This is a genomic window from Iodobacter sp. BJB302, from assembly GCF_002735645.1.
In the GTDB taxonomy this organism is placed as follows: Bacteria; Pseudomonadota; Gammaproteobacteria; order Burkholderiales; family Chitinibacteraceae; genus Iodobacter.
The window spans coordinates 1-55560 of the sequence record NZ_PDZG01000028.1; the positions used below are offsets into that span (position 1 = coordinate 1).

The window sequence follows — 55560 nt, forward strand, 5'->3', positions numbered from 1 at the left end:
ATTACATCCATTACTATAACCACGACCGAATCAAACTGAAGTTAAAAGGGCTGAGTCCTGTGCAATACAGAACCCAGCCCTTGAGCGCCTAGCTTTTATACTGTCCAACTAATTGGGGTCAGTTCAGACAGGGGCTTTTTGCATCTTCATTGAGAGTTTTATAAATCCAGCGCCGCGGTCAGATCGCCCGGAGGCTGCGCGCCGCGAGCCTTAAAGGCGGCGTTACGCAATTGAATGCCTTCTAGTTCGGGCAAATCATGCACTTTACTGATAAAGCGGATGATGGAAGTGGTGTCATAGAGGGTGTGATCCACCGTACCTTTTTTGGCGAAAGGCGAAACAATAATGGCGGGGATGCGGGAGCCTGGCCCCCAGCGATCGCCTTTAGGCGGGGCAACGTGATCCCACCAGCCGCCGTTTTCATCATGGGTAATGATCACCACCATGTTTTTCCACTGCGGCCCGCTCATTAAGTGTTGCAGCACATTGGCCGTGTGCTGATCGCCCGATTGCACATCGGAATAGCCCGCATGCATATTTAAATTGCCCTGTGGCTTATAAAAAGCCACTTGCGGCAGCGTGCCTGCCACGGCTGCGGCGATAAAGCGGTTGGAAATCGGGCTGTCGCCCATGCCCGCATCTAATAAATGCGTTTCGCGTGCTTGGGTGCCCGGTGCAAATTGTTTGAAATAATTGAAGGGCTGATGGTGATATTGAAAATTAGGTGCATCTGCGCCGCCTTTACCATCCAGCGTTGCCTGCCATGCGCCGCCATACCAAGCCCAGCTTACTTTTTTAGCTGAAAGTAAGTCGCCGATGGTGTTGTAATCTTGCGGTGGCAGTGTGCCTGGGTCTGCCGGATCGGCCAGAAGCGGATCGCCGCCAGGGGCAGGGGGCACGTAGCTGGGCTGATAAGGCGGGGCCATGGTATTTACGGCGTAGCCATCGGGGGTAATGGCGCCGCTATTGATAAATTTGGGCTTGCCATCCATGGCCGATGCGGGGGATTTGGGGCTGATCGCCAGTTGAAAGCCCTGTGGCCCATCGCTTAATACGGCAATTTTTTCTTTGGCGGGGCTCTGTGCTGCATTGAAGTATTCCGGGGTGCGGCCAGAAATCAAAAACTGATGGTTCAGGTAGGAGCCACCAAATGCCGCCATAAAGAAGTGATCGCATAGCGTGTATTGACGGGCGATTTGCCAAAGATTCAGGTTTTTGGCTCCTTCGCTGTAATGCCCCATGACCAGTGCCCCAGAATCGCCCCATGCGACAAACTGATCATTCTTGCCACCGTTGATTTGCATCTGGTTGTGATAAAACAAATGGCACAGATCGCGGGTAATCACCGATTCCGGCAGCAGTGCCCCGGCCTCGTCTTTGAGTGCAAATGGGGCATTAGGCAGGCCGCTGATTTGTTGCTCATCTATAAAATAACGCTTGCCCGCCACCATCTGCCCGCGTTGCACCAGCCCACCCCAAATTTTAGGCAGGGTCGTTAATGGCTTGCCATCCCTGTCCAGCTGGGGCGCGTATTGTGCGCTGGCTAAAGGTGCGGCCACGCCTGGGAAATTACCGTAAAGATTATTAAAACTGCGGTTTTCTAAGTAAATCACGACGATATTTTTTACTTTATCTTTTAAATGCTGCTTGCCTGCCAGACTGGTTTTTTGAGCGGTGGGCGATTTGGCATCGCTCATCGCAGGCAGGGTATATGCAGCACCTATTGCGGCCAGCCCGCCTAGTAAGCGGCGGCGGCCTGGATCGCTTGGTGCAGATGATTTTGGTTTCTTGCTCATGATGTTGTCCTGAAAAAGGCCGTGTGCGGTTGTTGTGCCTTTATTTCATCATAAGAAGCGGTGGGGCTTAAAGAGATAAGTTCATAAAATTGTAATTTTACTGAAATACAAATGAAATATTGCCTTAGTGATCAATAAACTGGTAAGGCTGAAATTTTTGTTTCAGGTATTCGCCGTGGCTGATGAGTTTATCGGCGTCTTCGCTGTATAGATCGGCGGCGATTTCTGTCAGCTCATTGTGCAGCAGCACCAATTGCTCGGTGAGCAGCGTTTGGGCGGTTTTGCCATCGCGCAGGGTGTGCATTTTGGCAAAGCTGGCGGGCAGCGCCAGATAATTACCTATGGTGGCGGGCAAATCACGGCTTACGGTATTGGCTAGTTCAATGCGGGCGGTGGCAGGAAAAGCAGGGTTGGCAAAGCGCGGTGCCAGTTCATGAATCAGTGCTTGAATCTGGCCAAGGCGGTCGCGTGGCCCGGCGGGCAGGCGTGGGCCAAAATCGGCACAGATGGCGTCGATGGCCTGATCAACCGGCATTTGCGGCAGTTGTTCTAAAATAGGCGGGCGGCTTGGGGGCAGAATCAGCCAGCCAAACAGATAGGCACCGATTGTGAGCGGCAGCCACCACGCGTGGATAATCCCGCCAAAAAACAGCGCCAGCACCAACAGTGCGCAGACGCTGCCAGCGATATTGCGATTGCTGTAAATAAATAGCATCAGGCGGGTCGGCATTACTGGTAGCCCCGGATATCTTTAAACGCGGCTTGCAGGCCGGCTTTGTTGGCGTCAAAAACACGGCCGCCACTGGCTTGGGTCAGCACTTCCAGCTCCTCACTTTTTGCCTCGCCAAAGAGGATGGCAAAAATACGAATATGCTTTTGCCGGGGCTGCAGCGTGCCAAACCATTGTTTGAATTCTTCCAGCGTCATGCCGTCATTATTGATGCCATCGGTCATTAGTAATAAGGAATAAACGCGGTCCGGGTCTTTGCTCTGGCGTAGCAGTGCAGCCTCATACGCGGCTTTAGCAGCGGTATAAATGGCGGTGCCACCGGTGGTTTGCAGCTGGCTGGCGTAATCACTAAAGGCTTGCAGCAGCTTGGCATTGCTGGTTTTATCGCTGCTTAATGACCAAAGCTGCTGGTCTTCTACATGATCTGAAAAGCGCAGCAGTGCAATGCGTTCTCTGTCGCGCAGCCTGGCATAACGGCCAGACAGGCTGCTATCGCCGCCAGCCAAGCCCGTCAGCGATTGGCGCAGTTGCTCAATCCGCGGGCCTTGCATCGATCCGCTGACATCCACCACAAAGGTTGAATCGGCAGGGCGGCGCAGCGTGTTGAGGTAGGCATCCAGCAGGCCGTCTACCACTTCTAGCTTGGCGGGAAAGGCCAGCTCAAAATAATCTTGGCTGGCGATAATGGGTTTGACGGATGCATTCACCGGCAGGCGATAGCTGGCTTTATTCATGGCCTGCTGAAATTCTGCGCCTTTCAGGTAGGCCACGAGTTTGTCGTAAGCGGCGCGCTGTGATTCTTTAAGCAGCATAAAAGGATAATCAGCAGTGATGACGCCATCCTTAGGGTAGATCAGCGTCAGCGGCTCTTTTAAGCGGCTATTCATGCCATGCAATACCGATGCGTAATTGACGATGCCATCCAGATTAGCCGCTTCTTTTTCATACACTTCGGCCAGCCAGCCCGATGATCCGGCGGTAAGGGATTGCGCCTTAGCAAAGGCGGTGAGGGTTTTAAAATCGATGTCTTTTAGCTCCAGCGCGTCGCCCTTACCCGCTACGGCCGAGGCTAGGCCCAAGATCGCGGCAAAGCCGGTGTTTGAGCTGGCGGGGCTGCTCATCGCAAAATGCAGCTTGCCAGCACCTGCTGCATCGGCAATATCACGCCAGCTTGGCGCGTGGTTGGCATCGGCCCAGCCAAGCGCTTTGGCTTTGTTGGTTTTGAGCCCCAGTACGACCGGCGAAATCATAGTGCGCTCGCTGGCCTTAATTCTGGCTTTGGCGGCTGGAGTGAGCAGCGCATATTTATTGCTGGCCAGCCAGGCAAAATCGTACTCCGCCCCCGATTGGATTTGCTCTACGGCATCTAAAGTACCCGCGTATTTCAACTTAAGCTTGATGCCGGTTGCTGCCGTAATTTGCGGCAAAAGCGGCTCGATATCCTTAAGCTCAGAGCCCGCCAACACGGTGAGTGCGTCGTCGTTGAGAAGGGCTGCCATTTGCGGTGTTTTTTCGCAAGCAGTCAGTAAAAATAGCGTGGCAAGCAGCAGGGCAAACGTTTTGCGCATAGTGGGGCTCATTAGCTGGCGATCAAATGGGTTAAAGCTTTACCGGCCCATCGCTGGTGCTGCTGCTTAGCGATTGGCGCACGCTTTCACCCTGTGCCCGGTCTACATAGGTTTGGGCGCGCTCGATTTGCTGGCGGATTAACTCATTATTTTTGCCCATTACGCCGATGGCTTCAGAGCGAAATTTATCCATTGCATCCATTGCGGCAAAGGATTGATCAAACATCGATTGAATCCGCTCAATGCCAATCAGCGGCGAGCTGGCAAATTCACCGGTTTTTTGCACATGGGTATTGAGTGCCTTGCCACTTTGTTCGATCAAATCGCCAATGGTGCCGGACACGCCTTGCAGCATATTCATCACTTCAATTTGATTGCCGGTCGCGCGGGCCACGGTGGTGGCAACGGCCAGTGCCGACATCCCGGTGGTGGCCACGCGGCTGCAGCCATTGGCCATTTCACGGCCGGTCTTTTTTAAGACTTCCATCGCCATATAGCCGTTGACGGTAACGGCCATCTGCGTTTGCATATCGCTGACATTTTGCCTTGCATAAAACAGCACTTCTTGTTCCAGCGCACGGGCGCGCTCGGCATCGCTGGTTTTAAGCCTTTCCACTTCACCGGCCAGGCGCTGGTCCAGCTCGCGGGCAAAGTGAATTGCGGCCCCTAGTTTTTGCATCGCATCCCACAGCTTTTGCTTGATGGTTTCAATCTCGGCGGCGTCTTTCAGCATATCGTCGCGGGCGGCGTGCACCTGCTGTAATGCCGTATTGAGCTGCGTGCCTGCGGATTGAAACTTGCGAAAATATGCTTTGAGCTTGTTACCAAAGGGGATCAGGCCGAGGATTTTATTTTCGGATAATAAATCGCCCTGCTTACCTGGGTTTAGTTCATCCAGCTGGCCGCGTAATGCACCGATGGCTTTAAAGGCCGCGCTATCTTCAACACCCGCCAGATTGCGATCCATAAACCGGCCCGTCATCAGGCCCGCTGCCTGCGAGATTTCTTCTCTGCCCAGATGAAACGCGGCATCCAGCTTTTGTTTAAAGCTATCGCTGCTAACATCTTCAGCCACCAGCGCACTGACAAAGCGGCTAACTTGTTCTTCAACTTTGTTTTTAAGCTCGCTACTGAGCGGTGCCATTTCTGGCGCACGCTCTGCAGGCACCGCAATCACGGCTTCCGGTGGGGTGAGCACGAGGGCTTCTGGGGGCTGCAGGGTATCGCTCATGGTGTGCTCCAGTTGGATGTGTGGGCTTGGGATTACTTCAGCTGGCCAGGCTGAAATTACTTCAGCTGCTGAGCAATGCCTTCAATCATGCGCTCCAGCATTTCAAAGCTGGGCGGGTCGATCACGTCAACAAGGGTGGTGGGTGCTGCGAGCTTTTTCTGCTTTAGAAACTCAGAAAAATGCGCAATTGCGCTGCCCCGATAGCCATACTCGGCAGCGAGCTTTTGCAGCTCAGGATCGTGCTCCAGCGCCTCACCCACCCGATTGCCCGCTTCGGTAAACGGCACCAATACATGCTTGGTAAAAGCGGTGGGTTGTGGATAGAGCAGCAGCATGTCTGGGTTAGGCTGGGGGAGCTTGGATTGGAATTCTAAAAACTGCGATTCATACACCATCACCAGCGGCGCTTTGCCAATGCCCATGCTGGTGTAATCATCAAATGGCCCGGCGGAGCTGGATTCTTGAAACCCTTGCTTAAGAAATAGTGGGCTGACTAAGGGCAATATTTTTTGCACTTCTGCATCGGATTGCACCACATTATTATCATTGAGTAAGTAACTTGCCAGCGCTAGATACATGGCCCCAGAGTTAGACTTACGCACGTCGGTGCTAGAAATTAAAATCGAGCGGCCGCTATCGTAAGCGGTGTTGTTTTTTAGCTCACGCCAGCGTTTACCTGCGCTAATAAACTCCAGTAAGCGCTTCATATCAATAATGTAGTAAGCCCCATCTCGGCGCTGTACTAGGCCGTTGCTTTCCAGCATGGGAATCAGTTTTTGCCATGAGGCTACGGCCATGGGGGTAAAAAAAGGCGTGTAGAGTTTTTGCGCCTTCATCACTTGCTTTAGCCGCAATGCCGCAGGGCTGCCTGCGGGGTGGCCAAAATCAAAGCTTATTAAATCTGGATGCACGGCCATCTCGCGCGAGCCGGCTTTTTGCACTTCTACTTGCAAACCCAAGCGGGCAAAGGCTTGGATGACTCGTGGGTCGCGGTAAAACGGCTCTTTTTCAGAGCCAATTAAGCCACGAGCCAGGGTTAGCTTGCCAGCCTGCGCCGCTGCGCCATCTGTTTTTTGCTTATCGTGAGCAGAAAAAAATAGCCCGATTAAAACGGCTATTCCCAGAATGCCAGCCAACAGGGGGCCAATAATCTTGCGCAAAACTGCTCCTTTAGCAAATTGATGTGCTGTGCATGACTTAAGCCTGACAGGCCGTCAGCGGCTGTTGGCGTGTGGTTCGCTGCCGTAAATTAAAGCTCAATCCGTATTTACTTTCAGTAATTGTAGGTATATAGCGTGAGTATGTTTAAGAATATGCGTGCAGTGTGTTACAAGTAAATGACAGGCTGGTGATGAATTTGGGCGGATAAGGCTTAAGGGGGAGACAAGCAGACGTAAAAATCCACACCGCAGCAGGGCGCCTTCCCTTAAATGGCAGGTCTTGATAAAACATCAAACGCCAAAGCGTTTAAACCAATCCAGCATCATTTTCCAGCCATCCTGAGCTGCGGCAGGGTGGTAGCTGGGGCGGTAATCTGCGTTAAAGCCATGGCTGGCATTGTCGTAAACAACGATATTAAAAGGCTGGGCTTGCGGGCGCAGCGCTTTACGCATTTGCTCTACCGATTCAAGCGAAATGCCTTGGTCTTTGCCCGCGTATAAGCCTAAAACCGGGGCCTTTATTTTTTGTGCAATATCGATGGGGTGCTGCGGATTACTGCTGCTGGTTTGCCCTGTCAGCCGCCCATACCAGGCCACGCTGGCTTTCACTTTGGAGCTATGCGCAGCATACAGCCAGGTAATACGGCCTCCCCAGCAAAAGCCTGTGACGGCAAGGCGTTGTGGATCTCCGCCATGCGTGGCCGCCCATGCTGCTGTGCGGTCTAAATCAGCCAATACCTGCTCATCCGGCACTTTGCTGACTAATTCTTTGACCAGTAATTGCGTATCCGTAAACTGGCGCGGGTCGCCCTGGCGGTAATACAGCTCAGGTGCAATGGCTAAATAACCCAGCTTGGCAAAACGCCTGCAAAGATCCTGAATATGCTCGTGCACGCCAAAGATTTCCTGGATCACGATCACGGTGGGCAGTACCTGAGTGCCTTGCTCTGGCTGTGCGCGATAGGCTGGCATCTCCCCTATATTCACCGGCCCTGCCAGTAAACCCTGGCTGGCTGTCTGAATAGTGGATGCTGCAACCGGCCTGACGGCAAGGGCAAAGCCCGTGGCTAAGCTGGATTTAAGGAAAGCACGGCGTGCGGCTTCAGGCATGGCTTCTTCCAACATAAGCAATCAGTTTCTAAAATGAAGAGCGGCACATTTAATGGGGCATCGTTGATGTATCCGCTAGCGTTTGGCCAGCGGCAGGTGGCCTGTTGCAGGTTTGGCAAATAAGAAGCCTTGAAAATAGCGCACGCCAAAATCCCTGAGCGTTTTTAATTCGGCGGGGGTTTCTATGCCCTCGGCAATAATATCAATGCCTAATCGTGTTGCGGTCAGTAATACCCCGGCCACAATCGCTTGCTTGGCATGGTTGCTATCAATATCACGGGTTAATTCCATATCTAATTTAATGACATGGGGCTGAAAGGTGGCCAGCAAATTTAAGCCTGAGTAACCCGAGCCAAAATCATCAATTGCCGTGGTGAAACCTTGTTTGCGGTATTCGGCAAAAATATTTTTAAGGTGCTGGGTATCGCTGACCTGCTCGCCTTCAGTAACTTCAAACATCAGCCTGCTGGCAGGAAACTTAAATTGATCGCTGGCTTCCAGCGTGGCTCTGATGCATGTTTCAGGGCGGTAAACAGCATTGGGCAGAAAATTAATACTTAATTTGCAGTCTGGTATTTCAACTAAGCCGCAGGCCACAGCCAGCTCGATGGCTTTAACCCTGCATGCCTGATCAAAGCGATAGCGGTTTTCTGCGTTTACCTGCTCAAGGATAAATTGTGCCCCCTAGCCATCGATTCCTCTGACTAAGGCTTCGTAGGCGTAAGGCGCTCCACTTTCTATATCAATAATCGGCTGAAAAGCCATGGTGAATTCAAAGCCCAAATTTTTGGCGTCTCTGCAATCTTTGCAACTGGATGGGCTGAAGGGGGTGGAGAATTGCGTGTTCATCTTGCTCTCCTCTGAGTGAATCATCCTGAACAGACTAAGGGTTTGCCGGTTTACCGCTTATGCCTCGAATTGATCTTTTTTAGCCTTTCTGCCTGACTTTGTTTTTTGTAAGGTTACATACTGTTTTTATAGATAGTTTAGTTATGATGTATTCGGTTTGCATGGGAGGATTACTATATTTGCCCTTATAGGCTTTTTAACCGTGCCGTTTAGTTTTGATATTCCCGCAATAAAGCTTTCACTTTGGGGGCAAGCGGTGAGTCTTTGGGCAGGCGCTGATTCAGTTTATTTAAGTCGGCAGCAATAGTGTCGCATCTGAGTTTATCCATTTCCTGGCTTACTTCTTTATCCCGCTCTGACTGATCACCCCCAAATTCGCCTGAAAAATGCAGGCAATCTTCGGCGCGGCGGATGATTTTTTTTGTTTTCTTGCCGGAGGCGGGCGATGCAGCAGGCGTGCTCTGGCTGCTGATATGGGGTTTAGTAAAAGGGGCTGGGCTCTTATTGCAGGAGATCAGCGTGAGCGCCATCAGCAAAATAAATGAAATTCGCATTGTTTTTAATTTTCAGTAAGTCGTGGTGCCTGAGCAGAACGATTAAGCTTCAATAAAAGTTGTGCCAGACCGTGGCTTGTATTCAGGATGCTCAGGCGTACATTGGCCTTAGGGTAGCCCGTAAGTGATTATGGTGAATGCTGTCAGCCTCAGACAGCATTTAGTGTAGAAGAGTTGTGGAGTTAAGGCAAAGAGAGGAAGGCTTGTTTGGGTTACGCCTGCTACAGTCGCAAAAAACCACACCGCGGCTGACGGTGTGGCTGGGTGGGGGTGATTTACTTGTGCTTTTTCTTGCTGGTGCTGCTGTGTTTCGCTTTAGGCGCAGCTTTGCCTGATTTAGCAGCCGTATTTTTACTTGCCTTGCTGACCTTAGATACCGTTTTGCTGGTCTTTTTATAAGTGGTCGCTTTGCTGGTATTGCTGTGGCTGCCTGTACTTTCCCTGGCTGTTTTAGGGGCTTCGCAAACCTGGTGTTTTTTGCCTTTGCGCTTAATGGTTTTACATACCGGTTTGCTGCTGGCTGCAGCGCTTACTTTGGACGAGCCGGTGTTTTTAGGGACGCTAGCTAACAATGCCGCCATATTAACCGGCGTGCCGCCAGTGCCATCATAGCGGCGGGCGCCGGTAAAGCGTGAGCTCCAGTAGCTTTGATTCAGATTGGTGATTTCAACGCTTTTACCCGCTCGTGGTGAGTGGATAAAACGGTTGTCGCCCATATAAATGCCCACATGCGAAAACGTGCGGCCCAGGGTGTTAAAAAACACGAGATCGCCAGGTTTCAGCTCTTCCTTATCAATGCTTGAGCCGGATTGCGCCATGCCAAGGGCATTGTGGGGCAGGGCGATATTCATTGAGTTTTGAAACACATAGCGCACAAAGCCACTGCAATCGAGGCCCGCTTCGGGCGTGGCGCCTCCCCATTTGTATTTCACGCCAATTAAGCTCATGGCTTGTAAAAGCATGTCTTGCGCAGGGGCGTAATCGGGTTTTACATCAGATTTAGCTTTGCGGGAGCGGGGGGTGTTAGGGGTGGTCGTTGCTGGAGCAGCTTGCTCAACGGCGGGATCGACCTCGATGGTGGGCAGTTCATCGGCATAAGCCGGAAGTGCACAAATGCCCACGAATAATGTGCTGATTAATCTAATCCATTTCATGTGGGGATGATGGCTCTGATTGTGCAGGGGCTAGCCTGCTTTGGGTTGTCGGGGAGTTCGCTATTTAAGCTCAATGGATCAGGTGCCGCATGGGGCATTAAAAAGGGTAAATACCCTGCCTGATTGCAGATTGCAGCATTAAATTTTAATGAACTGTAAGCAGTTGCCAATATTAACATGTTCATTCAGGCAGGAAAATTGGAATACTTGTGTGCGAATTTAGCCCGGCCCTGTTTTGATGGGCAATGCAGATTAACCTGGCTGTCATTGTTCTTCTGTTTGTATTTAATTTGCTTATATTATTTGCAAGTTAAGCCCACTTGAATGCGCATTTATGATAGAAATACTCCGCTGTTTCTCTCCTTGGCCCCCGGCTGTTTTTTATGATTTTTACGGATAAATAAATGCTGAAAGAAACCTTTACCGTGATGCGCGATTTGCCACGGGTGCGTGAAATTGTGGCTGTTCTGGTGCGGCATGGTTTGGGCAATCTGGTGCAAAGACTGGGCTTATCCAAAGGCCTTGAGCGCGCCAGCGATTTACTGCATTTGCCGGGCAATCACGAGGCAGAGCTGCTTGAATCCCCTGTGCGGGTGCGCCGTGCGCTTGAAGAGCTTGGGCCTGCTTTTGTCAAGCTGGGCCAGGTGCTGGCCACCCGGGTGGATATGTTTCCGCCGGAATGGATTGCTGAATTTGAAAAATTGCAAAGCAATGTACCGCCGGTTGATTTTGCGCTGATTCTGCCTGAATTAACCACTTTGCTGGGGCAGGATCCGGCCGGTATATTTCTGGAGCTTGATCCGCATCCCGTAGGCGCAGCTTCTATTGCGCAAGTGCACAAGGCAAAATTATTTGATGGCACCGAGGTGGTATTAAAGATTCGCCGCCCCGGCATTATTCCTAAAATTGAAGCAGATTTACGCATATTGCGGCATATCGCCTCATTAATGGAATTTGAATTTCCTGAATCGCGCCGCTATCAGCCGGTTAAAATTGCCGAAGAGTTTTCTAAATCACTGCGCCGTGAATTAAATTTTTCAACCGAGGCCAGAAACTCCGAACGCTTTGCACAAAATTTTAAAACCCATTTGGATATTGTCATTCCTAAAGTGTATTGGGAATGGACATCAGAAAGCCTGAATGTGCAGAGTTATATCGGTGGCGTGGCCGGTAATGATTTATCCGGCGTGGATGCTGCCGGGCTGGATCGCTGCATTCTGGCATCCCGCGGGGCCGATGCGGTGCTTAAAATGGTACTGATTGATGGCTATTTTCATGCCGATCCGCATCCGGGCAATGTAAAGTATTTGCCGGATAATCAAATTGCCTTTTTAGATTTTGGCATGGTCGGGCGTCTTCCCCATCCGCGCCGGGATCAGATTGTTGATTTGCTGGCGGCATTAGCGCAGCGTGATGAGCATGGCATTTTGAATGTGCTGCTGGAGTGGACAGGCGATACGGTTGTGGATGAAGAAAAACTCATCGCTGATATTGCCGGTTTTATGTTTGATTATGAAAACCTGGCTTTAAAAGATATTCGTTTTGGTAATTTATTAAATGATGTGGTGCAAATGATGCGAGAGCATCAGATTACCCTGCCTTCAGATTTAACTCTTTTATTTAAAGCCCTGATTACCCTTGAAGGGTTGGGCAGGCAGCTTGATCCGAATTTTCAAATGGTTACTCACTTAACGCCGTTTGTAAAAGAAGTGATTCTGGCGCGCTACAGCCCGCGATCATTAATGAAACGCAGTAAAGAGGGCGTATTTGAAGCCGTGCAATTATTAAGCGGCCTGCCCCGGGATATTGGTAAGCTGATTAAGCAGGCAAGGCGGGGTAATTTACGTATTGATCTGGATTTAAAGCGGCTGGATCAGTTTGGCCAGCAAATTACCCGCAGCGCCAATCGCCTGACGATGGGAATTGTGACGGGAGCTTTGATTATTGGCTCGTCTATTGTTATGACTGTGCAGGCGGGGCCTACGATCTTTGGATTACCTTTATTGGGTTTTATCGGCTTTGTGCTGGCCGTATTAAATACAATCTGGCTGGTGCTATCGATTTGGATATCGGGTAAGGAAGAGATTTAATGATTCTGGAATAAGCGCTGTTTCTTTGGTGAAATGCCGCGTGCTCTGTGATTTCTGTGTTTATCCAGCCATAAAAAAATCGCCCCGTGAGGCGATTTTTTTATGGGCAGCAAGGCAGATTACTTGCCGAAATACTTGGCATAAATCTTTTGGTAAGAGCCATCAGCTTTTACATCAGCCAGGCCTTTATTCAGCTTGGCCAGCAGGGCTGCATTGCCTTTTTTAACCGCGATGCCGTAAAACTCTTTATCAAAGCTGGTGTCGTCAATTAGCTTGAAGCCAGAGTTAGGATTGTTGATCAGGTAGTTTTTAACCACGCTGTTGTCACCAATCACTGCGTCTACACCGCCGGATTTTAATTCTTGCAAGGCCAGCACAATGGATTCGTAGCGGCGGATATTGGTATTGCCTTTACCAAAATGCTTTTGCGCCACGATATCGCCTGTGGTGCCGTTTTGTACGGCCATTTTCTTGGTTTTCAGGTCAGCTAATTTTGCAATCGGGCTTTTGGCAGAAACCACGATCAGTTGCTTGGCTTCAAAGTAAGGCGCAGTGAAATCCATTGATTTCTGGCGTTCAGGGGTAATGGTCACAGCTGCAATCACGATATCGCGCTCGCCATTATTCAGCCCCGCAAATAAGCCTTCCCATGGGGTGTTGATCACTTTGATCTGCATGCCGGCTTTGCTGGCCACGGCCTGAATCAGATCGGCATCGAACCCTTCTACTTCTTGCTTTTTATTCAGGGTTTCAAATGGGGCAAGCGTCGCGTCGGAGCCAACGGTTAATACACGTTCGGCGGCAAAAGCGGGCATAGCCATTACACTGCTGGCGATTAAAGCTGCAACTAACTGACGTAAGTTTTTCATTAAATCTTCCTTGTGTACGAGGGATAACAGGATACTTTGCTGACAAATGGCGTCAATGCGGACTAGTAATAATTGCATTGTGAATTTTACCAATTACTGCCTTTACCCCATTGCCACGAGATGCAGAGAGAAAACGGGTTAATCCCAGCGCAATCAGCCAGGCTTCACAGTCAAAATCGCTGATTTCCTGACGCGTTTTGCCCTGATAGGCCGCCATGAGTAAGACAAGTAAGCCTTTTACAATGCGGGATTCACTGTCTGCTGCCAATTGGATATATTCACCTTGCCAGCTGATTTTGAGCCATGCGGTGCTCTCGCAACCCACAATGCGGTTTTCATCATTTAATTCTGTGGCGGGCAGCGGGGCTAAATCACGGGCCAGCTGCACCAGCAGGCGGTTTTTTCCTTCCCAGCCATGTGCGCTGGCCAGCTTACTTTCTATTTCTGTTTTATTCATGGCTGTCCTGTTTTAAGCCAGTAAGGCCAGTGTTTCGCTTAAGCCTGTCAGCAGTGCGGTCACATCGTCTGCGGTGTTGTAGGCGGCAAAAGAGGCGCGCAGGGTTCCCTGCAGCCCAAGGCTGCTGAGTAAGGGCTGGGCACAGTGATTGCCCACGCGTACTGCAATCTCTCTGGCATCCAGAAACTGGGCAACATCATAGGGATGGGCTTCGCTGAAAGCGACTGAAACAACCGGGCCTTTGTGTGCGGCTGTGCCGATCACGCGCAGGCCGTCAATCTGCCCAAGCCCTTGCTCCAGCTGCTGGCGCAAGGCATCTTCATGCCGGGCGATCGCCGGGCGGTCCTGGGCTTGCAGCCAGTCCAGCGCGGCGGCAAAGCCAACGGTCTGGGCGATGGCGGGGGTACCTGCTTCAAAACGGGCGGGGGCTGGGGCGTAGCTGGTGGTTTCAAAAGAAACGCGCTCTATCATTTCGCCCCCTCCCTGCCATGGTGGCATGGCGGCCAGAATTTCGGCTCTGGCCCAGAGCGCGCCTATGCCGGTGGGGCCATACACTTTATGGCTGGAAAACACATAAAAATCGGCATCAAGCGCTTGTACGTCGATGGTTTTGTGCGCCACGGCCTGAGCGCCGTCGATTAATACTCTGGCGCCAAAGCGGTGTGCTGCGGCAATTAAATCTGCGACGGGCAGCAAGCTGCCGATGGCGTTGGAAATATGAGTAAGGCCAACCAGCCTGGTTTTATCTGAAAGCAGTGCATGAAAGTGTTCAGTATCCAGGCTGCCATCACTGAGTAAACGCACGGGTCTGATGATGGCACCACAGCGTGCGGCCAGCATCTGCCAGGGCACAATATTGGCGTGGTGCTCCAGCGTGGTGAGGATAATTTCATCGCCAGCGCGCAAATTGGCCGCACCCCAGCTTTGCGCCACTAAATTGATGGCTTCGGTTGTGCCGCGGGTAAAGACGATTTCATCACTGGAAGCGGCATTAATAAAACGGGCCACGCTGGCCCGTGCGCCTTCAAATGCATCGGTGGCGGCTACGGCGAGGCGGTGCGAGCCACGGTGTACATTGGCATTGGCTGTTTCGTAAAAATGACGCTCAGCATCCAGCGCCGCCAGAGGTTTTTGCGTGGTGGCGGCGTTGTCGAGGTAAATTAAGCCGGGAGCGCGCATCAGTAAAGGAAACTGGGCGCGAAGGGCGTGGGCATCAAACATAGTGGCTCAACAATCTGTACAGGCCGCGATTGTAGCGCGACTAGGGTTTTTTCTCATGGGAAAGAATGCTGGGGCTTGCTTGTAAATGCGGTTGGCATGGTTTTGTGTTTGCACGGAGTGCCAGAGAAATGAAAGACGTGCTGCACGATCTGCGTTTTTTATGCAATGAAGTTGTGAGCGGGCGGGCGCATGGTTTAAGCTTTGTACTTCGACGGCCCAATTATTTTTTATGACAAATCCAACTTCAGTAAGGCCTTACAAGCAGGCAGTGTCTGCGCTGATTGTGATTCACACGCCTGATTTGCAGGTGCTGCTTATGGAGCGGACTGATTTTAATGAGGCATGGCAGTCGGTTACAGGCAGCCGCGAGGGCGATGAATCGCTTGAGCAAACTGCGCGCCGTGAAGTCTTTGAAGAAACCGGCATCGATACGGCTTTATACAAATTACGCAATTGGCAGCAAAGTCACGATTTCGAGATTTTTGAAATCTGGCGCCATCGCTATGCCCCGGGTACCACGCACAATACCGAGCATGTGTTTAGCTTGGAAGTGCCTGCTGCGATGGCAGTGACGCTGGCCGAAGGCGAACATCGCCGCTTTAAATGGGTGAATTGGTCGCAAGCCGCCGAAATGGTGTTTTCGCCATCGAATGCCGATGCCATCCGCAGCCTGCCGGAGCGCTGCTCGCATTAAGTTTGTCTCTTCCTTAAGGCACACAGAGAAAACCTAAAGCACTTAAGGGTTTCTTTGTGTGCTCTGTGTTTTTTAATAAACTAGGACTTATTGCTCAGCCATTTTTTGAGCAGGATGTTCAGCTGCAGTGGAATGATGGGCTTGGCAAGATGATCGTTCATACCGACTTCGGTGCAGGTTTTTTTATGCGATTCCAGCGCGTCTGCGGTGAGTGCAACAACAGGGGTTAAATCGCCTCTTGAGCGCATTTGCCGCGTGGCTTCCAGACCGTCCATGATGGGCATTTGTAAATCCATAAACACCAGATCATAGTGATGGCTGCTGAGTTTGCTCAGTGCCTCTTCTCCATTATTTGCTTCATCACAACTGATTTTTAACAGCGATAACAGCTCCCGTGCCACCAGCCGGTTAATGGCCACATCATCTACCACCAGAATATGTTTGCCTTCAAAGCTTAAGGCTTTTTCTGGCGTTTCCGGGGCTTGTGCTTCTGGGGCTTCAGCGGCAATAGCCAGATCCAAGCTGAAGCTGAACTGGCTGCCAACGCCAGGCTGGCTGCTTACCGTGATGTCCCCGCCCATTAAGTTGGCTAATTTTTTGCTGATTGATAAACCCAGCCCCGTGCCGCCAAATTGCCGGGTTGTTGAGTTGTCGGCCTGAATAAAGGGCTGAAAAAGACGGCTGATCTGTTCCGCAGTCATCCCGATTCCCTGATCGCTGATGGTAAACAGCAGCCGTGTTTCACTCAGGCTGCTCAGCTCCAGCTGTACGCGTCCTTGCTGGGTGAATTTAATGGCATTGCCCAGTAAATTAATCAGGATTTGGGTTAAGCGTAAGGCGTCGCCCTTGCGCCATTCTGCAAATTGATCGGGTAAAACAAGTTGTAAAGTCAGGCCTTTTTCTTCAGCCCTGAAGCGCAGCAGAGATACAACCTGCGTCACAATATTGCGGCAGGAAAAAATCTCATTTTCTAAATTAAGGCGCTCTGCCTCGATTTTTGAAAAATCCAGAATATCGTCAATGAGCGCAATTAAGGTATTGGTGGATTGCGTCAGCTTATTCAGGTAATCGCCTTGTTTTTCATTCAAGTCCGTATGCTTCATCAGATGGGCAATGCCATGAATCGCATTGAGCGGCGTGCGGATTTCATGGCTCATATTGGCGAGGAAAGCGCTTTTGGCCTTAGTGGCTGCTTCGGCCGCTTCTTTGGCGTGATTCAGCTCGGTGATATCCATCATGGTGGCTTCAATATGGCTGGGCTCGCCTTCGGTGTTGTACAGGAGGCGGCTGGTTGTCAGCACATCCAGAACATGGCCGTTGCTATTGCGAATCTTAATGGCGTAGCGGCTGACTCTTTCGTGCTTCAGTATCATTTCTTGTAATTGTTTTTGTTCCTGTGGGTTTTCAAAAAAGCAAAGCGCACTTTGGCCAAGCAGGGCTTCTGTGCTGCCAACGCCTAGGATATCCAGCATGGCTGAGTTAATGGCGAGAATTTTGCCGCTGGCCAGCTCGGTTTTCATATACCCCGTCAGCATGCTTTCAACAATGGCACGAAAGCGTGATTCGCTCTCTCTGAGTGCTTTTTCAATACGGTTTCTTTCTGCTAATTCATTTTCTAAGTGCTGGTTAACGGCGCTGAGTTCTTGGGTGCGAATTTCAACACGGCTTTCCAGCTCATCATACAAGCGCGCGTTTTCCATCGAAATAGCGGCTTGCGTTGACAGGGCATGAATGACTTCCTGCCTCGCCAATGTGAAAGTCCCTGCCGCAAGTGGGTTTTCAAGGTAGTAAACGCCAAGCAGCACGCCCTGCTTGATAATTGGCCCGCACAAAACAGATTTAACGCGGGTGTTGTGCACATAGGAATCACGCTGAAAGCGCTCGTCTAGGCCTGCATCATCCAGTGCGACGGTTTCTAAGGTGCGCCAGACATACTGCAGGATAGAGGCCGCAACCGGCAGGCTGTGGCTGTTTCTGGGTCGTACGGTGATGGTGTTGTTTTCAATAATCCCAACCGTTTTCAGCCGGGGCTGGCCGTCTTCTGCCAGAATCAGCGCGCCCATTGTGGCACCGGCGCTTTCGATCATTAGCTCGGTTAAGCGCACCAGCAGCGGGTCGAGTGCCAGCTCGCTGGCAATGGCCTGCGATGCTTTCAGCACAACGGCAGAAGAGAGCGCCCGGCCATGAAATACGTCTTCTTCGGGCGGGATAAATTGCCAGACTGCGCTGTACTCGTGGCTTAAAGCTTTGGCCAGCCCCAGCGCGCCCCAGTGCTGCAGGCTGGAAATTGCGTTTTTAAGGTGGTGGGTGGCATAAATGGGGTAGCCGTGCTCAACCCATAATTTACAGGCGTGTATTTCCGCCAGCGCCATATCCTGCGTAAACCCTTGGCTGCGTGCTGCAGTTACTGATTGATGACAATAGGCAAGGGCGACTTCGTGCTGGTCATTGAGCTGCGCAATCTGAGCATTGAGCAAAAGCAGTTTGTGCGAGAAATTTGCAGGGCAATCATGGCTCCATGCCGCCAGTTGCTCGCGGCAGGATTCTATTTCTTCCCGCTCTTTTTTAGACGGTGAGCGATTGGCAAGCCCCATCGCTAGGCACCAGAGCGCGTCAAAATTGGCAATAAAGCCCATGATGTAACGGCTGAGCATCAGCCCTTGGCGGGCATGCTGAATCACTTCTTCGTAACGCCCGGCAAACAGCATGCGCTGGGCGCGGTAGATATGATAAAAGCACAGCGAAGAGCGGCTGTCTCTTTGCTCGCATTCCTGTACAAAAATGGCTTCGTTGGGTGTGTTGCCATCCCATGTATCGGCAGTGAAAGCCAGTACAGAAAAATGTAAGGCATTGAGGGTGTCGATTGCCCACTGGTTTTTGCTGGCGATCGAAGATTGCAATGTTTGCCCGATACGCTCGCTTAATTTAGACAAAGGCAAGCCGCTGATATAGCGATGCAGCACATCGGCGCAGTAGAGATAACCGGTGAACTGCTGATCCCCCGTCATCAGGCCTGCATTAATGCTGTCCTGAATCAGTGGTAGCGAATCATGCAATGGCTTTACCCAGGGTAAGCAGCCTACCGCATAGGGCCAGCCTGTTTTACATTTAAGCGCCTGTGCATCCAGCGGGTTAATCAGCTGATAGCCCAGGCTGGCAAACTCAAAGCCGCGCTGATGCTGGCCAAACAAGCTGCCCAGTAATACACCAAACGTGCCATAGCCTTTGCAAATCTCTATCGAGTTGCCGTGTTCCAGTGCGGTAAGCACCATGCGGGAAATAATAAAGGGGTAGTAGCGAGGATGGCCAAAAGAGGTGGATGTATCCAGATTAAGCAGCGTTTTTTGGATAAGCTGTTGGGTCGGGTCACTCAGTACCGGCAATTGCAGCAGATCGGCCGGGCTGCGGTTTGTCATTTTTTCTTCGATTTTGGCGAGGATTTCCTGAAAGGCCGCTTCGGGGTCATTGGGCCAGACTAAGCCCAGTAATTCCAGCGCTTCTTTACCCGCTTCAATAGCGCCCTGGTAATCGGCGCTGAGTGTTTTGCCGATGATTAACAGGTTCTGAAACTCTGCTTTTTCTCTGGCCGTATGAAGCTGCGGCACGGTGTTCAGAATAATGGCTTCTGAGCCCGCTAAATCCCCAGAAAGAAATGTCGCTTGTGCCTGTGTGTAGTGCATGCGCAGCCGCAGCGGGTAGTCGCAGTCTGCATGCTCGTATTCATTCAGCAGGCGCTGTGCATTATCGGCAAACTGCCTGGCGCTGGCGTAGGCGGCAGAGGTAATGGCTTTGGTGGCCGTTTGTAAAAATAAATCGGCTAAATAGCGGTTTTGCTCCGCATCGCCAGCTTGTAAAAAGAGATCTAATCCTGCGCTGAATTGCTGGGCAATAATAAACAGCTGTTCCTGAAACTGTGTGCCAACACGGTTGCTGGCTAGGTGGCGGGCAATGCGTAAATGGGTTTCCTGCTGCTCTGTATCGCTGAGTAATGAATAGGCGGCTTGTTGCACTCTGTCGTGCATAAAACGGATTTGCCTTGGCTTGCCCGCATCGGTCGGGATTTCTGTCATCAGCTCGGCCTGGCGTAATACATGCAGGCTTTCATTGGCTTTGGCCTGAGTCAGCCCGGTAATGGCGGCCAGATCACTGAGGCTGCATAAATTACCAAAGCAGGCGGCCGCGCTGGCCAGTGCCTGCACATGGGGAGGCAGCCGGTGCAGCTGCTCAATCACAAGATCGACTACGTTTTCGGCCACATTGTGGGTGGCAAGGCGGCTGATATCCCATACCCACATCCGTGTTTCTCTGTCCCAGGAGATAAACGCTTCATCAACCAGGGTACGCAGCAGCTTACCCATAAAAAAAGGATTGCCGCCGGTTTTTTTATGGATCAGGTTGGCAAGAGAGAAAGTGGGCTCGGTGGTGTGCAGGATATCAATTAAAAAATCGTTCACCTGTGCGGGCGTGAGCGGAGCCAGCTCAAGCAGGGTGCTGCGTACATTTTGTGTTTGCCACTCGGCCTGCGCCAGCAGCAGAGGGTGGCCGGAAACCACATCGGTATTGCGATAAGCGCCGATCAGCAGCAGGTGTTTATTGTGGATATTGGTGAGCAGCTGGCCCATTAAATCCAGGCTGGCCGGGTCGGCCCATTGTAAATCGTCTAAAAACAACACCAGTGGCGACTGGCGGTGGCATATCCCCTGAATAAAATCTATCAGCGTTTTGTTGTAGCGGTGGCGCAGCTCTGCCGGGCCCAGCTCGGCAACAGGCGGCTGTGGCCCGATCAGCCACTGCAGGGCAGGAATGGCATCAATTAAAATTTGTGCGTTACTGCCTACAGCGGCAAGAACACGTTTTTTCCAGTGATCGGTATTGGGCTCGGCCAGCCACTGGCGGATCAGCTTGTCAAACGCGCTTGATAGTGCAGCGTAGGGGATGCTGCGCTGATACTGATCGAATTTTCCTTCAATAAAAAAGCCGCCCGACATGATGATGTCGGGCCTGAGTGATTGCACCAGCGAGCTTTTGCCAATGCCAGAGTAGCCGGAAATAAGCACCACTTCAGCGGCCTGGCTCTGGCTGCGGGCGAAGGCATCAAGCAGGCCCAGCCTTTGGTAATCCCGGCCATAAAGCGTGTTGGATGAATGAAGTACGCCGGGCTCATCGTCTTCGCCTAGTGGAAACGCCACGGTCAGCCCGTTAGACAGCCGGTCTGTACAGCGTTGTAAATCATGCGCAAGGCCCGCAGCGGTGTGGTAGCGCTTTTCGGGGATTTTTTCCAACAGCTTCATAATAATGGCGGAGAGCGCCAGTGGCGTGTCAGAGATTTCATGGGGTGGCGTGGGTATTTTGGCCAGATGTGCGTGGATTAAAGACAGCGTGTCATTGCTGTTAAACGGCAGTTGCCCCGTAAACATCCGGTAGCAAATCACACCCAGCGTGTATAAATCGCTGCGTGGATTCACATCTGAGCGCAGACGGCCGGTTTGCTCCGGGGAAAAATACGCGGCACGGTGTTTTTGCGGGTCTGTTTCACCGCCATCGGCCATGCCCACAAAGCGAATGCTGTGATCCGGGGCGATGATAATGTGATCTGGCCATAGTCTGCCATGCGGTTTGCCGCTGGCGTGCAAAACGGCCAGCGCCTGAGCAATGGCGGTGGTGCGCTGAAGTTTTCTGGCTAAGGTGATGGCCTGCTGGAGGGTGGTGCTGGCGCTGTGCCCTGATTCGCTGATCAGGTCTTCTAAGGTGCGGCCAGGGCAATCGCTTAAAACCAGCACCATGGATGCGCCATGCTTGAATAAATCAAGTACCTGCGGCGTATGTTTGGTCTGGAGCTGATCGAGTATTTCCCGTTCACTGTTTAAGGTGATGCTGGCCCTGGGGAGTGATGCAATACGCAGGATGCAGGCCGTGCCGTCAGCGCGGACGGCGCGAACCATGCTTCCTGTCACATCTTGATACAGTGTGTTTTTCAGACTGTAGCCGGGAATGTCCACACTTACTCCAAGGGTCTGGCTGGAGGCGTTTGTTCTGTTTAAGGTGAAAAACCACCTTCGCTTAGTCAGCAATCAAAAGGCCTGCAAAAAAAGGTACAGGCAGTGGTATCGCTCCTTAGGCGGGGCTGCTCTGAGCAGCGCTTAGCCGTCAATGATCTTTAAAGTTCAAGCGTCATTGCCATGTCAGCAGGTGTGGATTTTACTCATAATCAGCCATCTGCCGTAATTTTGAGTACCAATTCACGTAATACTTTATTGGCATCTTCATTGGCCACCTGGCAGGTGCCGGCGTTTTCATGCCCGCCGCCGCCGTATTCCAGCATCAGCTCACCAATATTGGTTTGTGAGCTGCGGTTAATAATGGATTTGCCAGTGGCATAAACTGTATTTTGCTGATGCAGGCCCCACAGCATATGAATTGAAATATTGCATTGCGGGTAAAGCGCATAAATCATAAACCGATTGGTGGCGTAAATTGTTTCTTCATTGCGTAAATCAAGCACCACTAAATTATCGTAAATACGGCTGCAATTGATGAGTTGTTCTTTGGCTTGCGGTGCGTGCTCAAAATAGACTTCAATTCGTTCCTGTACATCGGGCAGGGCCAGAATATCTTCGATGCCATGGCTGCTGCAGTATTTAATTAAATCCATCATCAGCTGATAGTTGGATATTCTGAAATTCTTAAAGCGCCCCAGTCCGGTGCGCGCATCCATCAGGTAATTAAGCAGCACCCAATCTCTGGGGCTCAGGATTTCTTCGCGGGTGAATTCGGCTGAATCTGCTTTATCCACCGCAATCATCATATCGTCGCTGATTTTAGGAAAAGCCGCTTTGCCGCCGTAATAGTCGTAAACCACCCGGGCAGCAGAGGGCGCCTTGGGGTCAATAATATGATTGCTTTTTTCCCCGGCATTACGAATGGTTTCGGAAAAATGGTGATCAAAGGATAAATACGCACCCGCCACATAGGGCAGATTGGTGGTGATATCTGTGTTTGTAATGGCGATTTTGCCGTCCTGCATATCTTTAGGATGAACAAATAAAATATCGTCGATCATATCCAGCTCAGTTAATAGCACCGCGCAGACTAAACCATCGAAATCACTGCGGGTAACGAGGCGGTATTTGGGTTCTGACATGGCGCTATTTCCTTACGTGGATTAAGACTGTGGGGGTTTAATCACAGACATTGCAGTGGCCACCATGCCCGCCACATCGCTGGCGTTGGCGGGCAGCAGCATGGTATTGCCTTCTTTTGCAATATTGGCAAAGGCAGCGACATATTGCTCGGCTACTTTTAAGTTCACCGCTTCCAGGCCGCCCGGTTGCTTAATGGTTTGAGCCACCATATGAATCGCTTCGGCCGTGGCGCGCGCAACAAGGCGTAAGGCCTCGGCTTCACCTTCGGCTTTATTGATTGCGGCTTGTTTTTCGCCTTCGGACGCATTAATGGCGGCTTGCCGCTCACCTTCAGAGCGCTGGATGGATGCCTCGCGCTGGCCGGTGGCTAAGTTGATTTGTTCTTGCTTTACCCCTTCAGATTGCGCAATCCGACCGCGCTTTTCGCGCTCGGCGGTAATTTGCTGCTGCATGGAGTGCAAGATTTCTTTGGGTGGCGTTAAGTCTTTGATCTCGTAGCGTAAAACTTTAACGCCCCAGCTGCGTGCGGCCTCATCCAGCGCATTGACTACGGCCGCATTGATGTCGTCACGCTCTTCAAATGTTTTGTCCAGCTCCAGCTTGCCGATTACCGAGCGCAGCGTGGTTTGTGCCAGCTGCATAATGGCCATCACGTAATCTGAAGTGCCGTAGGAAGCCAGCTTGGGGTCGGTAACCTGATAATACAAAAGGCCATCCACTTGCAGTTGGGTATTGTCCCGTGTAATGCAAATCTGGGAGGGCACATCCAGCGGGATTTCTTTCAGGGAAAGGTTGTAAGCCACCCTGTCGATAAAAGGCACGATAAAGCTTAAACCCGGTTGTAATACGGAATGAAATTTACCAAGGCGTTCAATAATAAGGGCGTGCTGTTGAGGCACAACCTTAAATGTTTTTGCGATGAAAATGACTGCAATAATTAAAAAGAAAAAGGGAAATCCGAATTCCATCAGGAGTGCCTTAGTGGTAAGTGGTTAAGAATAAGTGAGCTGCCCTGTGTGGCAATAATCGTGTAATTATTTAAGCCTGTGTCTGCCTCTGCGGCCAGCTCGGCATCCCATAATGTGCCGCGGTAACGCACCCGCGCGCGCCGCTCGCCTTGCCATTCCACAATCTCGACCAGCTGGCCGATATCACTGCTGATTTGCTCCGGGCTGGCGTTGTGTGTGCTGTGCCATTGCCTGAGCGCGGCCACGGCCACAAGACCAATCAGGGCCGCACTGCTGGCCTGCACCGCAAAGCCAAAACCCAGCCATGCGGCTAAGGCCGCGCTGATTAGCCCTGTGGCTACTGCCAGTAAGTAAAAGGTGCCTGTCAGCATTTCTAATCCGGCAAGAATCGCTGCCATGATGAGCCAGAGCGTTGTTGAACTCATTACGTTGTATCTTTTGATATGAATATCTGCTTTGGTATAGCTGAAATACCCAGGCTCTGGCAAGCGGTAAGGAAGACTTCCATCAGCTTGTTGATGGAAAACAGACAGTATGTAAGTTTTAGGATGTGGATATTTTAGTTTCTTCTGTAAGACCTGTGTAGGCAGGTGTGATTTCCAGGAGGGGCTTTGTTAGGAGTGACTCCGCCTGCGAAAGTTCGGCAGCAATCGTGATTAAAGTGATTTGGGTAAAGAAGGGGAATGAGGGGTGAGGCCGCATGAGCCTCACCCTGGGGTCTGTTGACGTTTCATTCACGGTTGCGTTTGGCCCAGTTTTTGGGCTGAACAAGGAGAAAATTGCGACATGGTACGAGTACCATGAGCGATTTTTAACGCAGTTCCGCCCCAAAGATGGGCTAAACCCGAAGGGCTGAGCCGGAAAATGGCCATTCACTGCGTTATGCTCCTCGACAATAAGCAGTTATTGCCTTCGGCGCATGCCTTGTGCCTGGCCGTTTTCTGGCTCAGCGCAATTGTGAATGAAACGTCAACAGACCCTGGCCTTTATGGATTGAGATGACTTAAAGGCAGGTGTGTGGTGTTTTTAAATTCTTTTAATACAAAGCTTGATTTGATATCGGCAATGCCCGGGTGCTGGAGTAGTTGCCCCATGACAAATTTAGAAAAGTGGGTCATGTCTTCAAAATACACCTGCAGCAGATAATCCATTTCCCCGGTCATGGCATAGCAGTTCACCACTTCCGGCCATTCCTGGATGGCGGTCACGAATTCCTGCAGATGACTATGCCCGCGTTTTTCTAAAGAAACACGGATAAATGCCTGCAATCCCAGCCCGATTAAAAGCGGATCCAAAAGTGCAACATATTTGCGAATAACACCACTATCTTCGAGTTGTTTGAGCCTGCGCAAGCATGGTGAAGGAGACAAAGCGATGATTTCTGCCAGCTCTACATTGCTTAAACGGCCATGCAACTGAAGCTCATTCAGAATTTTAATATCAGTCCTATCTAGTTCCATGGTGTTTTCTCCCCTTGTTTTATGTTTAATTAGTGATAAATTGCATAAATATTTATTTTGTTGGCATTTTAGAAGCAAAATTGCTCGACACTTTTTGTAAAATGAAAAGCTAGTGTAGAACAGTTACTGTGAAAAATACCATTTAGGAGAAGTCTTGTGTATACCGATGAAGCAGCAACCCTCAGATCTGATATGCAAATGTCTGTGCCAGACGTAGTACTTGATATTCGTTCTTATCCAGTGCCGCAATACACCGATGTTGAGCATCAGACTTGGGCCACGCTGATCGCCAATCAAAAAGCGGTATTGCCGGGCCGTCTTTGCCACGCTTTTCTGGATGGTATCGAACAAGTTGGCTTTCCCTGTGATCGTATTCCAAGTCTGGTGGAAATCAGCGACAAGATTGAAGCCCTCTCTGGCTGGAAGCTGACTCGTGTATCCGGCATTGTGCCGGATGAAGATTTTTTTAAGTTATTAGCTCAGCGCATTTTTCCTTCTACCGATTTTATTCGTAAGCCGGATGAAATTGGCTATACCCCTGCACCGGATATGTTCCATGATTTATTGGGGCACGCGCCGCTGCTGACTCATCCCCGTTTTGCTGCATTTTTTGAAGCCTTTGGCCGTGCGGGAGTGCGTGCTTTTGAGCTGGATCACCCCGCTAAAATGTGGTTGCCGCGTCTTTACTGGTACACCGTAGAGTTTGGCCTGATCGAAGAAGCAGACGGGCTGCGTATTTTTGGTGCGGGTATTGCGTCCTCTCCCAAAGAAGTGATGTTCAGTTTGTCTGATCAAACCCGTAAACATGAATTTGATATCGAAAAAGTGGCAGAAACGGCATATGACATCTGGCATATGCAGGAAGATTTGTTTGTGATTAAAAGCTTTGATGCATTGGAAGACGATTTTTCAAAATGGACCGCTAAGCACGGTCTAAATTAACCCGATATGGCAATGCCGTGGTGATATTTTTATAAATTGAATCACGGCATTTTTGTGTATGGGTTTCACCTACTGGAGAGATAGATGAAAATGGAAAAACCAAGCATTAACCCACTTGAAACCAATGGTTTTGAGTTTGTGGAATACACAGGCAATACTCAGGAAGCATTAGATAACCTGAAGGCCTTGTTTATTTCACTGGGTTTTGTGGAAATCGCACGACACAGAAGCAAAAATGCCAGCCTTTTCCGTCAGGGTGAAATTAATTTCATTGTTAATGGCGAGCCTACACAACCAGCCAGCCAGTTTGCTGCCATTCACGGCCCATCCGCTTGTGCTATGGCTTGGCGCGTGGCCGATGCCGATCGCGCTTATAAATACGCCATTGAACACGGCGCTAAACCCTATAACCGCCCGATTGGTTTTATGGAATTAAACATTCCTGCTGTGGAAGGGATTGGCGGTTCGGCTCTTTATTTTGTTGATCGCTATGGTAAAGACCAGAATATCTATGATGTTGATTTCGTGCCGCTTGAAGGCGTGGATCAGCACCCGGCGGGCGTCGGTTTATACGAAGTGGATCACCTTACCCATAATGTGATGCGCGGCAATATGGATGTTTGGTCGGGCTTTTATGAAAACATCGCTAATTTCCGTGAAATTCGTTATTTCGATATCGAAGGCAAACTGACTGGCCTGGTTTCCCGCGCCATGACCAGCCCTTGCGGCAAGATTCGTATTCCAATTAATGAATCATCGGATGATAAAAGCCAGATTGAAGAATTCCTGCGCCAATACCAAGGGGAGGGCATTCAGCATATTGCGCTTGCCACCCATGATATTTTTGCCACAGTAGAATCATTAAAAGCCAGCGGCACACGTTTCCTTGATACCCCGGACAGCTACTACGACCGCACCGATGCGCGCCTGCCTGGCCATGGTGAAGATTTAGAGCGCCTGCGTAAAAACCGTATTCTGATTGACGGCGCACCAACCGAAGGCGGCGGTATCCTGCTGCAAATCTTTACCGAAACCGTGATCGGGCCAATTTTCTTTGAAATTATTCAGCGTAAAGGCAATGAAGGTTTTGGCGAAGGCAACTTTAAAGCCCTGTTTGAATCGATCGAAGACGATCAGGTTCGCCGTGGTGTATTAAGCGCAGAATAAGCTTTATATTCTTTGCGCCCATAAAACCCGTCATATGCGATTGCTTGTGGCGGGTTTTTTATTTTAAGCTGACTTTGTGCTTTCATTTGTCGATAATAAGGTGATGCAGGATGGGGACATTGCAGATATTGGCTTATAAGGAGAAACCATGGGAAGCCCACAGGTTTGCAGCGGTGCCTCTTTGCAGTGCAGCTTTGGTGCGGCACCTGGCACTTTAAATGTCTTGCCGCTAAACCGCTGCATGGCCGGTGGCATGCCTGCTGCCAATATTATGGATTACATTCCCATTGTGAATGTTGCGCCGTTTGGCACATGCATGAGCCCAGCTAATCCTATGGTGGCAGCGGCAACAGCGGCCGCGCTGGGGGTGCTTACCCCTATGCCGTGTATTCCAATGACTGCCGCACCGTGGATACCTGGCGGCGCGCCTACGGTGCTGATTGGCAGCATGCCTGCGCTTAACTCGGGCGGCATGCTGATGTGTAACTGGGGCGGGGTGATTAAGATTGTGATGCCTGGGCAGATGCAGGATTTAATCGCCTAGTATGCACAGCCATGCCACAATAGCGGGCTTATGAAACTGCAGTTTATCCATGTCTACAAGCAACCCATTCAGCCTGCTTAATCTCAACCCAGACGAGCAACGCGTATGTGCGCTGCTGCAAAAGCAGCGTCAGTGCACCAGTGTTGAGCTGATCAGCAAGGCCAAAGTCACCAATCCCAGTGCGGTGATTGATGGCATTAATCAGCAACTGACTGCCGCAAAAAGCCAGTGGCTGATTCAATGCAGCGCAACGCGCAGCACAGGCCGCCAGCAGGCAGCGCCTGTGGGCTATTACCGGCTGCTTAAAAAGCTGTTTTAGCCGGGCCTCTGTTTAAATAAAAGAGGCTTATGTTTTTAGCCACGTTTTTATTTTAGAGATGGGCTTGCCATCTTCTCCAAGTAATTTGCCATCGCTTGCAAACTGCTGAACTTCTTCATCGCTTAGCCCATTTTTAAAATGCTGGCGCTCGGCTATCTGCCCATTGGGGTGATAACGCAGCTGTTCGCCATGTTGCAGCCCCGCCTGATAATGCTCCAGCTGGGCCACTTTGCCGTTATTAAAATAATTCTTAGCCACACCCTGTAATTGCCCATGCTGGTAGACGCATTCTCGCTGCAATGCGCCTTGCGGCGAGAAGAATTTGGCCGGGCCGTGTAAGAGGCCCGCTTGATAATGAAGCTGTGCAGATGGCTTGCCATTGGGGTGCATCATCAGCATCGGCCCGTGCAGATCGCCATTTTTGTATTGCATACTGGCGAGGGGTTTTTTGGCATCCAGCACCTTAAAAGGCCCGTCCAGCGCGCCTTCATTTATCGTGCCGCTCAGCTTGCTGCTGCCGCGTTCCAGTTCAAAAGGCTGACTCATGATGGCCTCGGTTTGAGTGAAGTGAAATGTTAAAAGCGGCGGGGTGTTTCCCATGTGCGCTAACAATTTGATTTTGCATCAACAAACAACGAAAAAACGCAATAAGCACGGTCTTGGCATAGGGCTTAAAAGACCCCTTGAAGCGCGCCTAAGCGAGGAACAAGCGGAGCGGGGGATCGCTTGGGAGCGAGGCACGAGCCAATCCCGCCTGCCGCCGACTGTCCGCAGCTGAGGGGCTTTCGTGCTGGCCGGGGCGGCATTCTTTGCGTACCAGGATTTCTGGCCGTTCAAGAAAGTGAGTTCCCCGCTGGGATGCCGCACCAAAATTAACGAGCCGAAGGCACTAAAAAGATCTTTTTGACTTAGGTTGTTGCGTATGGGGTTGCACAGTAAGCATCAATTAATCATCAATTAATCTTCACCAGCCCGCCCTTAATCGTCAGCATGCCGCCGCCGTCCACCGTTTGCTCTGCACCGCCTTTGTTCATCAGGCTGACGCCGCCGTCGTTGGTCAGGGTGGTGCCGGCTTTGTTATCCAGCGATGTGCCTGCCTGATTGGTTAGTGCTGTGCCCGCTTTATTGGTCAGGCTGGTTCCTGCCTGATTAGTGAGGGCCGCGTCGCTTTTGGCGGTGTAAGCGCCGCTGCTTTCTATGCTGATGGTGCCGCTGACTTTAATGCTGAGATTGCCATCTACGGTGATGGTGTAATTGCCGGTGACTTTTTGCGTGAGATCGCCGCCCACTTCCCTCGCTTCGTCGCCGCCTGCTTTTAGGCTGCGTTTGCCTTTGATATCGGTGGTTTCGTCGCCCTTACTCACGGTGAGCGTACGGTTGCCTTTGCTTATGGTGGTGCTGTCGTTGCCTTCCTCTACGGTGCGGGTTCGGTCGTTTTTTACCGTGCGGGTTTCATCGTGGCCGATGGTGTGGGTGGCGTCGTTAAGAATATTGGTTTTAAGGTCTTTTTGCGCTTGCAAAAACACTTCTTCGGCGTCTTTTTTATCTTCAAAACGCAGCTCATTAAAGCCGCCGCCGCCCTTGGATGAATTGGTTTTGATGCCCGATTGCGTCTGATTGGCGGGCAGGGCGTAGGGCAGGCTGTTGTCGCCGTTGTAAACACAGCCGGTCACCAGTGGCTTATCCGGATCGCCATCAATAAAGGTCACCACCACTTCCTGGCCGATGCGCGGAATAAACTGCGCGCCAAAGGCTTTGCCGCTCCACGCCTGCATCACCCGCACCCAGCAGGAGCTGGTTTCGTCTTTTTTGCCGTCCTGATCCCATGGGAATTGAATCTTGATGCGGCCATATTCATCGGTCCAGATTTCTTCCCCTGATTTGCCCACCACCAGCGCAGTTTGTGTATGCATGCGTGGCTTTGGGGTGAGCCTTGGCGGATGGTAGGGCGTGGCTTTGGGGATGGCGCTGAAGCGGTTGCGGTAATGTTGGTGGCTGGCGTCGTGCGTAACGGCGGTGACCACCCATTCAATATTGGCGGCGGCATTATCATGGCCGCTCAGGGTAAAAGTGTGGCCGGGGATCAGCCAGCGGCAATCGCTCTCGCCAATAAAGCGCGTCTCCTGGCTGCGTAAACCCGCCACGCGGATTTTACCCAGTGCATCGCCCCTTGCCTTGGCGGTATAGCCGCCTGGATGCTCGTACACCGAGCGCGTGCCATCCACCGCCTTGGTTTGCGAGTAGAGCGAAGTGCTGGCGGTGGTAAATTCGTAATCGCTGGTGTTGTAAGCGGTGGAAACCGCCTGCTGGCAGAGCTCGCCACTGCGAATGCCGTGCAGCTCACGGCTGCCCATATCCTGCCCCAGCCAGGCAATGGTGCTGGCATTGGGGCAGGCGGGGAAGGCATCGTTGCTGTCGGCCAGCACCAGCGTGTGCTTGCCGTCTGCATGGGTGAAAAACCAGAAAATCCCTTCGTCTTCCATCAGGCGGGAAACAAAAGCAAAATCGCTCTCGCCGTATTGCACGCAGTATTCGCGCGGATCATAAGTGGCATCGAGTTTCAGCGAATAATCGCTAAAGCCATGCACAGCAAACACTGCTTTTACTATATCCGGCACGCTTTTGGCCTGAAACACACGGTTATTACTCGCCAGCGTTAGCCACCACAGCCAGGGGCGCAGCGTCAGGCTGTATTTATCTACTGTCGCATCGCCCGGTAGCTGGCGAATCTCCGCACACAATAAATCCAGCGGCCGTGTCTTCGTATCGTGTCTTAGGGTGATGGTGAGGTGAGTGGCAATCGCCGCATCCATGGTGAGCGTGGTGCCGCTGTAGCCACTTAAAGTTATTGCCCCTAGCTGATTCAAACCCTCATCCCCCAACAAGCCATCGGGGTAAAGATCCGCCAGGGCCGAGGCGGAAAGGGAGATTGAGGTGGCTGTGTCGGTGGGGCGGGTCATGGGTAAAGCCTCATCAAGGGAGGTGTGATTTTTTTTGTGTTTTTTAACCGTTTTTTATTTGTTGTATATTTTTTATCGAAATATATCACTGCCATCTTTTATGATAAGAGGCCCAAATATATCGCTGTCGTCATCTACCCCTGTTCGTTTTGTTGTTTTTATTTTTTTATTGTGTGTGGTTGCGGCGCAGGAGTAATTTAATAGAGCTTCTCCAATAGAGTCAGGAACTATATCTGATAGTTCTGGATTTTTAAATAAATAGGAATTTACTACCTCTCCTCCATTTTTACCCATATATGCGATTGACTGTGTAATAACAGATTTTCTTAAAGAGCAATCCCAGATATATAGTTCTTTAGTAGATTGGTAGGTCTTTAATGTATTTGCGTTCTCATTGAAAATTTTTGTTGAATAGTATTCATTATGAGGGGAAGAAAACTGACCGTAAACCCACCCTTTTACTGAGTGACCATTTTTTCTTAGTGAGCTTTTGTCAACCGAAAATGTACTTTTATCTTCTGATTGAGTTACTTCAATCCAATTTGATGAATAGGATTGAGTTGATAAAATGGTGAGGTAAAAAACGATAATTATCTTGTTCATTTTCTTACCATTTTTGTGGTGGGAGCGATAAATTATTGGGTATAGAATCCATTAAAAAATTTCATGCCTTTCGACAGAGTGGGGCGAGTCGTTTCAATCAATAGATGATAATGATTGTCCATCAGGCAATAGGCATGGCAATACCAATCATGCCGTGCAACGGTGTCGGCAAGCAGCGCAAGAAACTCAATCCTATCTTCATCCGTTAAATAAATAGCGGCACGCGCATTACCACGCGCTGTAACGTGATACAGCGCCCCAGCAAACTCCACCCGCAAAGGCCGCGACATACCGTTCTCCTTGCCTATCTAACTTAATAATAAGAATAGATGCGGGAGGGGGAATGTCAAATGTGAGACCTGACCCCAGAGCCCCTGGGTGAAGGCCGATTCCCGAGTGTTGATCTGTATGGACGCTATGGGCTATATAAAATACCGACAAAAGCGGGCTGGAAAACAGCGCATGCCTCGGCGTGAAAAGCATCGGAAAGCCGTGTGCGAGAAAATCGCATGCACGGTTTGATGAGGGAGGGTAGGTGAAAACCTGCTCTCTACTCTACCCAGAGCCCCCTTTGACCCCAGAGCCCCCCTGAGCGCGGAGCTAGGCTATCTTTTTCCCCTGTGATAGATAACCGGGGCCAGAGCAAGATGATTTTGCATTACTCTGACCCCGATTATGATCAAGAATGTCAAATGTAAGGTCTGACCCCGACTTTCCAGAGCTCCTTTGGGTTCAAAGACTTAGGGCGCTTCATACGCGTTGCTTGCAATAAACGGGATTTGGAGTCGGAAAATATCAAAATTCGGACGAAGAACTGAGAAGTTGTCATGTAATTGGGGATTATTATGAATTGGAGCTGCATTAGGCCCGAGCAGCTGCAGATCGCCAGTCTCAAGCGAGATGGCAAACGCTCCAGAGGTGTGTGTTGGGTCAGATTCAGTTGTGATGATCGGAAAGCCGAAGTTGGAGCTCATTCTTTGGAGTGCTACTTTTAATAGGTGGGATAGACAATGGGAGCTATCGTCGGGTGCGCTGCCGAGTACAATGTATGCTTTGGTCACCGGGCTACTCGCATAAGAGAGAAAGTGCAAGATTATTGCGGGAGTCACGCTAAGTGCAAAGTGCTGTGGGGTGTTTGCCCCATCCGAATCAAAATGAGCGACAGCGGCACATTGTGATTCGGACTGATAAAGAGCTAGACCAATGCAGGGTGCCATTCCCCAAGTGCCGATATCTGTTTTCCCATGCCCTGCTCTGGCAAAACCACAATATTTTTGCGGCACGGTGAGGCATGTATTCTCCGCAAGAGTATTCGTATTCTTTGGTCCATTTTGTTTACTATTTTTTAGGAAGTCTTTAAAGCCGCTCGTCTTTTTCATATGCTTTGCCTTTTAAATAAAATGGTCTTGTTTGTTAATTAAACAAATAAAAGCAAATAAAATGGGTCAGGTATTGCATTTGACATTTACCCCCCCCTTGCTATAAAAAGATTTAAATCTCTACTCTCACTCCAAAACCCATTCCGCCAATTTCCCCACCACTTCCCCCATCAACACATTATCCACATCCCGCGCGCCCGCTCCCCGGCACCTGGCTAATACCGCCGCCACAATCCCACTTTCAAATTCAAAGGTTTTACCCGTCGCATCCGTATAGCGTTTTTTTAATTTGGCTAATTTGGCTTTTACTATTTCGCTGAGAATCGCGTCATCTAATGCGCGGTAGGGCACGACGGTCATTCTGGCTAAAAAAGCGGGGCGGAAGGATTGCAGCAGGGTGTGGCGCAGATCGTCGGCGAATTGGGTGGTGGCGAAAGTTTGTGGGGGGGTGTCGATAATCAGCTCGGCACCTACATTGCTGGTGGCGAGGATGACGGTGTTTTTAAAATCGACCACTAAGCCGCTGCCGTCTTCCATCATGCCTTTATCAAATACGTTGTAAAACGCTTCCAGCACGTCGGGATGGGCTTTTTCTATTTCGTCCAGCAAGACCACGCAGTAAGGTTTGCGCCGCACCGCTTCGGTGAGCACGCCGCCGCTGCCGTAGCCCACATAGCCGGGCGGTGCGCCTTTGAGCTGGCTGACGGTGTGCGCTTCTTGGTATTCAGACAAATTAATGGTCACCAGATTGCGCTCGCCGCCGTAGAGCGCGTCGGCCAGTGCATAGGCGGTTTCGGTTTTGCCCACACCGGTGGGGCCGGGCAGCAGAAATACACCGACCGGTTTGTTGGGTTCGGTAAGGCCCGCACGATAAGCCTGAATGCGGCTGGCGATGGTATCCAGCGCGCTTTGCTGGCCGACAATCCTTTGCCCCATACGCTTGGCAAGGGTGCGGATGGCGTAAGCTTCGTCGGCCAGCATTTTGCCAACCGGAATCCCTGTCCAGCCCGCAATCACGGCGGCGACGGTGCGCGAATCCACATGGGCGGGCACCATGGTGTCGTCCTGGCGTATGGTGTCCAGCCCGCTTTCAAGGCGCTTGATGGTGGCGGGCAGGTCGGTAAATAACTCTTCTTCATCACTGCTGCGCGGCTGTTGCTTGGCGAGTTTGATTAGGGCGGCGTGGGCGCTGAGCAGCTCTGCCACGGCGGCTTTTTCTTCCTGCCAGCGGTTTTCCAATTCCTGAATCTGCGCTTTAAGCTGGCCATGCTCTGCTTGTAAATCGGCGATGCGCGCTTGATGCGGCGCGCCGGTGAGTTGCTCGCGCTCCAGCCGGTTGAGTTCGTCGCTAATGGCGTTTTGCCGGTGGCGGGCGCTTTCCAGCTGCGGTGGCACATCGTGCTGGGCCAGCGCCACACGGGCGCAGGCGGTGTCGAGCACGCTGATGGCTTTGTCGGGCAACTGGCGGCCGGTGATATAGCGGTGCGATAGTTTAACGGCATCGCAAATGGCGGCGTCCAGCACATACACGCCGTGGTGCTGCTCCAGCTCGGCCGCCACGCCGCGCAGCATTTCGATGGCGGTGGCCTCGTCCGGCTCTTCAACTTGCACCAGTTGAAAGCGCCTTGCCAGCGCAGGGTCTTTTTCAAAGTATTTTTTGTATTCCAGCCATGTGGTGGCGGCGATGGTGCGCAGCTCGCCACGGGCCAGCGCGGGTTTCAGCAGATTGGCTGCGTCATTTTGCCCTTCGGCGGCGCCCGCGCCCACCAGCGTATGGGCTTCATCAATAAATAAAATAATCGGGATTTCCGAGTTTTTAACTGCTTCGATCACGCTTTTTAAGCGCTGCTCAAACTCGCCTTTCAGGCTGGCCCCGGCTTGCAGCAGGCCTAAATCTAATACACGCAGCGCCACGTTTTTAAGTGCGGGCGGCACTTCCCCTGCGGCAATTCTGAGCGCCAGGCCTTCTACCACGGCGGTTTTGCCCACGCCTGGTGCGCCCACCAAAATGGGGTTGTTTTGCCTGCGCCGCAGCAGGATATCAATCGCCTGACGGATTTCACCATCGCGCCCCACAATCGGGTCGATCTTGCCCGCGCGGGCATCGGCGCAAAGATCCTGCGTGTACTGGCTGAGCACGCTGTTTTCTGGCGCGTTGTGGGTGTTGTTTGCAGCGGCGGGCTGCTGCCCGGCTTCTTTGACGGGGGCAGGTGGCGCTTCGCAGGAGGTGGCGCTCCAGTTGCTCAGCTCGCTCTTCAGGGTATCGCGGTTAATGCTGAGTAAGGATGAAACGCCATTAAGCAGCAGGCTGCGCAGCTCTTCGTTCTCTAAAATACCCAGCAGCAGCATGCCGGAGCGCACCCGCTGGTTGTGGCTGACAGTGGCATAGACCACGGCGCTTTCTAATAGCTTAACGGTGTGCGTGGCGAAGGCCGGGGTGCGGGTATTGCCGCGTTTAAAGCGCTCTAAGGCGGTATTGATTTCGGTGCTGAGTGCATCGCGGCTGATGCCGCAACGCGGCAGGATGGCGGCCAGATCGCCCGCTTCGATGTCGATCAGCTCCAGCAGCAGGTGTTCTATCTCGATATAAAAATGCGTTTGCACAAGGCAACGCTGGGCGGCGCGCTCCAATGCTTCGCGGCAGGGCGTGTTCAGCAGGGCAATCAGGGCGCTCAGATCCAGGCTCATAGTGTGGCTGCCGTTTTAGGGGCAATTTGGCATTGCCGGGGGATATTGTTTGCGCCGCCCAGCCACGAGGTCTGGCCGAGTAAAAAGGGCGTGGCGGTTTTGGATAAGGGGGTGGAATGAGGGCCGTCGCTGGCTGTTTTGGCATCGGGGGATAGCTTTAATACCAGCCTGCAACGCATCTCTGGCCCAAAATAAAACGCTGCCAGTGCCATTAGCTTGCCATAGAGCGTGCCGGTGGGCAGATAGGCCAGATATTTGTCTAAAGACAGCGGGCCAAGGGTGAGCGTAATGCCTGCATGCTCGTCCCAAATCCGCTTACCGGCCACGGCGTTTTGCCCCAGCGTATTGTTTTTTTGCCCCAGCAGGCTGAGGTGCGATGCGGGCAGATCGCTCCATGCCCCATCAAATTGCCTGATCGTCAGCGTATCGCCCCAGTAGCTGGCGACCAGCGCTTTAAAGCCTTCTACCGAGCGGCGGCGATTAGCAAGAATGGGCGCGCGGGCCAGTAAGGCCTGATCGCTGATATCCTGTCGATCGTGTAAGGGCTTGGGCAGGATGCCGGCCAGTGCGCGCAGCAGCGGCTGCACGGCGCTGCGATCCGGCGCGGTAAAAGGTGCTGCGATATGATGCTTGCCCTGCACCCGATACAGCTGGCCGAGGATGCGCTGATGAAATAAATCTAAAAACGCCGCCGGTGCATGATCTTTTTGTAAGCGCCGCCCTTGCAGCCATTCCTGATACACATAAGGCAGCGGGCCATCGGGGCCGCCCAGGCCAAAGTGGCAGGCTTGCAATTCCAGCTGGCTGGCGTGCGAGCGCCGCTTTACCGGCTTGCTTCTGAGGCTGAGTTTGAAAGTTTTAGTGCTGGCCCTGAAGTAAAGGCGAGGGCTTGTTTTGCTGAGCGACGCCAGTGCGCTGGGGTAAAACAGCGGGTAGAGCGGCCCGCTTAAACGCACCGTTTCCTGACGGGGGTCCAGCCCCGTGCCCAGCGGCGTTTTGCGCGGATAGCATTTCTCCAGCAGCGCCAGAGCCTGAGCAAACTCAAAGCGATAGGGCGCGGCGAAAAGCTCGTTTATGAGGGTGTTAGCGGGCATGTTGGTTTCTACTTTGCATGCTACATAACTCAGTTGTTAGTGCCTTCGGCACGTTGATTTAGGTGCGGCATCCCCGCGGGGACTCACTTTCTTGAACGGCCAAGAAAGTAAGCAAAGAAGGCCGCCCCGACCAGCACGAAATCCCCTCGCTGTGGGCAATCGAGGCGGCGTCAATTCAACTCGCTTCGCTCAAACACGAATTGACGACTACCCCGCCCCGCTTGTTCCTCGCTTCGGCGTGCTTCAAGGGGGAGGGTAAAAGCCCTGTGCTGAGAGCGTGGTTTTTGCGTTTTTTCTTTGATTGCGTTGTGTACATTCAAACTCAAACAAGGTTTGCTTCAAACTCCTTGTTTTTCTCCGTGAAACTCCGTGTTCTCTGGGGCCGAAGTGGTTCAAGATTTGGTTTTTCATCTTTCTATAAACTCACAGAATGAGTGGGTCGCCCACCAGTGGTTGCCATGTTTTTATTTCCCGGTCTTTTTCTACTAATACGGTGCGGATAAAGCGGTTTACGCTGGCGTATTGGGCGAAAAATTGGGCGAGTACGCCGGAGAATAAGACTTTGCTGCTGCCTGCAAACTGGCTGGCGTCCAGCTCCAGCCTGACTTCTAATCCGTTGCGCCAGCCGCGCCATGCTTCTTTGCCGACCCGGTCTACCGTGCGCTGGGTGTGGATGCTGCGGATGCCGGCGATTTGTTGCCGGGTGGCGGCGCTGTGGCTGTAGAGGTTTAATATTTCGCGCAGCGCGGCAAGGGCTTGCGGGCCTTCGATAAGTGACAAATGGTTTAAGGAAAGCTGTGAAACCAAACGCCATTGCGCTGCGCTACTGTGGGGCAGCTGCGGTGTGGGCGAGGCCATGAGGCGCACTTTGGCAACAGGGCCGGGCTGCTCAAAAGCCAGCGCCGTGCCTGCTGCTAATGATTCGGCGAGGAAGCGATTGGTGCAAAGCAGCTCGGCGCTCAGCGTGGGGGCGGGCGGGTCGGTGGCTAGAAAATGGGCATTCACCCAAGTGAGCAGCATATCGCTGCCGCGCCGCTGACCTATGCCGTCTACTCGTCTGGCGTGCCAGAAGCAGCCATTGGCATCACCATGGTTCAGGCCAAAATAGCGCGGCACAATTTGCGCGCCATAGGCTTTGCTCGCACGCACCTGGCCGATGGCATAGATCTCGGTGGCGTGTTCCCGGTGGCTGTCGGCCACGATGCGGTATTCACGCGTTTTGCCGCTGGGGCGTAAAGGCTCAGAGGTGCGGGGGAAGAGATTAATCACCGGCACGCAGCCCAAGGCCAGGTCACTCGCTTGCAGGCTAAGGCGGCTGGCGGGGGCGGTGTTAAAGGCGATGATGATTTCTAAATCTTGCTCTGCGGCGGCAGGTACGCTGATCGGTAGCTCAAAAAAAGCAAACTTGGCCGGGCAGCTAAAGTATTCGAGCAGCATGCGGTGGCTGGCGAGTGCGCCGCTTTCGCTGGGCAAAAGCGCTTCATCATCAGTAAAACCGCAGGCCTCGGGTAAGCCTTTGATGGGGGTAATTTTGTTTTTAAGTAAACTAAACATGGCGATGCTGTGTGCGCCGAGTAAATCGTAAAGCACTGCAGCAGTCAGTGGAGATCCGGCCAAATGCACTTTTAGCGTGCTGAGTGTGAGCGCTGGCCAGCCTTCCGCCGCATTGCAATGAATACGGATCTTCAGCGCCGATTGCGCCCTGGCAAGGCCGGTGAGTTTTTGCGCTTCTTCGGCATTCAGCAAGATAGCCTCGTCAATTTGCAAAGGCCAGACGGTAAGCGGGGCGGTGGTTCTGAAGTAAATACTGTCGGTTTCCTGCTCGCTTCGCTGGTGGTTTACAAACAGCGACGTGCCGCGTTTGATTTCAAGCCCGCTATTGGCATTGCCTTTGCTGGCATCGGCCTGAAAGCAGGCGATGGCGGTGGAAGGCATAGGGCGGATGGCGTAGGGGTAAAGCTCTTCCAGTAATGCACTGCTCAGCTGCGAAAAATCATCATCTAGCTGGCGTTGCAAGCGCGCATTTAAAAAAGCGAATCCTTCAAGCAGGCGCTCGATATGCGGATCCGGGCATTCGTATTCGGAAAGCTCCAAGCGATGAGCGATCTTAGGAAACCGCTCAGCAAAATCCGCCCCGGCGTGGCGCAACCAGGTCAGCTCACGCTGGTAGTAATCAAGCAAAACATCGTCTATCGAGTCGCTCATTTAAACCTCAATGCTTTGAATGTTTTCAAAGCAGATATTTGTAGTTAATTCGTCTTACGTTGCAGGGGGCTTAAATCATCCCCTTGAAGCACGCCGAAGCGAGGAACAAGCGGGCGGGGTTTCGGCGAGGACTGTTTGAGCGAAGCGAGTCCCGCAGCCGCCGCTCGATTGTCCGCAGATGAGGGGCCTTCGTGCTGATGGGGTCGCCTTCTTTGCTTACTTTCTTGGCGAAGCAAGAAAGTGAGTCCCCGCGGGGATCCCGCACCAAAATCAACGTGCCGAAGGCACTGAAAAGATGTTTGATTCGCAACACCAGTAGTCTCTTTGGAAGCGTGTTTCTTGGGCTCATTGCCGAAGCTCTATGACGGTATCTGCACCTTTTTTTAATTTTGGGCGGGTTAGCTCATAGTCATTTGGGCTAAGACACATGAACTGGATTTCTGCTTTTGGAAAATTTCCTAGTAAGTAAGGGGGCTGTGCTTCAGTTGTGTTTATAACCTGTAGCTTCTTATTTTCACTTGCACAATATTGATTGGCCTCACGAAATGCTTCAGCTTTTAATACGCCGGAACCAGAAAATCCCGTTGCGGCTTGGCGGGAAACCATAAAGGTATCTTGCCCAATGGGCACCACTCCTGAATTTGATGCACAGCTGCAGAGAAAAAAGATTGTGCAGTAAAAAAATTTCATGGTTTGTACCTAGCAAATAATGCTTACGATATAACTTAAGCATTGTGTTGATGGCGTATTGCGCTTCGCTTCGAATACGCCCTACGCATCAACTTCCTCAACACTCATCCCATCCTCAGTTTGCTTAATACACAGCACTGCCCGCTCATTTTGTGTGCCACGTAATTCGGCGCAGATGCTCAGGGCGGCGCTTCGGCCATCGGTACTGAGTATCTCTATCTGTATGTTTTTTAGCCGCGGTTCAAACACGCTGATGGCTTGTTTGATATCGCGGATAAACTGGCGGCGGTCTGCATCAAAGCCCGTTTTAAAGCCGCTCCAGTCGGCAATGCCGTAGTCGATAATGCTGTGCCCGGCCAGGCGGGGCAAGCTTTCGCGACGGGTATTGAGTATCCGGGAAAGCTCATGGCACACCGATGCGATCACCGCAGCTTTGCCATACTGGCGGTGCGGGGTGATTTCTGCGCTTTGCGGCGCGTCGTCTTGCAGGCGCTCAAATAAGGGCACTCTGAATTTTTCGCTTTGCATTGCTAAGGCCAAAGATATGGACGGTTTTAAGCGCGAATGCAGTGTACCGCACGCTTAAAACCGTCTTGATAAAATGTCTGGCGTCAGCCCTTAATGAGCTTGTTCGCGGTGAGATCCCATGTGCTGGCAGCGGTGCCTTCTTTGTCGCCGCTGTCTTTTTGTGTGGTGAGCTCCCACTTGATCTTGGTGAAATTCAAAGAAAGCGTTTCAACTGGCTTACCACCGGAGCCGCCGCTGACGCTGACATTGGAAATCAGCGCATTGGTCAGTGTGTAAACAATAAAGGCCACAATTTTTCCGCTGTCATCTGAGGCATTACGGCCAATGGTGATTTTAACTTCGGGGATGTCTTTACCGGCGCAGCAGTATTGATTGAGCAGCGGGGTGGAGGCATCGACAAATTTGGTGGCGGTAAACTCGCCGATATGCGGTTTACCTGAGGTGCGTTCAGAGTTGCTGACGTCATTGGTGACTTGCATGGCTACATTGTGGCTGTACGACATCACTTCAATTTTGTCGACATAGCCCTCGAGCATACATTCGCCCTTAATGTCGGCTCCCAAATCAAGAATAATTGCATCCATCGTTTAAGCTCCCTCTTTTGGTTTCGCTTGCGCTGTGGGCACTGTGCCCAATCTGTTTCGTTTCATTTGGCCGCGGTAGGCCGCCGGGTTTTTGATGATGATTGTTTAAGTGCCTTCGGCATGGTTGTTTAGGTGCGGTAGCCACCGCAGGGGCGTTCTTTTCTTGCGTGGCCAAGAAAAGAACCAAAAGAAGGCCACCCCGGCGTCTGCGCCCCGCTGCGCGGGGTTCCCTCTCTGCGGACAATCGGCATGGCGTCGATTCAACTCGCTTCGCTCAAACACGAATCGACGACTTCTCCATACCGCTTGTTCCTCGATCGGCTGGTCTAAGGGGTTTAAGCCCCGCTCCAGCTATGCACTGTTAATGGACCCTTGCAAGACGCTGCTTATCTCTCCTCATTAAGCCGCAGGCGGTGGCAGCTCTGCTACCAGGCGGATCGATGCGGTGAGTTCTTCCAGCTGAAAGTGCGGGCGCAAAAAGACGGTGGCGCGGTAGGAGCCGGGTTTGCCTGCGACTTCGGTGACGTCTACGCGGGCTTCCCGCAGCGGGTATTGCGCTTTGATTTCTTGCGGTGCGTTGTCGTTGATCAGCACGTAATCGGCGATCCAGTTGTTCAGATAGCTTTGAACATTGTCACGCGTCATAAAGCTGCCGATTTTGTCCCGCATGATCACTTTGATGTAGTGAGCAAAGCGGGACGCGGCCAGCACATAGGGCAGCATGCCGGAAATGCTGGCATTGGCGTTGGCCTGCGGGGTGTTGTAGGTCTTGGGTTTATTGGTGGTTTGCCCGCCAAAAAATACCGCCAGATCGGTGTTCTTTTTGTGGCAAAGCGCAATAAAGCCCAGATCGTTCAGCTCTTTTTCGCGCCGGTCTGTGATCGGCACTTCGGTAGGGCATTTCAGCGTTTTATCACCCGATGCCGTGGCAAAAGTATGCGATGGCAGGCCAGCTACTGCGCCGCCGCCTTCTACACCGCGAATCGCGGCACACCAGCCATACAGCGAAAAGGCGTTGGTAATGCGTTGTGCCAGCGCCCATGAGGCATTGCCCCAGAGGTATTTTTTGGCATTGGTGCCGTCTACGTCTTCCACATAATTCATGCCTTCAGTGGGCAGTGTGTCGGGGCCGTAGGGCAGGCGCAGCAGGAAGTGCGGCAGCACAAGCGATACATAGCGTGAATCTTCGCTGGCCCGGAAGCTTTGCCATTTGATCAGCTCGCTGCTTTCAAATAATTTAGCCAGATCACGCGGCAGGCCCAGATCGGCAAAGCTGCTCATATCAAATAGCTTGGGGTCGGCAGCGGCAATAAAAGGCGCGTGCGCGGCAGCGGCTACATTGGATAGTTTTTCTAAAAGCGCAATATCCTGCGGATGACGGCCAAATTTATAGTCGCCTACCAGTACGCTGAAGGGGTGGCCGCCAAAGGTGCCGTATTCTTCTTCGTAAATCTGTTTAAACAGGGCACTTTGATCAAATTCCACCGCTTTTTCTAAATCGGTTTGCAAGTCTTTGCGCGATACATTCATCAGGCGCAGCTTAAGACGTGTGCCGGTTTCGGTGTTCATCACAAGGTAGTGCAGGCCGCGCCAGGAGGCTTCCAGCTTCTGTACTTCTTCGTGATGCATGATCTGATTGAGCTGGGTGCTGATCAGCTCGTCGATGTCTTTGATACGCTGGTTAATCATGGCCACCGTATCTTTATCGATTTTCATCACGCCATCGAGTACCTGCGTGGCAAATTCGCCCAGTAAATCGGTGGCATGGCTTTTCTGGCTTTCATCCAGCGCCATCCGGCCATCCTGAATGATTTTATCGAGTAAACCTAAAGTGGCAGTTGCGCCGCCTGCCGCTGCTGCTGGCTGTGTTTCTGGCATGGTGATTCTCCGTCAATTAAGCGGCTGCTGGGGCAGGCTCTGGGGTGGCAGGCAGGGCAGATTGAATTTCTTTCAGCCCCTCGGTATTGGCAACCACGTCTTGCAATAATTTATCCAGATCATCATTGCCATCGAGCTTGCCTAATAAATCACGCAGGCGCTGGCGGGCTTCATACAGTTTTTTCAGCGGCGCTACTTTATTCACGATGCTGATCGGGTCGAAGTGATTGAAGTCGGTTGATTTAGCCGCTGTGTTTTTATCGTCCAGGCTTTTAGGCTCATAAAAATTCAGCTCGATATTGAGCTTGCTGCCATCCCCGGCGATGGTGTTATCCACCTGAATGGCCAGCCTTGGGCTGATGGATTCGAGTACCTCAATAAAGTTATCTCTGTCGATATTGATAAAGCGCCGCTCGCTCAGCTTGGGCAGCGCCTCTTTGGGGTGACCGGAGAGGTCTGACAGAATGCCGACCACCAGCGGAAGTTCTTTTTTCTCAATTGCGTTACCAATTTCAACGTCGTAAGTAATCTGTACGCGTGGAGGGCGAACGCGATCCAGTTTGTGTTGGGTGCTTTCTGACATGATGACCTCATGGTTGGCGCTTTGACTTATACACTTTGAAGGCGGCTTACCCGCATTGCCCGTGAGGCGTGCTTAAGCCAGATGCGCTGCTCAATGTATGGGTTGGTCTGTTGAATCTAGAAGACGAAACTTGTAATTGCAAATATTTAGTTGGAAGTTTTACGAAAGTTATTTCTATAATAAACATTCGTGAATAATTATTTTAAGTAAGTTAATTAGAGGTGTTTGTGCGGGGTTTACTGACACTCTTTCGTATAGTGCTTGGGCTGCTTCTTTGCCTTTGCCTGCCGGCTTGCTCTGTGTTTTCTATGTTTAAGCCCACGATCAAATTGAGCAGCGTGTCATTTTCTGTGGCATCGCTGGCTAACGACGACACGCCTATCCCGATTGATCTGGTAGTGGTGGATGACGAAGAGCTGCTTAAAAAATTACTCGCCCTGCCAGCCTCGCAATGGTTTGAGCAGCGCGCACAATTACAGCGTGATTTTCCGCTGGCACTGTATGTGTGGAGTAAAGAGCTGGTGCCTGGCCAAAGGCTGGATGTCACCGACGCGCCGGTAAAAGGCCAGCGCGGATCGGTGGTGCTGGTGTACGCAGGCTACAGCTCCCCCGGCATGCACCGGCTGAGACTGGATCAGCAGAAAAATGTGATTTTGTATTTAGACAGCCAGGATGTGCGCTGGGTGAGTGGGGAGTGAGGTGTTTGAATATGTTATGCACAAAAGAACCCAAACCTTGAACCACGGAGGCCACAGAGAACACGGAGTTTCACGGAGAAAAACAGAATTTGAATTACGGTATTTCAAATAGGTTTTAAATATTTTCAAACCCGTCAATCCAGATTGTTATCGCAGCTCATAGCGCACGGGGCTTAAATCTCCCCTTGAAACACGCCGGAGTGAGGAACAAGCGGGGCGGGGTTTCGGCCAGAGGCAGCGAGGCACGAGCGAGTCTCGCCCGCCGCCGACTCGATTGTCCGCAACGCAGGAGCTTTCGTGTTTTGCTGTTGTGGCTTGGCTTCGTTTCTTGGCCACACAAGAAAGGAAGGTCCAGCGGGACGCCCGCACCTAAATCAACGTGCCGAAGGCACTAAAAGGGGTTGTTTTTGAATTGAGTATGAAGACTTTCTAGCCAGAAAAAAACAAATCACCATTCAGGGGATAACGTGGGGCAAATTCCGGAAGCCATTTGCTGGTCTGAGGGCATGCAGCTTTTGCCACAGCATTTTCAACAGCAGTCTTTGCGGGCCGAAATACTGGCGGCTCAGCTTGTTGCCGCGGCGCAGCCTTATTACTGGGGCGTGCTGAATGTGGAGATCGACGAAGCGGCTTTAATCAGCGGCACTTTACGCGTGCTGGCGCTGGAAGCCATCCTGCCGGACGGGCTGTGGCTCTGTATCCGGCCCGGTGTACATCCGCCGCTGGAGCTCAATTTTCAAGACCTTGTCACCGCATCACCTCAACATCAGCTCACGCTTTATCTGGTGGTGCCACCGCTTTATCGTGCGGGCGAACTGGATGCCAGCGGGCGGCGCTATGTGTCACAAGATGGCAAGGATATCCCCGATTTAGTCAGCAAAGAGTCCCCGGCCGTGCTGACTTTCTGGCGGCCCGATCTGGCGATTTTAGACGAGCAGCATCGCGCCGATGGTGTTTGCCTGCCGCTGCTCAGGGTAGAAGAAGGCGCGGGTGGCTTTGCCCGCAAGGAGTATTTTGCACCCCAGCCCAGGGTCTTGCCCGAATCCCTGCTGGGTAAACGCATTGCCGCGCTGTGTACCGAGATTCGCGGTAAGTGTGCTTTTTTAGCCGGCAGGCTCAGGCAGGCTCTGCAGGATAATAACGAGGGCGACAGTGCCAGAATAGACCGGCAGCTGGCCGCGCTCTGGGCCAGATTACCTGAGCTGCAAAGCGCCTTAGATAGTCGTGTGGCGCATCCGCTTTCCCTCTATCTGATCTTAAATGGCGTGGCCGGATCGGTCTGTGCGCTGAATCCGCAGGCGGGCGTACCGGCTTTTCGGGCTTTTCATTACGAAGAATTACTGGCCTGTTTTGATGATGTGATTGGTTTCATTATGAAATCGGTGACGCGCATTAAAGCGGGCTATCGCCGCAGCGAATTTACCTTAGAAAAAGATGGCTTTGTGATCCGGCCTCCAGCGGTTTTACGCCAGGGCGGGCAGTGGGTGATTGGCGTGCAAATGCCCGGTGGCGCAGGCGACGATGCGGCAAGGTTATGGCTGGACAGGGCAGTAATTGCATCCTTGTCGCAGCTGGAAACCTTACAAAGGCAAAGAATGCGCGGCGTGCTTTATCGCCCGCTCGACAGGCAGGAGCAGGTGAGCTACAGCGTGGGGGACGATACCCGCTTGTTCAGCCTGTATGAATTTGGCGAGTGGTTTAATCCTGACGAGCCGCTTTGCATTGCCGTGCCAGCGCAAAATGCGGCAGCTGAGCCTTTAAGTATTGTCTTGTTTGTCCCTGAAGCCAGCGACGATATTCCGGTGCTGAATGAGGCGGATCATGACTGATTTTGCACGCCAGCAGGCCGCTTTACCTTTGAAGCAGGCTTTTTGCCAGGTTTGGGAAGAATGGTTGCTCTTGTCCCCCGGCTTATTGAGCAGTGCCGAGCCCGTGGACAAACTCTTGCTGCGTGTGGCGGAGGAAACCAGCGTTTTAGCGCGGCGGGTTTATCGCATGGTGATGACGCAGGCGGGGGCGGCCAACAAAATGCATGCTCAGGCGGTGCAATATGCTTTTGTTGCCCTGATCGATGAAGTGCTGTTGTTTACCGAATGGAGCGGCCAGGCCGCCTGGCAAACCACGCCTTTAGAGTTTCGTCTCTTTAATACCCGCACTTCGGGTGAAACCCTGCCCGATGAAATAGAACATTTAATTGAGCGCCAGGATTCAAGCGAGCGTGATCTGGCTGCGGTGTATCTGATGACGCTGGTGCTGGGGTTTCGCGGGCGCCTGCGGCGGGAGCCCGCGCTGTTTGAGGCTTGGTGTACTTCGCTGTTTGCTCAGATTTACCAGAGAGAGCCCGATGTGGCGCTGCTGGGCAAGGTTTTAAGCGGCCATAGTGTGACGCCGCCTTTGCAGCTGATAGAGCGAAAAATGCTGCCCGATGGCTATCGCCTGGCGCTGATGCTGGCTTTTTTATTGCTGCTGATGTTTGGGGTAAGCCATTTATTCTGGCGGGATATTTATTCGCAAATCGATGTAACTCATCCGCCGCTCAGCGAGGCCAAGCCGTGAAGCTGACTGATATTGATGCTTTTTTTTCGCTAGCGTGGGGCCACCTCTTCAGGCGGGATATTTGTGTACAGACCGATCCGGCGCGTCCACCGCTGTATGAGGCCAAGCCGTGAAGCTGACCGATATTGTTGCCCTTTCTCCGCAGGCGAGAAGCCACCTGTTCAGGCTGTTCATGTGTGCTGAGGCTGATCCGGCATGTCCATTGCGGTATGAGGCCACACTGTGAAGCTGCTGATTATTTTGCTGATTATTGCGGCCATCTTGCTGCTGTGGTGGCTGTGGCGGAATAAGGCCGATCGCCTTGGGCGCGGTTTTATTGATGCCGTGCGGCAGATGGAAAAAGAGGCGGGTATTGAGGGGCGCTATCAGGTGCCGTGGCTGCTGTTGCTGGGGGATGATCAGGCCAGCAGCGAGCAGCTGTGCCGTGCATGGCAGCTGAAAAGTGCTGAGAAATCAGCTTGGTTCGGGCGCTTTTATTCCAGTAGCGATGCGGTGGTTTTATTGCCGCCGCACGATATTTATCAGCAGGCCGATGGTGCGCTGGCGGCTTTATCTGCATGGCGGCGTTTACTGGGCGCCCTGCTGAGGGTACGCGGGCAAAGGCCACTGGATGCGGTGATCTGGGCCGTATCGGCCAAACAATTGATGAGTAAAGACACCCCGCTGGATGTGACGCTCTGTAAGCAATTTCAGGATGCACAGCAAAAGCTGGGGCAAACACTGCCCGTGTACTGGCTGATTACCGGCTTGCAGGATGTGGCGGGGATGAGCGAGCTGATCGAGTCTTTGCCTGATGAGGCGCAAGACAGCATTTTGGGCTGGTCTTCCGTATTACCCCTGACCGCGGCCTATCAGCGCGAGCATTTAGATGCTGCGCTGACGCAAATGCAAAGGCAGCTGAGAGATTGTATCTGCGAGATCGCCACCTTAAATGGTGGCGTAAGCGATGCGCTCTACTTGTTGCCAAGGCAATTTGACGCGCTGCGTACCGCTTTACATGCACTGGCCGACGCTGCTTTTCAGAGCAATGCCATGGGCGATGCCCCTGTTTTGCGCGGGCTGTATTGCGCGGCAAGCTATGCGGTTCAGCAGGAAGATGCAGATGTTTTTGCGCCTGAGCCCGCAGTGCCGGATATCCCCGTATTCAGCTCCGGCCTGCTGCGGCAGCGGATGGCTGCGGAGCGCGGTTTGGCGCAGCCCATTGTGCGGATTATGTCGCTGCGTCAGCGCTGGCACCGTTTTGCCAGGCTGGCCACTCTGGCTTTTTGCCTGCTGTGGTTTTTGGCGATGGCTTGGGTATGGCAGGCAGAGCGGCAGGATGCCATGGCCTTGAGCCGGGCTTTAAGCTCAATGAGTAGTGGATCGGCGCAAACCGAATCGGATCCAGACAGCCAGTCTGCGGTGGCTTTATGGCGGGTGCTCTTTGCCGCGCCGCGACTTGATTATGAAAGTATTGTTTTTCCAGGCTCCTTGTTTTCAAACTTTGACCATGCGCTGGCTGAAAAAATGGCCAGCTTATTGCAGACAGAATGGTTTTTTGCTGCGCAGCGGCGTATCCATGCGGATTTACAGGCTTTACAGGCAGAGGGCGCAGATAGCGATAAAAAAATGGGCGACGATACCGCCAGCCCGGAAACATGGCCCCGCTATGTGGCGGCGCAGCATTTAGTCCAGCAGGCCAGGCTGGTGGAGCAAAATGTAATTTCGTATAACCGCGCCCTGCGTGGCGGGCCTGATGCGCTCAGCCAGCTGAGTGAGCTGTCTAACCGCTTGTGGGATGGCGATTTTCGCCCTGAACGCCTGCCGCTGCGCCATAAAACAGAAGTCATTCTTGCCCATTACGCCCCGTGGATGGGTAAGCCGGTACAGCTGCAAGCAGCGGCGAAAGATACAAAGCAAAATTTTGAGGCCTTAATGCAGCATTGGCTGAATCGCCTGTATGCAGATGCCACTTTTATTGAAACCGCCGACAGTGTGCAAACCCAGCTCACCGAGCTGCAAAGTGCCCAGCACAATAGCTACGCTGATTTAAGCAAGTTAAATCAGCAAATTACCCTGCTTAAGCAACTGATTGCCGCCACAAACAGTGCATGGAGCAGCGCATCCGGGCAGGATTTGGTGCCGGGCTATTCGGCGATGCTGAATCATGCCAAGACCAGCGCTTTTATTGGTAAAGACGCTGTTTCTGCCATTGAAGAGCACGCGGCTAAGCTGAGAAAAGCGTTTAAAGAGCGCTGGTCGAATCGTGATTCCTCGCTGACTTCGCGTGGGGAAGTGGGCTTAAAAGAAGATGTGCTGCAATTGCAATCGGCCATCAGTTATTTGTTGCAGCAAAATTTTGTGATGGAGGGGCGTACGGCGGGGCATTTACAAGTGAGTGGTGGCCTGCGGGAAATGAGCGAGGTAAGGCTGGCTGCGGCTTTACAGATTTATCAGGAGCGCCAGCATTACCAGACTCAAAACCTGAGCAAAGTGCCTGATGCTTATCGTGCCGGCCTTGGCGGTTTGGCCAGCAGCAGTGCGGCTCATGCCATGTGGCATACCATGGGCGGGCGGGGGGCAGATGATCAGGGGCAAAGAAATGTGGCGGACAGCATGGAAGGGCTGATCCGGATCGCCCCTGAAGTCAATGCGGCACTGCTGGATTTGGGCCGTGCTGATTTATCGGCTGAATTGATTAAAGAAATGAACGAGCGTGCGCTGACTTCTTTGCGCCAGTCAGATGGCATGCTGGCGGAGTTAGCGCTTTACCAGCCTAAGCAAGCCACTTTTTCATGGTGGGATGGCAAGAAAAATGCCAGTTTCAAAGGTTTTAAAGCAAATAACCCACTGGAATTACAACAGTATCTCAACCGGCAGCTGGAGCAGCTGGCTACCGTCGCCATTAATCAGGGCGTCGTGCTGGACTGGCTGGCGGCGCATCCCAAGGGCTTGCCGGTAAAAGATATGCAGACTCTTTTACGCTGGAAAGGGCTGGCGGCTGATCTGAAAAAAATGAAAGAAAAAGCGCCAGACAGCGGCCCGGCTTTACTGGCGCAGCTGATCAGCAAAGATTTAAATGAAATGGATGCCAGCACCTGCTACGGCGTGCTGCGCCAAGTGGAGCTGCCCGCAGGCCCTGGTTACTTTTTTGAGCGGGCGCAAAAGCTGGTCAATATGGCTAATGAGCGTTGCATGGGGCTAAGGGCACAAAACAGCGCCTATGCCTGGCAGCAGTTATCAGGGTTTTTTAATCAATATCTGGCGGGGCGTTTCCCCTTTGCCGCCAATGGCAATGCGCCGGATGCAGATGCTGAGCGGGTTGGCACGCTGCTGCGTTTAATTGATCTGTATCTGCCTGCCGCCCAGGCCGGGCTTGAAGATAATGAATCGCCCAACCGGGACGCGGCCCGTTTGTTTTTACTTGGGCTGCAGCACAGCCGCGATTTGCTGGGCCCTATTTTATTACGGGGCAGCGCTGAGCAGCCTCAGCCACTGGGCTTGGATATTGATGTGCAGTGGCGCAGTGATAAAGATAAAGAGCAGGGCGCCGATCAGGTGATCGAATGGGGCCTCACTGTAGGTACGCAGCGCATGCGTTTCCCGCTGGGGGAAAGGGCCAAACAGCGCTGGCTGCTTGGCCAGCCTATTGTGTTTTCATTGCGCTGGGCGGCCGATTCCCCGCAATTGCCTATCGAAGAAAACACGCAGCCATCCTTAGTCGTACTTAATCAAAGTGCCGAATGGCGCTATACCGGCGCATGGTCTTTACTGCATTTTCTGCGCCATCATCAGGCCCCTTCCGGCATGGTTTTTCAGGATGAGTTCAGCTATCCCGCAATGCTTTTCAGCCTGCCGCTGGGTGGCCCGGCTAAGCCACGGGCACAAATGTTTGCACGTTTTGGTATCAGCGCAGTGGGGGCCAAGTCATTGCTGCCAACGCAGCTGATTCAGGCCTTGCCCCTTAAAGCACCGGCTTCGCCTTTCAGACAAATTACCCTGCCGGATTCAGATAAATCATTGGTGGCACCATGAGTGTAGAAATCAAACCTGGCGGTTTGCAGGGGAGTCTGGAATCGCTGCTCCAGCCTATTTCGCAGGATGCGCCCTGTGGTATGTCGATTCGCTATGAAGCTGAATACGATTTACTGCGCGAAGCCAAAAGGGAAGACGATACCAGCCTGCCAACCGGGATCTGGCAGGCAGAAGTAAAGCGGGGCGACTGGGCCACGGTTGAAAAACTGGGCAGGCAGATTTTGCAAAGCCGTAGCAAAGACCTGACCGTGGCTGTCTGGCTGGGCGAAGCCTGGATACACCGGCGGGCTATTGAGGGCCTGAGTGCTGCACTGAGTTTATTGCTGGGCCTGTGTCAGCGCTACTGGGATACGGTGCATCCATTGCCCCAAGATGGCGATATGAGCTATCGCACTGGCCCGCTGGCATGGGGTGTGCATGCTTACAGCACCCTGCTCTTATCGCGCATGCCGCTGCCTGTGCTGGATCAGCGTAGCGATCTAGACAGCTTTACGCTGGCCGACTGGCGCACATGGCAAAAACATCTGGGCCTCGATCAGGGAAAAAACACCAGCAAAACAGCCGTGCCCCTTGTAGAAACGGCTAAAAAGCTGGAGCAAAAAATCAACGATACCATTCGTGCCGCCGATGTGAACCTGCTGCGCAGCGCACACGGCTTTGTGCTGCACGGGCTGACGCAAATCACCGGGCTGGTGCAGGAATGCGATCAAAAAATGGGCCACGACGCGCCTACTTTTCAGCCCTTGTTTTTGCTGATGCAAGAGCATGAAATGATTTTAAAAGAGTGGCTGACCATGCACCCACAACCTTTGCCCGCAACGCCTGATCTGGTTTTACCCGCGCCCGCCGCCGAAAGAAAACCCGACCCACTGCCCTTTTTGCAACCCAACAGCCGTGAAGAAGCCTACCGGCAATTGCAGCTGATCGCCGATTACCTCGCCCGCACCGAGCCCCACAGCCCCGTGCCCTATCTGATTTACCGCAGCGTGGAATGGGGCAATAAACCCCTCAGAGATTTACTGGCCGAGCTGATTTCCAGCGATGCAGAAGCCAGACGGCTCTGGTCATTGCTGGGGGTGCTGCCTTGAGGGGGGAGGTGTATTTGCTTACTTGTTCTGTATGAAAAACGGTCAAAAAGAGCTTTTTTTTGTAATTTTAAAATGGAGATGGAAGCGAACTGCTATGATGCTTCATTAATTTTCCTTGAGAAAATAGCCTATGCGCACTGATCAGCTACTTGCTTCATTTGCCAACGCTTTTTCTCAAAACCAGCGGCTTATTTCTCTGCAACTTGGCGATGGCGCAGCATGGGGTGAGCAGCTTTTACCTCAGCGGGTGGATGGCAGCGAAGGGATTAACCAGGCTTACCGTTATCAGATTGACTGCTTATCGCCTGATGGCGCTTTAGAGCTTAAATCCTTACTTGGTTTACCTATTGTTTTATCGGTGGCTGATGCCAATGGCGATGCGGTTGAGCGCTGTGGCGTTATCTCGCAGGCGCAATTGCTGGGCTCAGATGGGGGATTTGCCAAATACGCGCTGACGGCAGAACCGCCGTTTGCCTTACTCCGCTACCGCCGCACTTCACGCGTATTTCAGGATTTATCCGTACCCGATATCGTTAAACAAGTTTTAGCCGAGCACCAGGCTAAAAACCCCGTTTTTGCCGCCGTGCAAACGCTGGATTTTAAACTCTCCGGCACACACGGCCCGCGCTCTTACTGCTTACAATACCGTGAATCCGATTTCGATTTTCTGACGCGATTATTAGCCGAGGAAGGCTTGGCGTGGCGATTCGAACATCTGCCAGGCGACAATCCGCAGGTGCAGCTGGTCATCTTTGACGATGCCTTTGCGCTACCCGAAGCCCAGGAAATGCAGGTGCGCTTTCACCGCGCCGATGCCACAGAAGAATCTGACGCGCTTACCGAGTGGAACAGCCAGCGCCAGGTGGGCAGCAGCAGCGTGTCACTCGCGAGCTTTGATTACAAAGCCACCAGCACCAGCCAAAGCTTTGATGAAAGCCGTATTGACCAGGGCGATGGCGGGCAGCAGCTGCAAGCCAGTTTTGAAGATTACGACCCGCAAGCCCTCTATTACGCCGCGAAGCAAGTCCTCTTGGGGGACGCCAGTGATGCAGAAGGCCTAAGCCACTACGCCCAATTGCGTCAGCAGGCTGCAGACGCGCAAAAGAAATCCTTTACCGGCTCCGGCACTTTGCGTGCCCTGCAGGCCGGGCAGTGGTTCCGGCTGGAAGACCACCCCGCCCACGAATGGGACTCCGCCGAGCAACGCGAATTTGCCGTTACCGGGCTGACATTTACCGCCAATAATAATTTGCCCGTGGATTTAACTCAGCAACTGGGCTTGGTCGCGCCCAGCCTTTTGGCTGCCGATGCCGCCAAACCCTATGAAGCCCGCTTTACCGCCCAAAGACGCGGCCAGCCGATTACGCCTGATTTTGCCCATATCGAACACAGCAAGCCCAAAAGCCGTGGCGTACAAACCGCCACCGTGGTCGGCCCTGCCGGTGCTGAAGTCCACACCGACGAGCAGGGGCGGATCAAGGTGCAGTTCCACTGGCAGCGCGCTGCCGAGCACCCGGAGTTTGGCGCAAACCTGGATGATAAATCCTCCTGCTGGATCCGCGTGGCCTACCCATCGGCAGGCGCAAGCTGGGGCCACCAGTTTATCCCGCGCATCGGCCAGGAAGTTTTAGTCGACTTTATCGAAGGCGATATCGACCGCCCCATCATCACTGGCGTGGTTTATAACGGCAGCCACTCTGTGCCCGCGTTCAGCGGCGCAGGCGCTTTACCCGCCAACAAAACCCTGTCTGGCATCAAAACCAAAGAGCATGAAGGCGGCCAATACGGCGAGCTGCTGTTTGACGATACAAAAGGTGAAGTCCGTACCAAATTATCCAGCGAGCACGGCAAAACCCAGCTCAATCTTGGCTATTTAATTCACCCAAGAACAGATGGAAAAGGTGAGCCACGCGGCGAAGGCTTTGAGCTGCGCACGGATAATCAGGGTGCCATCCGCGCTAATGGCTTACTCATCAGCACCGAAGCCAAAAGCGGCGCATCCGGCAAACAGCTCGACCACAGCCCAGCCCAAAGCCAGCTGGAATCCGCGCTGGCACTCGCCCAAAGCTTGGGTGAAACCGCCACCAACCAGCTCGCCGACACCATAGAAACTGGGGATGCCGATAAAACAGTCAAGCCCGACAACAGCGCAGGCGAAAAAGCCACCACCGGCCATCTGCACCACCATGTGCACGCCAGCAAAAGCCTGGAAGCTGGGTCAAACACGGATAAAGACGGCAAAAGCAAATCCAAAGATCAGGCCGGCCAACAAAAAATCATCCTGCTGCACGGCGAGGACGGTGTAGCCATCACCAGCCCGCAAAGCCAGACCATTGCCGCAGGCACCAACCTCGATCTGGTTGCGCAGCGCGATACAAACCAAACCTCCGGCCGCCGCTGGATCCACAACGTCGGATCACACATCAGCCTGTTTGTGGCCGGGGTAAAAGACAAAGTTGCACTTAAGCTCATTGTTGCCAAGGGCAAAATCCAGATGCAAGCACAAAGCGACGATATTGAAATCACAGGCGATAAAGATTTAAAAGTCACCGCCTGCAAAGAAAGCATCACCGTGGTGGCTAAAGATGAAATTCTGGTCACCGCTGGGGGCGGCTATATCCGGCTAAAAGGTGGCAATATCGAAATCCACTGCCCGGGAACGGTGACGGTGAAAGGCGCGAATCATGATGTGAGCGGGCCAGCGCAAATGATGCCGCCATTGCCGCAGTTTCCAAATTCGGTTTGTAAATCCTGCATGCTAAAAGCAAAAGATGCGGGTAGCCCATTTGCGAGCAGGTTATGAAAAATATTGATTCTTATCCCGCAGAGATTAAAACCAATATCTTGGCTTGGCTTTCATCTTTTGAGCCAGAGACATTTAATATCTATGCATTAATTGATCATAGTTTTGATCCAAGGTTAATAAAAAATCTGAAAAACAAAATCCGATGGGTTTCTTTGTATCAAGATGAAGGGGCAGATGTAGATATATCGCCTATCTTGTGTCATCTTGAGGATAAGGCTCATATTGAAAATCATCTGGATCTTTTATTACATGCAACAAACGGCCAGCCGATGCTCAGCTTTTGGCTGAGTGCTTTAGAGCCTGAGGTGGTGTATAGCCATTTTGCAAGTTATACCGATGTAACTATTTTGCCGGAAAAACTCAGCTATATGCTGCGCTATGCAGATACGCGTATCTTGCCTAATTTGCTGGATGCGATGCAGGATGAGCAGAGGGCGCTTTTTTTGGGCGCTTTTTATTCAGGCATTTATTTTAATCGTGCTGCGAAAATGGTTCAATTAAAGGGGGGTGGCCAATTAAATCCCAATGATTCTCCTCTTTGCATTACAGAGCAGCAATTTACCCAGATGCTTGATGTTTCTCAGCTTGATCAAATCATTCAGCAATTAAGAAAATTGGGGCTAACTGCTGAATTGATCATGAGCGAATCTCAGATATATACGCTGGTAAAACAATTTTGCAGTGAAGCCCATGCGGCGGGGATTACTGATTTTGCCGAGCTGCGGGCTTATTGTATTGAGCACTTTATTGAGATCACTACAGCTTAAGAGGCCTTTATTTACAAACCGTCTTTAAATAAGAGCAAAACAATGAAATTAATTAAAGTAAAAGCTCATATCGGCTACTGGATAATTCTTCTTGCGCTGAGTGCTTGCCGCCCCGCAGAGTCTGAAGCGGTGGGAAAGCGTGTTGATGCGGATAGTGTGACGGTGTCGGTGGATGCGGTGAATTATATGCACGATTACTCGGTGCAATTTGTGCTGCGTGACGCTAAGCAGCAGGCGGTTGGCGGTTCGATTGTTGATATTTTGCAGGGGCCGGGGGGTAAAAACTGTCCTGATTATGTCTCTTGCTCAATCTCCTTGCTCAAACCACTTAAAAGGCCTAAGGTGAACGAACGTTCTTTTGTGGAGTGGTCGTCATGGCAATCAACCCAATCCAGATGCAAAAGGGGCTGTCGC

46 protein-coding genes are annotated in these 55560 nt (G+C 52.1%); 15 read left to right on the forward strand and 31 right to left on the reverse strand.

Annotated elements, in window-relative coordinates; genetic code table 11:
• Positions 1–92 (forward strand): IS3 family transposase (locus CSQ88_RS10585; protein WP_143449393.1); only part of this gene is annotated, 92 nt, incomplete at its 5' end.
• Between the two features lie 66 nt (positions 93–158).
• Here the strand turns inward: CSQ88_RS10585 and CSQ88_RS10590 are convergent.
• The 10 genes from CSQ88_RS10590 to CSQ88_RS10630 form a co-directional block, all read right to left on the reverse strand.
• Positions 159–1796 (reverse strand): acid phosphatase, encoded by a 1638-nt coding sequence (locus CSQ88_RS10590; RefSeq protein WP_099398075.1) that lies wholly within the window; start codon positions 1794–1796, stop codon positions 159–161.
• Between the two features lie 124 nt (positions 1797–1920).
• Entirely contained in the window at positions 1921–2526 is a 606-nt protein-coding gene (locus tag CSQ88_RS10595) for a hypothetical protein (protein ID WP_099398076.1), read from the reverse strand.
• The gene (locus CSQ88_RS10600; protein WP_180273627.1) at positions 2526–4094 is read right to left on the reverse strand and encodes a substrate-binding and VWA domain-containing protein; all 1569 of its coding nucleotides are present in this window, start codon (positions 4092–4094) and stop codon (positions 2526–2528) included. Before CSQ88_RS10600 ends, CSQ88_RS10595 begins: the two co-directional genes overlap by 1 nt.
• Before the next feature lie 31 nt (positions 4095–4125).
• Positions 4126–5325, reverse strand: coding sequence for a toxic anion resistance protein (locus CSQ88_RS10605; protein WP_099398078.1), 1200 nt, complete (start codon positions 5323–5325; stop codon positions 4126–4128).
• A gap of 56 nt (positions 5326–5381) precedes the next feature.
• Positions 5382–6485, reverse strand: a complete 1104-nt coding sequence (locus CSQ88_RS10610) for a hypothetical protein (RefSeq protein WP_099398079.1) — start codon at positions 6483–6485, stop codon at positions 5382–5384.
• Positions 6486–6776: 291 nt separating this feature from the next.
• Entirely contained in the window at positions 6777–7595 is an 819-nt protein-coding gene (locus CSQ88_RS10615) for a dienelactone hydrolase family protein (protein ID WP_257212558.1), read from the reverse strand.
• A 75-nt stretch (positions 7596–7670) separates the two neighbouring features.
• Positions 7671–8192, reverse strand: a complete 522-nt coding sequence (locus CSQ88_RS10620; RefSeq protein WP_337680669.1) for an EAL domain-containing protein — start codon at positions 8190–8192, stop codon at positions 7671–7673.
• Between the two features lie 87 nt (positions 8193–8279).
• Positions 8280–8444 (reverse strand): hypothetical protein, encoded by a 165-nt coding sequence (locus CSQ88_RS23365; protein WP_257212559.1) that lies wholly within the window; start codon positions 8442–8444, stop codon positions 8280–8282.
• A gap of 209 nt (positions 8445–8653) precedes the next feature.
• On the reverse strand, positions 8654–8998 hold the full coding sequence (locus tag CSQ88_RS10625) for a hypothetical protein (protein ID WP_099398081.1): 345 nt from the start codon (positions 8996–8998) through the stop codon (positions 8654–8656).
• 275 nt (positions 8999–9273) lie between these two features.
• Positions 9274–10152, reverse strand: coding sequence for a C40 family peptidase (locus CSQ88_RS10630; RefSeq protein WP_099398082.1), 879 nt, complete (start codon positions 10150–10152; stop codon positions 9274–9276).
• A gap of 404 nt (positions 10153–10556) precedes the next feature.
• On the opposite strand from CSQ88_RS10630, the gene CSQ88_RS10635 reads away from it, so the two are divergent.
• Positions 10557–12242, forward strand: coding sequence for an AarF/ABC1/UbiB kinase family protein (locus CSQ88_RS10635; RefSeq protein WP_099398083.1), 1686 nt, complete (start codon positions 10557–10559; stop codon positions 12240–12242).
• 119 nt (positions 12243–12361) lie between these two features.
• Here CSQ88_RS10635 and CSQ88_RS10640 read toward each other — a convergent pair whose 3' ends face one another.
• Genes CSQ88_RS10640 through CSQ88_RS10650 form a run of 3 tightly spaced genes read right to left on the reverse strand, consistent with a single transcriptional unit; the run spans position 12362 to position 14789 of the window.
• A complete protein-coding gene (locus CSQ88_RS10640; protein WP_099398084.1) occupies positions 12362–13111 on the reverse strand; it encodes a basic amino acid ABC transporter substrate-binding protein in 750 nt (249 codons plus the stop codon).
• A gap of 52 nt (positions 13112–13163) precedes the next feature.
• Positions 13164–13568: a SufE family protein gene (locus CSQ88_RS10645; RefSeq protein WP_099398085.1), complete on the reverse strand. Its 405-nt coding sequence runs from the start codon at positions 13566–13568 to the stop codon at positions 13164–13166.
• 12 nt (positions 13569–13580) lie between these two features.
• A complete protein-coding gene (locus tag CSQ88_RS10650) occupies positions 13581–14789 on the reverse strand; it encodes an aminotransferase class V-fold PLP-dependent enzyme (RefSeq protein WP_099398086.1) in 1209 nt (402 codons plus the stop codon).
• A gap of 229 nt (positions 14790–15018) precedes the next feature.
• On the opposite strand from CSQ88_RS10650, the gene nudB reads away from it, so the two are divergent.
• Positions 15019–15483, forward strand: a complete 465-nt coding sequence (gene nudB / locus CSQ88_RS10655; RefSeq protein ID WP_099398087.1) for a dihydroneopterin triphosphate diphosphatase — start codon at positions 15019–15021, stop codon at positions 15481–15483.
• A gap of 80 nt (positions 15484–15563) precedes the next feature.
• On the opposite strand, the gene CSQ88_RS10660 is transcribed toward nudB, so the two are convergent.
• The 5 genes from CSQ88_RS10660 to CSQ88_RS10680 form a co-directional block, all read right to left on the reverse strand.
• Positions 15564–21425 carry an AAA family ATPase gene (locus CSQ88_RS10660; RefSeq protein WP_099398088.1) on the reverse strand — a complete coding sequence of 1954 codons (5862 nt, stop codon included), beginning with the start codon at positions 21423–21425 and terminating at the stop codon, positions 15564–15566.
• 266 nt (positions 21426–21691) lie between these two features.
• Complete coding sequence (locus CSQ88_RS10665; protein WP_099398089.1) at positions 21692–22624, reverse strand: exopolyphosphatase; 933 nt, start codon at positions 22622–22624, stop codon at positions 21692–21694.
• Positions 22625–22645: 21 nt separating this feature from the next.
• Positions 22646–23593, reverse strand: coding sequence for an SPFH domain-containing protein (locus tag CSQ88_RS10670; protein ID WP_099398090.1), 948 nt, complete (start codon positions 23591–23593; stop codon positions 22646–22648).
• Positions 23593–24018, reverse strand: coding sequence for an NfeD family protein (locus CSQ88_RS10675; RefSeq protein ID WP_099398091.1), 426 nt, complete (start codon positions 24016–24018; stop codon positions 23593–23595). Before CSQ88_RS10675 ends, CSQ88_RS10670 begins: the two co-directional genes overlap by 1 nt.
• Before the next feature lie 561 nt (positions 24019–24579).
• Positions 24580–25053 (reverse strand): Lrp/AsnC family transcriptional regulator, encoded by a 474-nt coding sequence (locus CSQ88_RS10680; protein WP_099398092.1) that lies wholly within the window; start codon positions 25051–25053, stop codon positions 24580–24582.
• 156 nt (positions 25054–25209) lie between these two features.
• Here CSQ88_RS10680 and CSQ88_RS10685 point away from each other — a divergent pair, with 156 nt between their 5' ends.
• From CSQ88_RS10685 to CSQ88_RS10700, 4 genes are all read left to right on the forward strand, one after another.
• Positions 25210–25995, forward strand: a complete 786-nt coding sequence (locus CSQ88_RS10685) for a phenylalanine 4-monooxygenase (protein WP_099398093.1) — start codon at positions 25210–25212, stop codon at positions 25993–25995.
• Between the two features lie 84 nt (positions 25996–26079).
• Complete coding sequence (gene hppD / locus CSQ88_RS10690) at positions 26080–27162, forward strand: 4-hydroxyphenylpyruvate dioxygenase (RefSeq protein ID WP_099398094.1); 1083 nt, start codon at positions 26080–26082, stop codon at positions 27160–27162.
• Between the two features lie 148 nt (positions 27163–27310).
• Positions 27311–27706 carry a DUF4280 domain-containing protein gene (locus CSQ88_RS10695; protein WP_099398095.1) on the forward strand — a complete coding sequence of 132 codons (396 nt, stop codon included), beginning with the start codon at positions 27311–27313 and terminating at the stop codon, positions 27704–27706.
• 49 nt (positions 27707–27755) lie between these two features.
• A complete protein-coding gene (locus CSQ88_RS10700; RefSeq protein ID WP_099398096.1) occupies positions 27756–28025 on the forward strand; it encodes a hypothetical protein in 270 nt (89 codons plus the stop codon).
• A 27-nt stretch (positions 28026–28052) separates the two neighbouring features.
• Here the strand turns inward: CSQ88_RS10700 and CSQ88_RS10705 are convergent, their stop codons facing one another.
• The 13 genes from CSQ88_RS10705 to tssB all read right to left on the reverse strand — a co-directional run bounded on the left by CSQ88_RS10705 (position 28053) and on the right by tssB (position 43217).
• Positions 28053–28571: a toxin-antitoxin system YwqK family antitoxin gene (locus tag CSQ88_RS10705; protein WP_180273628.1), complete on the reverse strand. Its 519-nt coding sequence runs from the start codon at positions 28569–28571 to the stop codon at positions 28053–28055.
• Between the two features lie 407 nt (positions 28572–28978).
• The gene (tssI, locus tag CSQ88_RS10710; RefSeq protein WP_099398098.1) at positions 28979–30985 is read right to left on the reverse strand and encodes a type VI secretion system tip protein VgrG; all 2007 of its coding nucleotides are present in this window, start codon (positions 30983–30985) and stop codon (positions 28979–28981) included.
• 72 nt (positions 30986–31057) lie between these two features.
• Entirely contained in the window at positions 31058–31588 is a 531-nt protein-coding gene (locus tag CSQ88_RS22765) for a surface-adhesin E family protein (protein WP_143449462.1), read from the reverse strand.
• A gap of 32 nt (positions 31589–31620) precedes the next feature.
• Positions 31621–31878: a transposase gene (locus CSQ88_RS10715; RefSeq protein ID WP_099398099.1), complete on the reverse strand. Its 258-nt coding sequence runs from the start codon at positions 31876–31878 to the stop codon at positions 31621–31623.
• A 450-nt stretch (positions 31879–32328) separates the two neighbouring features.
• Positions 32329–32967: a hypothetical protein gene (locus CSQ88_RS10720; RefSeq protein WP_099398100.1), complete on the reverse strand. Its 639-nt coding sequence runs from the start codon at positions 32965–32967 to the stop codon at positions 32329–32331.
• 126 nt (positions 32968–33093) lie between these two features.
• On the reverse strand, positions 33094–35655 hold the full coding sequence (tssH, locus tag CSQ88_RS10725; protein WP_218963067.1) for a type VI secretion system ATPase TssH: 2562 nt from the start codon (positions 35653–35655) through the stop codon (positions 33094–33096).
• Positions 35652–36749: a type VI secretion system baseplate subunit TssG gene (gene tssG / locus CSQ88_RS10730; RefSeq protein WP_099398101.1), complete on the reverse strand. Its 1098-nt coding sequence runs from the start codon at positions 36747–36749 to the stop codon at positions 35652–35654. Before tssG ends, tssH begins: the two co-directional genes overlap by 4 nt.
• Positions 36750–37172: 423 nt before the next feature.
• Complete coding sequence (gene tssF / locus CSQ88_RS10735) at positions 37173–38954, reverse strand: type VI secretion system baseplate subunit TssF (protein ID WP_099398102.1); 1782 nt, start codon at positions 38952–38954, stop codon at positions 37173–37175.
• Between the two features lie 345 nt (positions 38955–39299).
• Positions 39300–39644, reverse strand: a complete 345-nt coding sequence (locus tag CSQ88_RS10740; protein WP_099398103.1) for a hypothetical protein — start codon at positions 39642–39644, stop codon at positions 39300–39302.
• An 81-nt stretch (positions 39645–39725) separates the two neighbouring features.
• On the reverse strand, positions 39726–40172 hold the full coding sequence (gene tssE, locus CSQ88_RS10745; RefSeq protein WP_099398104.1) for a type VI secretion system baseplate subunit TssE: 447 nt from the start codon (positions 40170–40172) through the stop codon (positions 39726–39728).
• An 83-nt stretch (positions 40173–40255) separates the two neighbouring features.
• Complete coding sequence (locus CSQ88_RS10750) at positions 40256–40756, reverse strand: Hcp family type VI secretion system effector (RefSeq protein ID WP_099398105.1); 501 nt, start codon at positions 40754–40756, stop codon at positions 40256–40258.
• Positions 40757–41155: 399 nt separating this feature from the next.
• Positions 41156–42634 (reverse strand): type VI secretion system contractile sheath large subunit, encoded by a 1479-nt coding sequence (gene tssC / locus CSQ88_RS10755; protein ID WP_099398106.1) that lies wholly within the window; start codon positions 42632–42634, stop codon positions 41156–41158.
• A 16-nt stretch (positions 42635–42650) separates the two neighbouring features.
• Entirely contained in the window at positions 42651–43217 is a 567-nt protein-coding gene (gene tssB, locus CSQ88_RS10760) for a type VI secretion system contractile sheath small subunit (protein ID WP_099398107.1), read from the reverse strand.
• A 308-nt stretch (positions 43218–43525) separates the two neighbouring features.
• On the opposite strand from tssB, the gene CSQ88_RS10765 reads away from it, so the two are divergent.
• From CSQ88_RS10765 to CSQ88_RS10800, 8 genes are all read left to right on the forward strand, one after another.
• Positions 43526–43915, forward strand: a complete 390-nt coding sequence (locus CSQ88_RS10765; RefSeq protein ID WP_099398108.1) for a type VI secretion protein — start codon at positions 43526–43528, stop codon at positions 43913–43915.
• 467 nt (positions 43916–44382) lie between these two features.
• A complete protein-coding gene (tssK, locus tag CSQ88_RS10770) occupies positions 44383–45744 on the forward strand; it encodes a type VI secretion system baseplate subunit TssK (protein ID WP_099398109.1) in 1362 nt (453 codons plus the stop codon).
• Positions 45737–46471: a DotU/TssL family secretion system protein gene (locus CSQ88_RS10775; RefSeq protein ID WP_180273629.1), complete on the forward strand. Its 735-nt coding sequence runs from the start codon at positions 45737–45739 to the stop codon at positions 46469–46471. Before tssK ends, CSQ88_RS10775 begins: the two co-directional genes overlap by 8 nt.
• Before the next feature lie 222 nt (positions 46472–46693).
• Positions 46694–50485 (forward strand): type VI secretion system protein, encoded by a 3792-nt coding sequence (locus CSQ88_RS10780; protein WP_099398111.1) that lies wholly within the window; start codon positions 46694–46696, stop codon positions 50483–50485.
• Complete coding sequence (gene tssA / locus CSQ88_RS10785) at positions 50482–51573, forward strand: type VI secretion system protein TssA (RefSeq protein WP_099398112.1); 1092 nt, start codon at positions 50482–50484, stop codon at positions 51571–51573. The genes CSQ88_RS10780 and tssA overlap by 4 nt, the downstream gene beginning before the upstream one ends.
• 130 nt (positions 51574–51703) lie before the next feature.
• A complete protein-coding gene (locus tag CSQ88_RS10790) occupies positions 51704–54376 on the forward strand; it encodes a type VI secretion system Vgr family protein (protein WP_099398113.1) in 2673 nt (890 codons plus the stop codon).
• On the forward strand, positions 54373–55146 hold the full coding sequence (locus CSQ88_RS10795) for a DUF4123 domain-containing protein (RefSeq protein ID WP_099398114.1): 774 nt from the start codon (positions 54373–54375) through the stop codon (positions 55144–55146). Before CSQ88_RS10790 ends, CSQ88_RS10795 begins: the two co-directional genes overlap by 4 nt.
• A gap of 42 nt (positions 55147–55188) precedes the next feature.
• Positions 55189–55560, forward strand: a 372-nt coding sequence (locus CSQ88_RS10800) for a hypothetical protein (protein WP_218963068.1), incomplete at its 3' end; no start/stop codon positions are given.

Bases quoted from the DNA above. Each gene is read 5' to 3' on its own strand.
- tssF (WP_099398102.1), bottom strand. From the start codon at position 38,954: ATGAGCGACTCGATAGACGATGTTTTGCTTGATTACTACCAGCGTGAG.
- CSQ88_RS10640 (WP_099398084.1), bottom strand. From the start codon at position 13,111: ATGAAAAACTTACGTCAGTTAGTTGCAGCTTTAATCGCCAGCAGTGTA.
- CSQ88_RS22765 (WP_143449462.1), bottom strand. From the start codon at position 31,588: ATGAACAAGATAATTATCGTTTTTTACCTCACCATTTTATCAACTCAA.
- CSQ88_RS10600 (WP_180273627.1), bottom strand. From the start codon at position 4,094: ATGCGCAAAACGTTTGCCCTGCTGCTTGCCACGCTATTTTTACTGACT.
- CSQ88_RS10625 (WP_099398081.1), bottom strand. From the start codon at position 8,998: ATGCGAATTTCATTTATTTTGCTGATGGCGCTCACGCTGATCTCCTGC.
- CSQ88_RS10675 (WP_099398091.1), bottom strand. From the start codon at position 24,018: ATGAGTTCAACAACGCTCTGGCTCATCATGGCAGCGATTCTTGCCGGA.
- CSQ88_RS10695 (WP_099398095.1), top strand. From the start codon at position 27,311: ATGGGAAGCCCACAGGTTTGCAGCGGTGCCTCTTTGCAGTGCAGCTTT.
- CSQ88_RS10615 (WP_257212558.1), bottom strand. From the start codon at position 7,595: ATGCCTGAAGCCGCACGCCGTGCTTTCCTTAAATCCAGCTTAGCCACG.
- tssB (WP_099398107.1), bottom strand. From the start codon at position 43,217: ATGTCAGAAAGCACCCAACACAAACTGGATCGCGTTCGCCCTCCACGC.
- CSQ88_RS10720 (WP_099398100.1), bottom strand. From the start codon at position 32,967: ATGAAAAAGACGAGCGGCTTTAAAGACTTCCTAAAAAATAGTAAACAA.
- CSQ88_RS10790 (WP_099398113.1), top strand. From the start codon at position 51,704: ATGCGCACTGATCAGCTACTTGCTTCATTTGCCAACGCTTTTTCTCAA.
- CSQ88_RS10660 (WP_099398088.1), bottom strand. From the start codon at position 21,425: ATGGTTCGCGCCGTCCGCGCTGACGGCACGGCCTGCATCCTGCGTATT.
- tssC (WP_099398106.1), bottom strand. From the start codon at position 42,634: ATGCCAGAAACACAGCCAGCAGCAGCGGCAGGCGGCGCAACTGCCACT.
- CSQ88_RS10650 (WP_099398086.1), bottom strand. From the start codon at position 14,789: ATGTTTGATGCCCACGCCCTTCGCGCCCAGTTTCCTTTACTGATGCGC.
- CSQ88_RS10595 (WP_099398076.1), bottom strand. From the start codon at position 2,526: ATGCCGACCCGCCTGATGCTATTTATTTACAGCAATCGCAATATCGCT.
- nudB (WP_099398087.1), top strand. From the start codon at position 15,019: ATGACAAATCCAACTTCAGTAAGGCCTTACAAGCAGGCAGTGTCTGCG.
- CSQ88_RS10750 (WP_099398105.1), bottom strand. From the start codon at position 40,756: ATGGATGCAATTATTCTTGATTTGGGAGCCGACATTAAGGGCGAATGT.
- CSQ88_RS10665 (WP_099398089.1), bottom strand. From the start codon at position 22,624: ATGTCAGAACCCAAATACCGCCTCGTTACCCGCAGTGATTTCGATGGT.
- tssH (WP_218963067.1), bottom strand. From the start codon at position 35,655: ATGAGCCTGGATCTGAGCGCCCTGATTGCCCTGCTGAACACGCCCTGC.
- tssE (WP_099398104.1), bottom strand. From the start codon at position 40,172: ATGCAAAGCGAAAAATTCAGAGTGCCCTTATTTGAGCGCCTGCAAGAC.
- CSQ88_RS10740 (WP_099398103.1), bottom strand. From the start codon at position 39,644: ATGAAATTTTTTTACTGCACAATCTTTTTTCTCTGCAGCTGTGCATCA.
- CSQ88_RS10645 (WP_099398085.1), bottom strand. From the start codon at position 13,568: ATGAATAAAACAGAAATAGAAAGTAAGCTGGCCAGCGCACATGGCTGG.
- CSQ88_RS10605 (WP_099398078.1), bottom strand. From the start codon at position 5,325: ATGAGCGATACCCTGCAGCCCCCAGAAGCCCTCGTGCTCACCCCACCG.
- CSQ88_RS10700 (WP_099398096.1), top strand. From the start codon at position 27,756: ATGTCTACAAGCAACCCATTCAGCCTGCTTAATCTCAACCCAGACGAG.
- CSQ88_RS10670 (WP_099398090.1), bottom strand. From the start codon at position 23,593: ATGGAATTCGGATTTCCCTTTTTCTTTTTAATTATTGCAGTCATTTTC.
- CSQ88_RS10590 (WP_099398075.1), bottom strand. From the start codon at position 1,796: ATGAGCAAGAAACCAAAATCATCTGCACCAAGCGATCCAGGCCGCCGC.
- CSQ88_RS10635 (WP_099398083.1), top strand. From the start codon at position 10,557: ATGCTGAAAGAAACCTTTACCGTGATGCGCGATTTGCCACGGGTGCGT.
- hppD (WP_099398094.1), top strand. From the start codon at position 26,080: ATGAAAATGGAAAAACCAAGCATTAACCCACTTGAAACCAATGGTTTT.
- CSQ88_RS10630 (WP_099398082.1), bottom strand. From the start codon at position 10,152: ATGAAATGGATTAGATTAATCAGCACATTATTCGTGGGCATTTGTGCA.
- tssA (WP_099398112.1), top strand. From the start codon at position 50,482: ATGAGTGTAGAAATCAAACCTGGCGGTTTGCAGGGGAGTCTGGAATCG.
- tssI (WP_099398098.1), bottom strand. From the start codon at position 30,985: ATGACCCGCCCCACCGACACAGCCACCTCAATCTCCCTTTCCGCCTCG.
- CSQ88_RS10680 (WP_099398092.1), bottom strand. From the start codon at position 25,053: ATGGAACTAGATAGGACTGATATTAAAATTCTGAATGAGCTTCAGTTG.
- CSQ88_RS10795 (WP_099398114.1), top strand. From the start codon at position 54,373: ATGAAAAATATTGATTCTTATCCCGCAGAGATTAAAACCAATATCTTG.
- CSQ88_RS10715 (WP_099398099.1), bottom strand. From the start codon at position 31,878: ATGTCGCGGCCTTTGCGGGTGGAGTTTGCTGGGGCGCTGTATCACGTT.
- CSQ88_RS23365 (WP_257212559.1), bottom strand. From the start codon at position 8,444: ATGAACACGCAATTCTCCACCCCCTTCAGCCCATCCAGTTGCAAAGAT.
- CSQ88_RS10765 (WP_099398108.1), top strand. From the start codon at position 43,526: ATGTTTAAGCCCACGATCAAATTGAGCAGCGTGTCATTTTCTGTGGCA.
- tssG (WP_099398101.1), bottom strand. From the start codon at position 36,749: ATGCCCGCTAACACCCTCATAAACGAGCTTTTCGCCGCGCCCTATCGC.
- CSQ88_RS10775 (WP_180273629.1), top strand. From the start codon at position 45,737: ATGACTGATTTTGCACGCCAGCAGGCCGCTTTACCTTTGAAGCAGGCT.
- CSQ88_RS10705 (WP_180273628.1), bottom strand. From the start codon at position 28,571: ATGAGTCAGCCTTTTGAACTGGAACGCGGCAGCAGCAAGCTGAGCGGC.